At 49.9% G+C, this 57671-nt stretch carries 50 protein-coding genes and 1 pseudogene (1 of these 51 running past the window's edge); 46 read left to right on the forward strand and 5 right to left on the reverse strand.

The annotated features are described in order from the left end of the window. Positions 1-275, reverse strand: a 275-nt coding sequence (locus G358_RS33700; protein WP_033404204.1) for a hypothetical protein, incomplete at its 3' end; no start/stop codon positions are given. Positions 276-326: 51 nt separating this feature from the next. Here G358_RS33700 and G358_RS0117720 point away from each other — a divergent pair. The 16 genes from G358_RS0117720 (at position 327) to glnA (ending at position 21232) form a co-directional block, all read left to right on the forward strand. Beyond that, entirely contained in the window at positions 327-1352 is a 1026-nt protein-coding gene (locus G358_RS0117720) for an aromatic acid exporter family protein (protein ID WP_019638582.1), read from the forward strand. Positions 1353-1507: 155 nt separating this feature from the next. Then, entirely contained in the window at positions 1508-2050 is a 543-nt protein-coding gene (cotE, locus tag G358_RS0117725; RefSeq protein WP_019638583.1) for an outer spore coat protein CotE, read from the forward strand. Positions 2051-2172: 122 nt separating this feature from the next. After that, complete coding sequence (locus G358_RS30395; protein ID WP_019638584.1) at positions 2173-3804, forward strand: putative amidoligase domain-containing protein; 1632 nt, start codon at positions 2173-2175, stop codon at positions 3802-3804. Positions 3805-3859: 55 nt separating this feature from the next. Then, a complete protein-coding gene (gene mutS, locus G358_RS0117735; RefSeq protein ID WP_019638585.1) occupies positions 3860-6880 on the forward strand; it encodes a DNA mismatch repair protein MutS in 3021 nt (1006 codons plus the stop codon). A 41-nt stretch (positions 6881-6921) separates the two neighbouring features. Continuing rightward, positions 6922-9273: a DNA mismatch repair endonuclease MutL gene (gene mutL, locus G358_RS0117740; protein WP_019638586.1), complete on the forward strand. Its 2352-nt coding sequence runs from the start codon at positions 6922-6924 to the stop codon at positions 9271-9273. Between the two features lie 16 nt (positions 9274-9289). Then, positions 9290-10063: a class I SAM-dependent methyltransferase gene (locus G358_RS0117745; RefSeq protein ID WP_019638587.1), complete on the forward strand. Its 774-nt coding sequence runs from the start codon at positions 9290-9292 to the stop codon at positions 10061-10063. Next, positions 10060-11034: a tRNA (adenosine(37)-N6)-dimethylallyltransferase MiaA gene (miaA, locus tag G358_RS0117750; protein ID WP_019638588.1), complete on the forward strand. Its 975-nt coding sequence runs from the start codon at positions 10060-10062 to the stop codon at positions 11032-11034. The genes G358_RS0117745 and miaA overlap by 4 nt, the downstream gene beginning before the upstream one ends. Before the next feature lie 24 nt (positions 11035-11058). Beyond that, positions 11059-11298 (forward strand): RNA chaperone Hfq, encoded by a 240-nt coding sequence (gene hfq / locus G358_RS0117755; protein ID WP_019638589.1) that lies wholly within the window; start codon positions 11059-11061, stop codon positions 11296-11298. A gap of 122 nt (positions 11299-11420) precedes the next feature. Continuing rightward, positions 11421-14087 (forward strand): transglycosylase domain-containing protein, encoded by a 2667-nt coding sequence (locus G358_RS30400; RefSeq protein WP_019638590.1) that lies wholly within the window; start codon positions 11421-11423, stop codon positions 14085-14087. A 211-nt stretch (positions 14088-14298) separates the two neighbouring features. Next, the gene (locus G358_RS0117765) at positions 14299-14877 is read left to right on the forward strand and encodes a ribonuclease FAU-1 family protein (protein ID WP_019638591.1); all 579 of its coding nucleotides are present in this window, start codon (positions 14299-14301) and stop codon (positions 14875-14877) included. After that, positions 14861-15541: a YdcF family protein gene (locus tag G358_RS0117770; RefSeq protein WP_019638592.1), complete on the forward strand. Its 681-nt coding sequence runs from the start codon at positions 14861-14863 to the stop codon at positions 15539-15541. Before G358_RS0117765 ends, G358_RS0117770 begins: the two co-directional genes overlap by 17 nt. An 85-nt stretch (positions 15542-15626) precedes the next feature. Next, the gene (locus G358_RS0117775) at positions 15627-16619 is read left to right on the forward strand and encodes an AAA family ATPase (protein ID WP_019638593.1); all 993 of its coding nucleotides are present in this window, start codon (positions 15627-15629) and stop codon (positions 16617-16619) included. 14 nt (positions 16620-16633) lie between these two features. Beyond that, positions 16634-18085 carry a GTPase HflX gene (gene hflX, locus G358_RS0117780; RefSeq protein ID WP_019638594.1) on the forward strand — a complete coding sequence of 484 codons (1452 nt, stop codon included), beginning with the start codon at positions 16634-16636 and terminating at the stop codon, positions 18083-18085. Between the two features lie 37 nt (positions 18086-18122). Continuing rightward, positions 18123-19376: a methionine gamma-lyase family protein gene (locus G358_RS0117785; RefSeq protein ID WP_019638595.1), complete on the forward strand. Its 1254-nt coding sequence runs from the start codon at positions 18123-18125 to the stop codon at positions 19374-19376. Positions 19377-19470: 94 nt separating this feature from the next. Continuing rightward, the gene (locus G358_RS0117790) at positions 19471-19881 is read left to right on the forward strand and encodes a MerR family transcriptional regulator (RefSeq protein ID WP_019638596.1); all 411 of its coding nucleotides are present in this window, start codon (positions 19471-19473) and stop codon (positions 19879-19881) included. A 22-nt stretch (positions 19882-19903) separates the two neighbouring features. Continuing rightward, positions 19904-21232 carry a type I glutamate--ammonia ligase gene (glnA, locus tag G358_RS0117795; protein ID WP_019638597.1) on the forward strand — a complete coding sequence of 443 codons (1329 nt, stop codon included), beginning with the start codon at positions 19904-19906 and terminating at the stop codon, positions 21230-21232. Positions 21233-22250: 1018 nt separating this feature from the next. Here the strand turns inward: glnA and G358_RS0117805 are convergent. Then, positions 22251-22634 (reverse strand): DUF1259 domain-containing protein, encoded by a 384-nt coding sequence (locus tag G358_RS0117805; RefSeq protein ID WP_019638599.1) that lies wholly within the window; start codon positions 22632-22634, stop codon positions 22251-22253. Between the two features lie 196 nt (positions 22635-22830). Here G358_RS0117805 and G358_RS34585 point away from each other — a divergent pair. From G358_RS34585 to G358_RS0117865, 11 genes and pseudogenes are all read left to right on the forward strand, one after another. Beyond that, positions 22831-23076 (forward strand): annotated as a pseudogene (locus G358_RS34585) (transposase); the annotation flags it as partial. Between the two features lie 645 nt (positions 23077-23721). Next, positions 23722-23943, forward strand: a complete 222-nt coding sequence (locus G358_RS0117820) for a hypothetical protein (RefSeq protein WP_019638601.1) — start codon at positions 23722-23724, stop codon at positions 23941-23943. Between the two features lie 387 nt (positions 23944-24330). Then, entirely contained in the window at positions 24331-25314 is a 984-nt protein-coding gene (locus G358_RS0117825) for a sugar-binding protein (RefSeq protein WP_019638602.1), read from the forward strand. Further along, positions 25311-26750 (forward strand): sensor histidine kinase, encoded by a 1440-nt coding sequence (locus G358_RS0117830; RefSeq protein WP_019638603.1) that lies wholly within the window; start codon positions 25311-25313, stop codon positions 26748-26750. Before G358_RS0117825 ends, G358_RS0117830 begins: the two co-directional genes overlap by 4 nt. Positions 26751-26808: 58 nt before the next feature. After that, entirely contained in the window at positions 26809-28392 is a 1584-nt protein-coding gene (locus G358_RS0117835) for a helix-turn-helix domain-containing protein (RefSeq protein WP_019638604.1), read from the forward strand. Between the two features lie 211 nt (positions 28393-28603). Beyond that, positions 28604-29701 carry a D-xylose ABC transporter substrate-binding protein gene (gene xylF / locus G358_RS0117840; protein ID WP_019638606.1) on the forward strand — a complete coding sequence of 366 codons (1098 nt, stop codon included), beginning with the start codon at positions 28604-28606 and terminating at the stop codon, positions 29699-29701. A gap of 111 nt (positions 29702-29812) precedes the next feature. Further along, positions 29813-31324: a xylose ABC transporter ATP-binding protein gene (locus tag G358_RS0117845; RefSeq protein ID WP_019638607.1), complete on the forward strand. Its 1512-nt coding sequence runs from the start codon at positions 29813-29815 to the stop codon at positions 31322-31324. A gap of 2 nt (positions 31325-31326) precedes the next feature. After that, entirely contained in the window at positions 31327-32517 is a 1191-nt protein-coding gene (locus G358_RS0117850) for a sugar ABC transporter permease (protein ID WP_019638608.1), read from the forward strand. Positions 32518-32683: 166 nt separating this feature from the next. Further along, complete coding sequence (locus G358_RS0117855) at positions 32684-33583, forward strand: YitT family protein (RefSeq protein WP_019638609.1); 900 nt, start codon at positions 32684-32686, stop codon at positions 33581-33583. A gap of 204 nt (positions 33584-33787) precedes the next feature. Beyond that, complete coding sequence (locus G358_RS33705; RefSeq protein WP_019638610.1) at positions 33788-34093, forward strand: hypothetical protein; 306 nt, start codon at positions 33788-33790, stop codon at positions 34091-34093. A 129-nt stretch (positions 34094-34222) separates the two neighbouring features. Then, positions 34223-35035 carry an alpha/beta fold hydrolase gene (locus G358_RS0117865; RefSeq protein WP_019638611.1) on the forward strand — a complete coding sequence of 271 codons (813 nt, stop codon included), beginning with the start codon at positions 34223-34225 and terminating at the stop codon, positions 35033-35035. 162 nt (positions 35036-35197) lie between these two features. Here the strand turns inward: G358_RS0117865 and lexA are convergent, their stop codons facing one another. After that, positions 35198-35824: a transcriptional repressor LexA gene (gene lexA / locus G358_RS0117870; RefSeq protein WP_019638612.1), complete on the reverse strand. Its 627-nt coding sequence runs from the start codon at positions 35822-35824 to the stop codon at positions 35198-35200. Between the two features lie 239 nt (positions 35825-36063). Between lexA and G358_RS0117875 the strand changes: the two genes are divergently transcribed. Further along, entirely contained in the window at positions 36064-36465 is a 402-nt protein-coding gene (locus tag G358_RS0117875; RefSeq protein WP_019638613.1) for a LysM peptidoglycan-binding domain-containing protein, read from the forward strand. 170 nt (positions 36466-36635) lie between these two features. On the opposite strand, the gene G358_RS0117880 is transcribed toward G358_RS0117875, so the two are convergent. Next, positions 36636-37052, reverse strand: coding sequence for a DUF4183 domain-containing protein (locus G358_RS0117880; RefSeq protein ID WP_019638614.1), 417 nt, complete (start codon positions 37050-37052; stop codon positions 36636-36638). A 231-nt stretch (positions 37053-37283) separates the two neighbouring features. Here G358_RS0117880 and G358_RS32445 point away from each other — a divergent pair, with 231 nt between their 5' ends. The 5 genes from G358_RS32445 (at position 37284) to G358_RS0117905 (ending at position 40978) form a co-directional block, all read left to right on the forward strand. Next, the gene (locus G358_RS32445) at positions 37284-38108 is read left to right on the forward strand and encodes a DUF4183 domain-containing protein (protein ID WP_084662832.1); all 825 of its coding nucleotides are present in this window, start codon (positions 37284-37286) and stop codon (positions 38106-38108) included. A 144-nt stretch (positions 38109-38252) separates the two neighbouring features. After that, positions 38253-38426: a DUF896 domain-containing protein gene (locus G358_RS32450; protein ID WP_019638617.1), complete on the forward strand. Its 174-nt coding sequence runs from the start codon at positions 38253-38255 to the stop codon at positions 38424-38426. A 48-nt stretch (positions 38427-38474) separates the two neighbouring features. Beyond that, a complete protein-coding gene (locus tag G358_RS0117895) occupies positions 38475-39467 on the forward strand; it encodes an aldo/keto reductase (protein ID WP_019638618.1) in 993 nt (330 codons plus the stop codon). A 33-nt stretch (positions 39468-39500) separates the two neighbouring features. Beyond that, on the forward strand, positions 39501-40037 hold the full coding sequence (locus G358_RS0117900; protein ID WP_019638619.1) for a hypothetical protein: 537 nt from the start codon (positions 39501-39503) through the stop codon (positions 40035-40037). A 146-nt stretch (positions 40038-40183) separates the two neighbouring features. Then, entirely contained in the window at positions 40184-40978 is a 795-nt protein-coding gene (locus tag G358_RS0117905; RefSeq protein WP_019638620.1) for an HAD family hydrolase, read from the forward strand. A 144-nt stretch (positions 40979-41122) separates the two neighbouring features. Here the strand turns inward: G358_RS0117905 and G358_RS0117910 are convergent, their stop codons facing one another. Beyond that, on the reverse strand, positions 41123-41665 hold the full coding sequence (locus G358_RS0117910) for a 1,2-dihydroxy-3-keto-5-methylthiopentene dioxygenase (protein ID WP_019638621.1): 543 nt from the start codon (positions 41663-41665) through the stop codon (positions 41123-41125). A 193-nt stretch (positions 41666-41858) separates the two neighbouring features. Here G358_RS0117910 and metH point away from each other — a divergent pair, with 193 nt between their 5' ends. The 13 genes from metH to G358_RS0117980 all read left to right on the forward strand — a co-directional run. Then, positions 41859-45299, forward strand: coding sequence for a methionine synthase (gene metH / locus G358_RS0117915; protein WP_019638622.1), 3441 nt, complete (start codon positions 41859-41861; stop codon positions 45297-45299). Between the two features lie 79 nt (positions 45300-45378). Next, positions 45379-46311, forward strand: a complete 933-nt coding sequence (gene rnz / locus G358_RS0117920) for a ribonuclease Z (RefSeq protein ID WP_019638623.1) — start codon at positions 45379-45381, stop codon at positions 46309-46311. Between the two features lie 201 nt (positions 46312-46512). Continuing rightward, positions 46513-47589 (forward strand): Gfo/Idh/MocA family protein, encoded by a 1077-nt coding sequence (locus G358_RS0117925; protein WP_019638624.1) that lies wholly within the window; start codon positions 46513-46515, stop codon positions 47587-47589. A gap of 5 nt (positions 47590-47594) precedes the next feature. Beyond that, on the forward strand, positions 47595-48392 hold the full coding sequence (locus G358_RS0117930; protein ID WP_019638625.1) for a TIGR01457 family HAD-type hydrolase: 798 nt from the start codon (positions 47595-47597) through the stop codon (positions 48390-48392). Positions 48393-48432: 40 nt separating this feature from the next. Then, positions 48433-49251, forward strand: coding sequence for an Fpg/Nei family DNA glycosylase (locus G358_RS0117935; RefSeq protein ID WP_026342332.1), 819 nt, complete (start codon positions 48433-48435; stop codon positions 49249-49251). After that, complete coding sequence (locus G358_RS0117940) at positions 49241-50098, forward strand: deoxyribonuclease IV (protein ID WP_019638627.1); 858 nt, start codon at positions 49241-49243, stop codon at positions 50096-50098. The genes G358_RS0117935 and G358_RS0117940 overlap by 11 nt, the downstream gene beginning before the upstream one ends. Before the next feature lie 34 nt (positions 50099-50132). After that, positions 50133-50483, forward strand: a complete 351-nt coding sequence (locus tag G358_RS0117945) for a cyclic-phosphate processing receiver domain-containing protein (protein WP_026342333.1) — start codon at positions 50133-50135, stop codon at positions 50481-50483. 103 nt (positions 50484-50586) lie between these two features. After that, positions 50587-51615: a 23S rRNA (cytidine(2498)-2'-O)-methyltransferase RlmM gene (locus G358_RS0117950; RefSeq protein WP_026342334.1), complete on the forward strand. Its 1029-nt coding sequence runs from the start codon at positions 50587-50589 to the stop codon at positions 51613-51615. A gap of 179 nt (positions 51616-51794) precedes the next feature. Continuing rightward, complete coding sequence (locus G358_RS30410; protein WP_019638630.1) at positions 51795-53318, forward strand: serine/threonine-protein kinase; 1524 nt, start codon at positions 51795-51797, stop codon at positions 53316-53318. 1 nt (position 53319) lies between these two features. After that, positions 53320-54216 (forward strand): SAF domain-containing protein, encoded by an 897-nt coding sequence (locus G358_RS0117960; RefSeq protein WP_019638631.1) that lies wholly within the window; start codon positions 53320-53322, stop codon positions 54214-54216. A 220-nt stretch (positions 54217-54436) separates the two neighbouring features. Continuing rightward, positions 54437-55123 carry a hypothetical protein gene (locus tag G358_RS0117970; RefSeq protein WP_019638633.1) on the forward strand — a complete coding sequence of 229 codons (687 nt, stop codon included), beginning with the start codon at positions 54437-54439 and terminating at the stop codon, positions 55121-55123. Then, on the forward strand, positions 55120-55965 hold the full coding sequence (locus tag G358_RS0117975; protein ID WP_019638634.1) for a P-loop NTPase family protein: 846 nt from the start codon (positions 55120-55122) through the stop codon (positions 55963-55965). Before G358_RS0117970 ends, G358_RS0117975 begins: the two co-directional genes overlap by 4 nt. A gap of 2 nt (positions 55966-55967) precedes the next feature. Continuing rightward, on the forward strand, positions 55968-57671 hold the 5' portion of the coding sequence (locus G358_RS0117980; protein ID WP_019638635.1) for an ATPase, T2SS/T4P/T4SS family. It continues 108 nt past the right edge of the window; the window shows 1704 of its 1812 coding nt (coding positions 1-1704); it begins with the start codon at positions 55968-55970; the stop codon falls past the right edge of the window.

Below are 57671 nucleotides of genomic sequence, written 5' to 3' on the forward strand. Positions count from 1 at the left end.
TATGAAAAATCATACAGAATGGTCGTGTAGCGGCCTGAGGCCGGGATTGTGTATGAAAAATCATACAGAACACTCGTGTAGCGGCCTAACGCCTTGATTGAATATGAAGATTCATATAAAACCATTCCTGAGAGCTTCTGCCTGCTTTTGTGACGAGTTACCTGCTTTTGTGATAAATTACTCAGACCGGGCGGTTGCTGCATCGTAGTACCGGCTTCATTGCACAACAAAAATTCGTCAATCTTTATTATCATTGTGCCGGAGCGTAAAATCATAGTACGATACTTTTTATGACCAACGAGTAATATTTGAAAGGGTGCGCTGCCTTGGGCTTTCGAGTTATAAAAACAGCGATAGCAACGCTGATCGCCATCATCGTCGCGAATGCATGCGGCATTGAAGGGGCTTTATCCGCGGGATTACTCGCCATTTTGGGGGTAGACGTGACACGGAAACGCAGCCTGCTAACCGTATCGTCGCGTTTTTTTGCCTCCGTCTTAGGCCTGGTGCTAGCCTTCGGTTTGTTCTATATGCTGGGCTTTCACATTTGGGTGCTTGTTCTATACATATTGGTTGCTTTCCCATTACTATCACGGGCTCACTTCAAAGATGGGATTGTGACGAGCTCTGTTGTCGTATTTCGTGTGTTTGGCGGCGAGAGTTTAAGCCTGCACATTTTTCTCACCCAAATAGAGCTGTTACTTATCGGGCTCGGTGCAGCGATGCTCGTGAATCTCGTCTATATGCCGCGAGAGGAAAAAAAATTAAGCGATATCCGGCAAAAAATCGACGTGCTCTTTTCCGACATATTTAGTCAAGTTGCTCTTACGCTTCATCACCCGCAGTACGTTTGGAGCGGGAAGGAATTAATCGATGCAGGTGCCCTGATCGAGAACGGGTTGTCCACCGCGCAACGCGCGCTTGAAAATCAGCTAGTCTCTCCGGATGAATCTTGGAGCGTGTATTTCTACATGCGAAAGCAGCAGCTGGAGCGGATCGAGTCGATGCTGGGACTGCTTGCCCAAGTCTATCAGCGGATGCCGCAAACCGATATTGCCGCGCTATTATTCGAACGGTTGAGCCTCGATGTCACCAAGGAAGAATATACGGGAAGAACGGAAGCAATGCTTACCGAGTGGGAGCAGGAGTTTAAGAAGATGGAACTGCCGGCTACAAGAGAGGAGTTCGAAGTCCGCTCTGCTGTCCTGCAATTATGCCGTGAACTGGCGATGTATTTGAGTATCGCTAAAAAAGATAAAGCTCCCGTGTCCCCAAAGCAAAAACAAAAGCAAAAACAAAAGCAAAAGCAAAAGCAACAGCAAAAGCAAAAGCAACAGCAAAAGCAAAAGTGATTGAGCCAGGCAGCAAAACGGGGATAAGCAAGGGAAATCTTTGTTCTAAATCATTGACCGATAGACGTTTTTCTTATTATTTTGCTTCGTCCAATCAACATTCGCCTATGTCCTGCATACAATTGTAGTGAATGATGTATGGAGGAGGTTCGAACATGTCATCGAAATATCAAAGTAGAGAGATTATTACGAAAGCGATCTGCGGCAAAGGTCGTAAGTTCTCTACCGTAACCCATACCGTGACTCCGCCTCATAAACCGACGAGCATACTTGGCGCGTGGATTATAAACCACCAGTATGAGGCGGTCTTCGCAGGCGACGGAATTGAAGTTATTGGTACTTACGATGTGAACATCTGGTATTCCTTTAGCAAAAACTCTCAGACCGAGGTAGCCAAAGAGACGATCTCTTATGTAGAAAATGTGCCGCTCAGCTATTTGGACTCCAGACACCGCTCTTCAACGGTGGAGGTAGCTGCGGAGGCAACGCAGGAGCCGAGTACCGTTGAAGCGAGCGTATCTGGGGATGGCCGTGTTACCATCCGTGTCGAGCGTGAATTTGCTGTAGAGCTAATCGCCGAAACGAAAATCAATGTTCTCGTTGTGCCGGGCGGTTACGAAGACAAGGAGTTCGATTTTGGCTCCGATCCGGGAGAATACGAAGACCTGGATCCAGATCTCCTCGACGACGAGCTGTAACTTCGGGAGGACACGCGCTAGGTGAAGATAATCTAATATATGCGGCAGGGGCGGCGTCGTCGAGGGCGGCTGCCCTCTTTTTATAAAAAAATAATAAATTGAATTGTCGGGAGGACCGGAAGATGGAACGATTTCGCCACAGCATACTGCAGATCCAGGTAATACCGGGATCATCTGCGGATTCCTTGCTAGAGGCTCTGAAATCATTGCTGCCTGTTGAAACGTACCGGGTCATTAGCCGGGTCATTGGCGGAAAGCCAGCTGGCAACATTCGTAGGGAACAAGCTGAGAACATGGATAGTAAACCGGCTGAGGTCATGTACAAGAAGCAAGCTGAAAAAATTCCCGGTAAAACAGCTCAAACAAGGGCAGTGCGCACGAAAGGCAATGGAAATTGGCTGGAGATCAGCCTACAGCCTTTAGATGAGCATCATACACAGTTAGATGACCTTAGGACGCGGTTAGATCATCCTGAGCCGCAGCAATCGGTGCGTAGAGTGTACAAGTTGAATGCAAGCTTGCCGCATTTCCGGGCCTCCTCGTTATCAAACCAGCAGAGCCGTCTGGCGTTAAGCGGGCTTAACGCCTCGTTGGTGACCGATGCGCATCAGCCTATTAAGCCATTAGGGCATAAATTTATGCGCCGCTTTGTTGTGCAAATATTTCATTTGCAAGCGACTTATATCGCTTCTCTCGGTATCGGGGGAAGTAGTCAGCCGCTAGAGAATACAGGGCATATGGGCCACGCCAAGCTCTGTCGCCGATTGGAAAAAACAGCTGCACGGGCGCTATACGCCCTAGGACTACAAATGGGGGAAGTGACAATCACAGCGGGGGAAGATGGCCAATTTACCATAACCAGTATATCGGCTATGCCGGATTATGATGAGGGAGAAAGAGCGGTGCAGGCTGCCCAGGCGATCGTGGATACGCTTTCGGCTTTAAATCAACATGCCGGTGGGGCTAACGATACGCCCGTACTCATCGGCATGGATCCGGAATTTCTGCTTTATAACGGGACGACGGGCAAGGTAGTTCCTGCGTCACGTTATTTGGGGTTTACAGGAGTGGCAGGGTGCGATTCGTTAAGATACCGCGGAGTCAGGCGTTTTCCACTGGCCGAGCTGCGGCCGAAGCCGGGGCAGGAGCCGCGGGAGGTGCTTGTTCATCTGCTTCAGGCGTTTCAACATGCCTATGCATTGATCGAAGATACGGCTCTCGTTTGGCAGGCCGGGGGAATGCCGCAGCGCGGATTCCCTTTAGGGGGACATTTACATTTCAGCGGAATTCCACTAACCTTTGAGCTGCTGCAAGTATTAGATAATTATTTGGCTCTGCCGGTCGCCGTTCTTGAGGATCGGCGCGCCGCCGCGCGGCGGCCGCGCTACGGCAGCTTAGGCGATTTTCGCCTTCAGGAGCACGGGGGATTTGAATACCGGACGCTGCCCAGTTTCCTTGTTTCCCCTCTCGTCGCCAAGGGAGTCGTTGCGATTGCCGCGCTGATTGCAGTCCATGAGGAGCAATTGCAGCGCAGGCCTCTAAAACAGGAGAAGATTTATGCCGCTTTCTATAAAGGGGATCAGGCGCAGCTGCGTGAGGTGCTTCCGGACCTCTATGCTGACCTTGGCTCATTGAAAGCTTATGCAAAATATGAGAACTATATCGCTCCGTTTATCGAGGCGACACTGTCAGGAAGAACTTGGGATGAAGCAGTGGATATTCGCAGGCTGTGGAAAGTGGAAAAGCATTCGTAAGCTGCCCAGCCTTTTGATATAATAGAAGTCTACGAAATGGGCATGGAGGATGATCATGGCAAACTATACGCCGATGATTCAACAATATTTAAATGTGAAGGCCCAGGCGCAGGATGCATTTCTGTTTTTTCGACTGGGCGATTTTTATGAAATGTTTTTTGATGACGCGATTCTTGCCGCTAAAGAGCTGGAAATTACGCTTACAGCCAGAGGGGGAGGACCTGAGGAAAAAATTCCGATGTGCGGCGTCCCCTACCATTCCGCGGAAAATTATATTCACCGGCTGATCGAGAAAGGCTACAAGGTGGCAATTTGCGAGCAGACGGAAGACCCTGCGCAGGCTAAAGGCGTCGTACGCCGCGAAATCGTCAGGGTCGTAACGCCAGGCACGGTGATGGAAGGCAAAACGGTTGGAGACAAGGCTAACAATTATATATCGTGCATGACCGAAAGAGAGGGCATGATGGCGATAGCTTCCTGTGATTTGTCAACCGGCGAGCTATATGTCAGTTCCTCGCCTTCCAGCAAGGAATGGCTTAGAGACGAGATCGGACTTTATGATCCTGCGGAAATTATCGGGGATCAAGAGCTGCTGGAGTGGATGCGTGGGGCGAGTGCCCCGCTGGGCAAACCGGTGGTGTATACCCCATGGGACAAGAAAAAGGATGAAGCGGGCAGGAAGCAGTTTGGAGAAGCTGTCTGGGCCAGACTAGAGCCTGAGCGGCGTGATTGCATCGCTTTGCTTGTCGGCTATTTAAGCGAAACACAGAAGCGTTCCCTTGGGCAGCTCACGAAGATTTCGTCTTATGAGCCGGAGAACTATATGATTCTCGATCCGTTCACCCGCCGTAACCTGGAGCTGGTAGAGACAGTGCGCGAACGCTCCAAACGGGGCTCTTTATTGTGGCTTTTGGACCGGACGGAGACGTCGATGGGGGCAAGAATGCTGCGCCGCTGGATCGACAAACCGCTGCTGCAGCGCAGCGGGATCGAGGCTCGGCTGGAAGCGGTGGGCCATTTGCACGAAGCTTTCATACTTAGGGAAGATTTAAAAGAAGCTCTGAAACAAATCTATGACCTGGAGCGGCTCGTAGGGCGGATTGCCTTCGGTAACGCGAATGGCCGTGATTTGATCGCACTGAAGCTGTCGCTGCGGCAAACTCCGGCCATTAAAGCGCTTTGTCAAGCTTCGGCTTCGGCAACGCTATCGAGAGTCGCTGGAGAGATGGATGAATGCGCCGATTTAGCGGATCAGATCGAGGCGGCTATTGCGGACGAGCCACCCGTATCGGTACGGGATGGCGGTATTATTAAAAGCGGCTATCATGAACGGCTGGACGAGCTGCGGGAAGCGGGCGTTAACGGCAAGCGCTGGATTGCCGAGCTGGAAGCCGCAGAGCGTAAGGCGACGGGAATCAAGTCGCTGAAGATCGGATATAACAAAGTGTTCGGCTACTACATCGAGGTCACGAAAGCGAATTTATCCTCCCTGCCTGAAGGGCGGTACGAGCGGAAGCAGACGCTGGCGAATGCGGAGCGTTTTGTCACGCCGGAGCTGAAGGAGAAAGAGACGCTCATCCTGGAAGCGGAGGAGAAAATGGTTGATCTGGAATACGCATTGTTCAGTGAGTTGCGCGAGCGGATCAGCCAGGAAATTACCCGCTTGCAGCGCCTTGCCGAGCAGATCGCAGAGATCGACGTATACCGTTCGCTGGCAGCTGTGGCCGCGGACAGCGGGTTTGTGAAGCCGGTGCTCACCGACGGCTACAATATGATGATCGAGCAAGGGCGTCATCCGGTTGTCGAATCGGTCATGAGCGATTCTGCGTTCATCGCTAACGGAACGGCGCTGCAGCAAGAAGAGGCTAGCATACTGCTCATTACCGGGCCAAATATGGCGGGGAAAAGCACGTATATGCGCCAGGTCGCCCTCATTTCGATCCTGGCGCAAATCGGCAGCTTCGTGCCGGCAGCATCTGCGGAAATACCGCTGATCGACAGAATTTTTACCCGGATTGGCGCAGCGGACGATTTGATCGGCGGGCAAAGCACGTTTATGGTCGAAATGGCGGATATCCAGGTAATGACGGAGAAAGCAACTTCGCGAAGCCTGATCATCATCGACGAGCTGGGACGCGGGACGTCTACGAGCGAGGGAATGGCGATTGCTCAGGCGGTAATTGAATACGTCCATAATCATATCGGTTGTAAAGCGCTCGTATCGACGCACTTTCATGAGTTGGCTCATTTAGAAAGCAGTTTGTCCGGGCTGCGAAACTATTGCATGGCTGTGCAGGAAAGCGGAGACAAGGTGCACTTCCTGCGTAAACTGATACCAGGAGCTGCAGATACAAGCTACGGGATTTATTGTGCCAGATTGGCCGGGCTTCCCGGCGATATTATCGATCGGGCTTACGGGCTGCTTCAGGGCTTTGAGCAGGCTGCCGCAGAAGTGGCGTCAGGCGAAGCGGGCGCCCGGGTAGGACAAGCAGCAGCTGCGTCTAATGCATCAGCAGAGGTAGCGGCACAAAAAAGTAGGGAATCAGCCTACCGAGACATGGGTACGGCAATGGAAGCTCATGCTGTGAGTGCCGTGGAGGCCGTCGCTGTGAGTGCCGTGGAGGCCGTCGCTGAGAGTGCTGTGGAGTCAGCAATCAAGGAAAGCGGCAGCGCCGGCTCGAAGCAAGATGGTGCCGAGGCGGTAACGGCAGCACAAGCAGCGTCAGCAGCACCAACTGCGTCAGCGGTATCAGCATCGGCAGTGACGCCACCGTCAGCAGCACGAACAGTATCAGAAGCAGCGTCAGCACCAGGATCAGAATTGGCTGCAGTACCGGTGGCGACATCGAAATCAACAGAGGAATCGGCATTGGAAGTATCGGGCGGACCGGGGGAAGTCGTGCAGTTGTCGATTTTTGGCGAGGAAGAACCGGTAATGAAGTCTGGGTCCCCTGGTGATGACGCCAAGCTTCGCAGCATCGTGAATATGGTTAAAAATGCAGATCTGCTGAATATGACGCCGCTTCAAGCGATGCAGCTCATTAACGATTTAAAAATGAAGGCGAGAAACTTGTAGTTTTTTGTAATGTTTAGAAAGCAGTAAGGGGGAATGGTGCGATGGCCCATATTGTTGTGCTGGATGAACATATAGCGAACCAGATTGCCGCAGGAGAAGTGGTGGAACGTCCTGCTTCGGTTGTAAAAGAGCTGGTGGAAAATGCCGTGGACGCCAGGGCTCGCAAAATTGACGTTCAGGTGGAAGAAGGCGGACTGCAGTTGATCCGCGTGACAGACAACGGCTCTGGGATCGAGCCGGAGGACTGCGAGACCGCTTTTTTCCGCCATGCGACAAGCAAGCTGCACTCCGGGCGCGATCTGTTCCAAATCCGCAGTTTAGGCTTCCGCGGTGAGGCTCTTCCCAGTATCGCGGCAGTTGCTAAAGTCCAGCTGCAGACAAGCAGCGATGACAGCGGCCTTGGCCGGATTATTGTCATAGAAGGCGGCTCCCTGAAGCAAAATGAAGAGACGGCTGCTCCGAGAGGGACAGATATTACGATTAAGGAATTATTTTACAATACACCCGCCAGACTAAAGTATATGAAGACGATTCAGACCGAGCTGGGACATATTTCGGATGTCATGTATCGCCAGGCGCTTGCTCATCCAGAAATTGCCATCACACTACGCCATAACGGCAATACGTTGCTGCAAACGCAAGGGAATGGCGATTTGCTCCAGGTTATCGCGTCGATATATGGCATTAATGCTTCGAAAGCGATGGTGCCTATTGCCGCAGATAATTTGGACTATAAAATTACCGGCTTTGTTGGACGGCCGGATCTTACCCGTTCCAATCGCAGCGGTATGTCTTCGATCGTGAACGGCAGGTACATTCGCAATCAGGGACTGTACCAGGCGATACTGCGGGCGTACCACACGCTTCTGCCAATCAATCGCTTTCCGCTGACGGTCATTCAACTGGAAATGCATCCTTCGCTGGTCGATGTGAACGTGCATCCGTCCAAGCTTGAGGTGAGATTTAGCAAGGAGCCGGAGCTGAACGCTTTTGTGGAGGAAAGCATTCGCCAGCTGCTGCAAGGCCAGGTGCTGATCCCCCAAGTGGTCAAGCAGAGCCTGGGCAAGGGCGCGAACCGCTCTGTCATTCAGGAGCAGTTCCATTTCCCGTCTGCCCGCCCGGACGGCGGGGGTGACTTACGGAGCGGAGTTGCATGGGGAGTGGAATCAGCTGGCCCAGCGGGGACTGGTGGAGCAACGGGAGCGGCGGGAACAGCGGATGCGGAGGGAACAGTAGGAACAACAGGAGCAGCAGGAGCAGCGTTAGGCGCAGCATCCCCCCCTGCACCGGGGCGAGGCGAGGCTGACGGCGAAGCGGCAGGGGCGGGCGCTGGAGACGGCAGCGCTGGCCCTGCAGCTGGCACAGGCGTTAGCAGTGGCTCTGCAGCTGGCGCCGACGCGGGTGCCGCTGCTGCGAGAGGCACTGCCGGCACAGCCTTTGCGGGCAGCGCCGGCGGCGGCGCGGATCGCCGCCAGGATGGCGGTGGCGGGGATAGCCACCACCGCCCCGACGGCGGCGCCCAGCGCCCTGGCAGCGCGCACAGCGGCTACAGCCGTCTGGAGACGGCTGCAGCCTCCGCTGCGCTGCACGAGGCGGCCCCGGCGCCAAGCTACGGGGCCAGCGCCTCCCCCGGCCGCGACAGCGGGCCGGGGAGCACCGCGGCTGCGCGGCAATCGCCGCAGCCGCCAGGCCGCCCCGCGGGCCGGGGCGGAGCTGCTGCCCCATATGGCAGCAGCAGCTACACGGCCCCGCAAGGCGGCCGCGTGCCGGAAGCGCTGTACGGCTTGCCAGAGGCGGCGCCGGAGCTTCCGGCCTTCCCGGAACTGGCCCTCATCGGTCAGCACCATGGAACATACCTGATCGCTCAGAACGAAGACGGGCTGTATCTTATCGATCAGCATGCCGCTCATGAGCGCGTCAACTATGAATATTTCTACGAGAAATTTGGCCACCCTGCGGACGCTTCCCAGGAGCTGCTCATTCCGATCACCTTGGAATTTACGTCGGCGGAAAGTGAGAAGCTCAAAGAACGGCTAAACTGGTTCGAAAACGCTGGGGTCATCCTGGAGCATTTCGGCGGCGGCACGTTCCGCGTCGTTTCCCATCCGTACTGGTTCCCTTCCGGGGAAGAAGCAGCCATCATTGAGGAAATGGCTGAATGGGTGCTCCAGGAGCGGCAGATTGACCTGGCGAAGCTGCGGGAGAAATCATCGATACTCGTCTCCTGCAAAGCGTCGATTAAAGCGAACCAGAAGCTGACGCCGGAAGAGGCAAACACGCTGATCCAGCGTCTGGCGGCGTGCAGACAGCCTTACACGTGTCCGCATGGAAGGCCAATTGTCGTCAGCTTCTCGACCTACGATTTGGAGAAGCTGTTCAAACGAGTGATGTGATCGGAGGAACAAATAAGTGATAATTACGACCGGAGAGCACTGCGCGCCGGCAGCGGCAGAGCGCGCCCATGCTTTGGCTGCGAAATCGGGGTGCTCGTATGTCCCGAGAAACCGGGCCTCGATGGCGAAGCTTGCAGGGCAGTATCCCGGCGAGGACATCCTCGTCGTGCTCGAAGGAGGAGCGCGCTTGCATCGCCCTGGCGAACAGCCGATGGCGTTCCACCCCAGCATGTCGTTCGTGCGGGCCAAGCGGCTGTTCAAGGGAGAGAAGGATACGATGCTGGAAGCGGCAGGCGTCAGGCCCGGAGACACGATCATCGATTGCACGGCCGGCCTCGGGGCGGATTCCATTATGTTCTCGCTCGGCGCCGGGCAGGAAGGCAAAGTGATCGCCATGGAGGAATCGCTGCCGCTGTGGGCGCTGCTGCACGAAGGATTAGCCTACTACGCATCCGGACTGCAGGCTTTTGACGAGGCGCTCCGGCGCATTGAGCCAAGGCACGGACATCATCTCCGGTTTCTTGAGCAAATGCCGGATCAAAGCGCGGACGTCGTCTATTTCGACCCGATGTTCCGTGACCCGGTGCTGGAATCCTCCTCCATTTCCCCACTGCGCGCCTTTGCGAACAATAGCCGTTTGGAGGAGACGGCGATTGCGGAAGCGTGCCGCGTAGCCCGCAGAACAGTCATTTTGAAAGAAAAATTAGGAAGCGGCGAGTTCGAAAGACTGGGGTTCCGTGTCTTGGGGCGCAGCCATTCCAAAATAACGTACGGAGTGATTACCCATTGAACAGGCAACATAAACCGAGATTGCTCGTGCTGGTCGGACCGACAGCGGTTGGCAAGACGCGCCTTAGCATCGAAATAGCCAAAGCATTCTCCTGCGAGATTATTTCCGGCGATTCGATGCAGGTCTACCGGGGGATGGATATCGGTACGGCTAAAATTACGCCCGCGGAAATGCAGGGTGTGCCGCACCATCTGATCGATGTGATGGAGCCGGACGAGCCGTTTTCCGTCGCCCAGTTTCAGGAGTGGAGCAAGGCGCTTATTGGGGAAATCGATGGACGGGGGCATTTGCCGTTTATCGTCGGAGGGACAGGCCTGTATGTCGAATCGGTCTGCTATGAGTATCAATTTACGGAAGCGGGGATGGATGAAGCGTTCCGTGATGCGCATAAACGCTTGGCCGAAGAAGAGGGAGTCGAAGCGCTGCACCGGAAACTATCCTTGATTGATCCTAAAACGGCAGCCAGACTGCATCCGAATGACGTTCGCCGGGTCGTCCGTGCGCTGGAAATTTATCACCTGACGGGTGAGACTTTATCGTCTCAATTGGAGGGTCAGACGAAGCAGTCTCCATATGACCTGTGCTTTATAGGTTTGACAATGGACCGTCAAATGCTTTATAACCGTATTGAACAGCGAATCGACGAAATGATTGTTAACGGACTGGTAGATGAGGTAAAGGGACTGCTGGATAAAGGATATCACCGGGATATGGTATCCATGCAGGGACTCGGCTATAAAGAGATAGCTGAACATCTTCAGGATGGTGTGCCCCTTCACGAAGCGATTGAGAAGCTAAAGAGAGATACCCGGCGATTTGCCAAACGCCAGCTCTCCTGGTTTCGGCGGATGAAGGACATTTCGTGGATTGACGTGGGCGACGGCCAAAATTTTTCCGGGAATTTAAAAGCCGCTCATGCTATAATAGCAGGAAAGTTTCCCACTGATCTTGAATATAATTCAAAACACTAATGATTTCTATTGGGGGTACGGCTAATGAACAAGTCCATTAATATCCAAGATACGTTCTTGAACCAATTACGTAAAGAAAGCATCCCTGTTACTGTCTTCTTAACCAACGGTTTTCAGATTAGAGGAACAATTAGAGCGTTTGACAACTTCACGATTGTCATCGACAGCGACGGACGCCAACAAATGGTGTACAAGCACGCGATTTCAACGTTTCAACCGCAGCGCAACGTTTCGCTGATGCAGGAAAATCAGACCGAAGTCTGAGCAGATTGAAACTTTTTTTAAGCTGTTACGTTTAATGGTATAGGAAATGGAGCGGAGCAACCTGACAAGAGGTTGTTCTTTTCTTTCCGTGTTTAACTGGTATGAAGGGAGTCAGAGAAGCCATGTCTACAAAAAAACCTTCCAGATTGGAAAGAAGCAGCAAGCCGGATAAGAAGACGGCTAAGCCGAAGGCCAAAAGAAAGAAGAAGCTAACGGCCAAACGGATAGTGTGGACTTCGTTTTTTACGATTGCGTTTGCTATATTTTGCGCCTTAGCGGGCTACCTGTACATTACGATCAACGGCGAGAAAATATTGGCGGAGAACGAGGGAAAGCTGACGGTATATGAAACATCGAAAGTATATGACCGCAACGGCAACATGATGGGCGAATTGTCGCTCGAGAAAAGCGAGCCGGTTACCTCCGAGCAAATTCCTAAGCTTTTGAAGGATGCATTCATTGCTACGGAGGACAAAAGATTCTATGAGCATAATGGAGTCGACCTGTGGGCCATCGGCCGGGCCGCTGTGAAAGATATCGTTGCGCGCAAGCTTGTTGAGGGCGGCAGTACGATTACCCAGCAGCTTGCGAAGAACATCTTCCTTGATTTTGACAAGACTTTTTTCCGGAAGGCGACCGAGGTATCGATTGCGATGGCCTTGGAGCGAGACAAAACGAAGGATGAAATTATTACTTTGTATTTGAACCGGATTAACTTTGGGGGGACGGTGTATGGCATTAAGGCCGCATCGATTCGCTATTTCGGCAAAAGCGACTTAAATGATCTTGAATTGTGGCAAATGGCAACCCTTGCAGCGATGCCGAAGGGACCGTCCAAATACAATCCGCTTCGTAATCCGGAGCTGTCCATGCAGCGCAGAGCCGTTGTTCTCCAGTTGATGTACGAGCAGGGCTATATTACGCAGGCCGAGATGGAGCATGCCAAGGCGGTCGTGTACGATTATGAGCCTCCGGCAAGGAACCAGAGCTTCGAAGCTTTTAAGGATTATGTGCTTGAGGAAGCGGAGCGTAAGTGGGGCATCACGGAAGACCAGTTGAACCGCGGCGGGTATAAAATTTATACAACGATGGATATGAAGGCGCAGAAAGCGCTAGAGAAGGCGTTCGATAATGACGACTTCTTCGAGAAGAGCAAAGATGATCAGAAGGTTCAGGCTTCCATGGTCATTATGAACCACGAGAACGGCAGCCTGGTGGCGCTGCTAGGCGGACGCGATTACCAACGCAAGGGCTTTAGCCGTCTCGACAGCCGTAGACAGCCGGGCTCGACGTTCAAGCCGATCGTATCATTTGCGCCAGCGTTGGACACAGGTAAGTTTACGCCGGATTCGATGGTCAGCAATGAGAAACAATGCTTCGGCAATTATTGTCCTAACAATTTGGGCGGATCCTATTCGAAGACGATTAGCTTCAAGACCGCATTGACGAAATCGATCAATATACCTGCCGTATGGCTGTTGAATGAGGTCGGTGTCGGAACAGGCGTGAAATACGCTACCGAGATGGGGATCACGATGGATAAGGATGATCGCAACCTGGCGATTGCACTGGGCGGATTGACGCATGGCACGAATACGCTGGAAATGGCTAGTGCATTTAGCGTGTTCGCGAATCAAGGCAAATATAATGAGCCTTATTCGATCAAGTCGATCGTGGATCACAGCGGCAAAGAGGTTCATAAAGCGGATGCTCCGAAACAGAAGCAGGTGCTTAAAGAGCAGACCGCTTATCAGATGACGCAAATTCTTCAGGACGTCGTGAATGAAGGAACGGGGAAAAAGGCCCGTATCAATCGTCCGGTTGCCGGTAAGACGGGCACGACACAGCACGGCATCAAGAATCTGAAGAGCAGCAAGAACCGTGATGTTTGGTTCGTCGGTTACACGCCGGAATGGACGGGTGCGGTCTGGATGGGCTACGACAACGTAGATAAGGATCATCTGCTGAATGGAAGCAGTGGTCAGACGGCAGCATTGTTTGCGGCCGTGATGAAGGAAGCGTTGGAAGGTGTGCCGGTCAAAGATTTCCCTGTGCCGAAAAATATGCAGGAAATCGAGCAGCCTGAGAAGGAACTGGGCGTGCCAAGCGGACTTCAAGCTTTATATAGCGAGAATACTCAAACGGTATCCTTGAACTGGAATGGTGTTGACGAGGAAGGCGCGGTCTATCGTATTTATCGCAAAGAAGCCACGGAGCCCGAATTTACTTATATTTTGGATTCGGCGACAACCGAGATCGAAGATTTGAGCGTGGTTCCAGGTTCAAGCTATGAATATTATGTTACTGCATATGATCCGGTAAACGATACTGAGAGTGGGCCGTCGAACATGGCGGTTGTCGAAATCGCCGGGGAAGAGCCGATGGATGACATTGATCCGGACCTTGACGATTTGATACCTTTCCCGCCGATCGATGGGGGAGAGGGCAACGCGGGCCATGAACATGACGGCAATGGCCAAGATGGAGCAGGTCAGAACGGCCCAGGCCAAGGGAACGGTCAAGGGCAAGGGAATGGTCAAGGGCATGGTAATGGCAACGGCCAAGGCCAAGGGAACAATCCAGGCGGCGGTGGTAACCAGGGTACCCCTCCCGGCCAAGGCGGTACCGGGGACGGGGACAGCAGCTCCGGGGGAGCTGACAATTCCGGCTCAGGAGGTACTCAGCCCGGAAGCGGAAATGAAATAGTTCCCCCGATTGAAGGGGAGAGTGCAGGAAGTACCAGTGATCAGTCGTTTGATCCAGCGGCGGGATTGAACGCTGGAGGATAATAGTCGCCGCAGGAACCATCCCTGTTGCTTATATAAAATTATAAACCAGCAGTTTCCAGTATATGGAGATTGCTGGTTTTTTTTGTAGAGTGAGTACTTGGGAAGGTGAAAAGATTACTCAAGCAAGCGAAAAAGCGCCGTATTTTAAGTTTTGTGACTCTCTTTTAAATATGGTAAGCTGAAATTACAATGTGTTGAAAGGGTTTATACCATGAAGCGAAAATTTGGAGACCGAGCGAACTGGCGGCGTATCACTTCACGACAATTCAAGTCCAGATATGTGGAAAGTGAAGCTTTTACCGGCTATGTTACACTGTACACGATTTATGCATTGCGCGACCCCCTTTGGAAAACATATGGAGACCATACGTTTCGCATAGCGGACAAAGGATATGCCTGGCTCCAATATTATCCGAAAGGGAGCCGTTATGTCGTTACGGCCATGTTTGACGACCGGGGCGATATTGTGGAGTGGTATATTGATATTTGTAAAAATCAAGGAATTACTGATCAAGGGGTTCCGTGGTTTGATGATTTATATTTGGATATCGTTGTGCTTGACAACGGAGAAGTGTTTTTGATGGATCAGGACGAGTTGGATGAGGCGCTGACGAGAGGGCATATATCGGTGAAAGATTACGATATGGCGATGGAGACGGCACGTGAAGTGCTGCATGCCATTCATCACCGGAAGTTTCCTTATTTTCAGATGTCTCTGGAGCATTTCCGGAATGATTTCGTTAACGCGGACCCATTCCGGCCAGGAGGACAATATGGGAAGCTGGAGTGAAGGATCGTATTTAAGCATGAACAGGAACAAGAGCAAAGCACGTCCGTTATATATCAGATTGCTGCGCTGGGGACTGCTCCTGCTTCTTCTTGGCAGTGGCTGGTTTCTGTATGCCATCGCGCAAATCGGCAGTATCGAACGGAATCCTGCTGCGGCTGATAAGGATATGCCCCTTGTAGATGTGGGGATTATTTTAGGCGCATCGATGTGGGGGGATCGGCCGAGCCCGGGGCTGGAGGAGCGGCTGCGGCACGGTCTTGAGCAGTACCGGGCAGGTAAATTTAAGCTGTTTCTGCTCACCGGAGGCTTAGACCAGGAAGGGTATAAATACACCGAAGCGGAGGGCATGGCGAATTATTTGGAAGAGCATGGGGTTCCGCGGGAGGCTATGCTGCTGGAGAACGAGGCGACCAGTACTTATGAAAATTTGAAATTCAGTCAGCAAATCATGAAGGAGCAAGGTTTGAACACTGCACTTATCATCACCCATACGTATCATGGAAATCGTGCGCTGGAAATAGCTAACGCCCTGAATTATGAGCATCCGCGGCTGTCTCTGACGAAAACGAAGGTGCTAAAGCCGCTTCCGAATACGCTGCGGGAAGTGCTTGCCTATACGAAATGGAAGCTGGTTCAGGCCGGCATCGCTCTGGGACTCAATTGAAAGTCTTCTAATATCGGCGCGGGAGAGAGAATACACTGGAAGAAGAAAGTGATCCCAACCCCGTATATGAAGAGGTGATTGTACGATGTCAGGGCGTGTTGCCGCCAGAAGCGGATCGTCTAATGAGAGGCCTGCTAGACAAATCAATGTCATTCTACGAAATCCCGAGCCCCCCGTCGTATCGCCAAGCGTTCCCGATACGGAACTACAGGCTGCGGCCAAAGCGATCCCTCAGCAAGGCATTTTTACAGAAATTCAGAAGGAATTAGATCAATTGATTGGGCTTCATCACATTAAGGATTTAATGTATGAAATATATGCATTGCTGCAAATTACTGGCATGCGTTCTGAAGTGGGCTTGCTATCGGATCCTCAAGTCTATCATATGGTCTTCAAAGGAAATCCGGGAACGGGCAAGACGACGGTAGCGAGAATCGTGGCCAAGATGTTTCAGCGAATGGGCGTGCTTAGCAAAGGTCACCTTGTCGAGGTGGAAAGGGCGGACCTTGTTGGGGAATATATTGGTCATACCGCACAGAAGACGAGGGATTTGGTGAAAAAGGCGCTTGGCGGAATTTTGTTCATCGATGAAGCGTACAGCCTTGCCCGCGGCGGAGAAAAGGATTTCGGCAAGGAAGCGATCGACACGCTAGTCAAAGCGATGGAAGATCAGAAAAATCAGTTCATTCTTATTCTTGCCGGGTATTCGGATGAGATGGATTTTTTTCTGCAATGCAATCCGGGAATGCCTTCACGGTTTCCGATTGTCATTGATTTTCCGGACTATACCGTCGATCAGCTCATTCAAATTTCCGAAGGAATGGCCAAGGAACGCGACTATATTTTAATGCCCCAGGCGATACTCAAATTAAAGCAGCATTTGCTGCGGGAAAAGTGCGAGGGCGAGTACGCCTTCAGTAATGCCAGATATGTCCGTAACGTCATTGAGCGCTCCATTCGCAGCCAGGCCGTCCGCTTGTTGATGCAGTACAGCGGCGGCTCCCCCGGCAAGCTCGAATTGATGACGCTCCGGCAGGAGGATTTGAAGCTGGATCTGAAGGAAGAACGGCGCCCGTAAGGAGAAAGTGATGGATGACGAATTCGCTGCATGAGACGACAACGCAAATACCGGATCGGGCAATACTGGTTAGTCTATTGACGCTGGAAATAAGAAAAGGCGGGATTGATCCCGCCTATTCTATGGATGAACTGGTACAGCTGGCGCTGACGGCTGGCGTGGAAGTGATGGATACCCTTGTCCAAAATCGGGATAAGCCGGACCCGAAATGGTTTATTGGCAAGGGAAAGCTCGATGAGCTGCATATCGCGATCCAGGATTTTGATGTAAATACGATTATCTTTGATCAGGAATTATCAGGTGCTCAGGTGCGTAATTTGGAGGACCTGCTTGATGTTAAAATTATCGATCGGACGCAATTGATTTTGGATATTTTTGCCCAGCGCGCAAAGACGCGTGAAGGCATTATCCAGGTGGAGCTGGCGCAGCTCAGCTATTTGCTGCCGCGATTGTCGGGTCACGGCAAAAATCTGTCCAGACTCGGCGGCGGGATCGGCACGCGCGGCCCCGGCGAGAGCAAGCTGGAGACAGACCGGCGGCATATTCGGCGGCGTATCGGAGAGCTAAAGCGGCAGCTGGAGGAAGTGACCCGGCATCGCAAGCTGCACCGGGAACGGCGCAAGGAGACCGGAGTCGTGCAGCTTGCCCTTGTCGGTTACACGAATGCGGGGAAATCGACCCTGCTTAAAGCACTTACGTCAGCCGATGTGTACATCGAGAACCAGCTTTTCGCTACGCTTGATCCAACGACCCGCTCACTCGAGCTGCCGAGCGGCAAGAAGGTTGTGGTGACGGATACCGTAGGCTTTATACAAAATTTGCCGCATGAATTGGTGGCGGCATTCCGGGCTACGCTGGAGGAAGTCAATGAGGCGGATTTGATTTTGCACGTTGTCGACGCCTCTTCACCGATGCGGGATGACCAAATGGAGGTTGTCCAGCGTATTTTGGAGCAGCTTGGGGCGGCCAGTACGCCGCAGATCGTGCTGTTCAACAAGAAGGATATGTGCTCCGCGGAACGGCTGCAAATGCTGCCGTCTGGATCCGGATATTTGAAGGTGAGCGCTTTTAATGAAGGGGACATGCTGCGCATTCGGGAGGCGGTTCAGCAGCATTTGTCTGGAGGGCTGATAACGTTTCGTATTCCGGCACTGCGGGGGGATTTGGCGTCCATGTTATACCGGGTGGGCAATGTGATAGAACGGAGCATTGAGGAAGAAGTCATTGTTTACCGTGTTATTGTTCATCAGAAAGATTACGATAAATATGGCACAGAACTGGTGCCTTACAGGACAAGCAGTGAACGTGGTGGAGAATCGGTACCTTTCAGGACAAGAGGTGGGCGTGATGGGGAATTGGTGCCTAATAGGACGAGCAATGAGCGTGATGGAGAATTGGCGCCTAATAGGACAAGCGGTGAGCGCAGTGGAGTACGCAGCGGGGAAATGGATAACGAAACATTATAGAATACTGAGAGCATGGGTAGAGGAGAATTAGACTAATATGGCAGTTTTTGCAGAAGAAATCGTAACATGGGTGGAAGAAGCGGAGCGGCAGGTTGCTGAGCAGTTCCGGGTAATTGATCGCATTGCCGATCGTAATCAATGGAAGGTGATCGAGGCTTTTCAGCGGCATCAGGTAAGTGATTATCATTTCGCAGGCTCTACCGGATATGGCTATAATGACCGCGGACGTGAAGTGCTTGATCTAGTGTATGCCGATGTGTTCGGCGCCGAGGCGGCGCTCGTTCGGCCGCATTTTGCGTCAGGCACGCATACAATCGCTACCGCGCTGTTTGGTGTGCTCCGTCCGGGAGATGAGCTGCTTTACATTTCGGGTACGCCTTATGACACGCTCCATAAAGTGATCGGCAAGCCAGGGGACGGCACCGGCTCGTTGCAGGATTTCGGCATTCGCTATAACGAGACGTCGCTGCTGGATAACGGTGAAATCGATTGGGAAGGTGTGAGCGCCGCCATCAACGACAGCACCAAGGTGATTGGCATTCAAAGATCACGCGGCTATGACTGGCGCAATTCTTTTACAGTGGCGCAGATTAGCGAGATGGTTCGCAGGGTAAAGGAATTAAAGCCGGACTGCATCGTCTTCGTTGACAATTGCTATGGTGAATTTGCCGAGGAACTGGAGCCGAACGAGGTGGGGGCGGATCTGATTGCCGGGTCATTAATTAAAAATCCGGGCGGAGGACTCGCGGAAACGGGCGGATATATTTGCGGACGTGCCGATCTTGTGGAGCTGGCATCCTATCGGCTAACCGCGCCGGGCATCGGCGGGGAGGTTGGCGCGATGCTGGGGACGACGAGAGGAATATACCAGGGTCTGTTCCTCGCTCCTACTACGGTCGGACAAGCTGTGAAGGGGAGTATTCTCGCTGCAGCAGTATTTGAGCGGGCCGGCTTCGAAAGCCGTCCCCGCTGGGACGATGTCCGTACCGATTTGATTCAGGCGATCGCATTCAGCGGGCCGGAGCAGCTGATCGCTTTCGTACAGGGCATTCAGCGGGCTGCCGCGGTGGACGGATATGTGGTGCCGGAGGCTTGGGAAATGCCGGGCTATGAGCATCCCGTTATTATGGCCGCAGGCACCTTCATCCAGGGAGGCAGTCTGGAGCTGTCTGCTGACGCGCCGGTGCGGGAGCCCTATATCGCCTATATGCAGGGCGGACTGACGTATTCCCACGTTAAATTTGGGCTGCTCACTGCATTGCAAACGATGAAAGAGCGGGGACTTCTGTAAAAAAACCGTGTCAGAAAACCTGACATGACAGTTGACATGTCAGGTTTTCTGACATAGAATATTTTCGTGAAATATATGCGGAAGGTTGAGAGCGGTGAGTGAGGAACTTCGCAGAAACATGCCTTTGTTTCCGATCGGAACCGTCATGACGTTAACCGATTTATCGGCTCGGCAGATTCGCTATTATGAGCAGCATGAATTGATACTGCCAGCCCGTACTTCAGGTAACCAGCGGCTATTTTCGTATAACGATGTCGAGCGATTGCTAGAGATTAAGAAATTGATTGATAGAGGCATCAATATGGCGGGAATTAAGCAGGTGATTAGACCCGCTGCCAAACCGGCTCAGGAGGCAGCAGGCATGACGGATGAAAACGAAGAGCAGCCCAAGGAACTGACGGATTCAGAGCTTTATCGCCGGCTGAAGCAGGAGCTGGTAACTGGGAACAGACGGGGTCAGGTTTCGCTGATCCAAGGAGAGTTATCCCGCTTTTTCAAAATCTAGAAATCGATAGGAGAGAGAGAGCTTGAGTTATTCAAAGGAAGACATTTTACGCATTGCCAAAGAAGAGAACGTGCGATTTATCCGTTTGCAATTTACCGATTTGCTCGGAACGATCAAGAACTTAGAAATTCCTGTCAGTCAATTGGAAAAAGCGCTTGATAACAAAATGATGTTCGACGGATCTTCCATTGAAGGATACGTTCGTATCGAGGAATCCGATATGTACCTGTACCCGGATCTGGATACTTGGGTTATTTTCCCATGGGTGGCTCAGGATCGTGTGGCCCGGCTGATTTGTGATGTTTACATGACGGATGGCAAGCCCTTCTCCGGAGACCCGCGGAACGTTCTGAAGCGTGCGCTGCAAGAAGCGGAAGCGATGGGATATACCGCAATGAACGTCGGTCCGGAACCTGAATTTTTCCTCTTCAAAACCGATGAGAAAGGCAACCCGACGATGGAGCTGAACGACCAAGGCGGTTATTTCGACCTTGCGCCAACAGATCTTGGGGAGAATTGCCGTCGTGAAATTGTCCTCACTCTCGAAGAAATGGGCTTCGAAATTGAAGCATCCCACCATGAAGTAGCTCCAGGTCAACACGAGATTGATTTCAAATATGCAGACGCCATCAAGGCGGCTGACCAAATCCAAACATTCAAGCTTGTTGTAAAGACGATTGCCCGTCAGCATGGCTTGCATGCAACCTTCATGCCTAAACCGCTGTACGGCGTGAGCGGCTCCGGCATGCACTGTCACCAGTCCCTGTTCAAAGGCAGCGTAAATGCCTTCTATGATGAAAGTGATGAGCTCGGCCTCAGTAAAGACGCGCGCCACTATATGGCCGGTATTTTGAAGCATGCCCGCGCATTCGCGGCCGTTACGAATCCAACGGTGAACTCTTACAAGCGTCTCGTTCCGGGATATGAAGCTCCTTGCTATGTGGCCTGGTCCTCCAGCAACCGCAGCCCGATGATTCGCATTCCGGCTTCACGCGGTCTGAGCACCCGTGTTGAAGTGCGCAACCCGGATCCGGCAGCTAACCCGTATTTGGCGCTGGCTGTTATGCTTAGAGCAGGCCTTGATGGCATTAAGAACGAAATCCCGCTCGTTGCTCCGGTAGACCGCAACATTTATGTGATGTCTGAGGAGGAGCTGATTGAGGAGGGCATCCCTAGCCTGCCGTCCGACCTGAAAGAGGCGCTCGGCGAAATGCTGCGCAACGAAGTTATTTCCGACGCGCTTGGCGAGCATGCGCTCACTCATTTGTATGAGCTGAAAGAAATCGAATGGGACATGTACCGCACGCAAGTCCACGAGTGGGAACGCGACCATTATATGACGCTGTACTAATCGAGGAAATCCCTGGGGCCGCAGGCTTCAGGGTTTTTTTGTTTGTAGGGCAGGTATTGGGGACAGAATCTAGGTGTATCAAACGACTTGTTGTTGCTTTTCGATTATGATTCACTAGTAAAGGTATTTGACTAAAAAACATATCTAAAAATTGTGTATATAATATATAAATAAACGAAAATTCGAAAAATCTACGGGACTCGTGTCGATCGGAATTCCTCCTACTATGAAATTGCAAAAATAATTGTCTTCTTAGCGGGACTTTATTTATATATTTGTAAAACATGTATCTTTTTATAAGAGAGGCGTGATTATGATCACTAATCTTCTGTTTATTGCAATTTTATTTTTAGCGCTATGCTGTATCCTGAATGAGATCATAAAATATTTGGATCGTAGAGACAAAGATGAGCCCGCGCCGTGGCAAGTAAAGCTGTGGCTCGTACCGTTACTGGCCTCACTAATTCTAGCACCAATCATTGGTTTTGCTTTCTTGTACAGTCTATTCTTTTACTCCTTTTCCGAGGTAAGCAGCATAATGGATTTTGAGCAATATCCTGATTTGGTAGTGTTTTCTATTTACGTCATCGTTGGATTTCTTTTATTTGAGACCTTGATTAATCCTCTTATTATTGCGGTAATGAGATATGTTTTGAATAGGCAAATATCTGTTTATACAAAAAAATTCCATAATGATTATTGCAGATAGTATTATTATTTATTTGCTTGCGGGTTTGTTCAAAGGAATATTTATAGAGAGCTTTTGGGCTGCCCTATCTGTATCCGTCTTCTATCATATCTTCGAGTGGATTATATATTGGGCTCTGAGTAACTATAAAAAGAAAAATTACCCATTTTAGTATTTGCAGTCTATACGCTGTAAAGCCTCAATTTTATTCAGCTCGCATTTCTATGATTGGCTCGGCGTTTGCCTTTATAGGATTATTGTTGCTAGGGCTTCATCGAGAATTCCCCTAGCTCTGTGGAAGCTAGGGGGAGCTGACTGGACTAGTCGAATCTATTTTTTTAGAACATTTAAAGCAGCTCTTAATTTTCTTGCAAATACGATGGGATTTTCAACAGATTCAACATGCAGATAGATTAATCTAGGCTTTTCAAATAACCAATGGTTGTGGATTGCGGTTACTTTTATATTTCGTTTTCGAACCGCATTATTAAAGCGCTGTACCTCGGACTGTAGTAGTGTAATTTCCCCAGTGTTAAGTGTCGTTCCGTTTTGTAGTGATTGAATCGTCACTTCATGTTCGGTTTCATAACTTCTTCCAAGAATTTTAGCGTTTAATTTTCTTTCAATCATAATCGAGCAGCTTTTGCCATTAGACGTTCCTGTTCCCCCAAGGATATTGGCCAGGCGTTTACAAAGTGCCTCTGAGATGTTCATAGGGTCAGCTCCTTTCGTGATGCAATAATATATGTTGCTTGTAAGAAAAATGAATCAACCTAGCTGCTCATTTCTGATAAAATGTGCTGGAGATGAGAGAAGGGGCTTAAAAAAGGAAAAAGAGTCTGTAAAATAAACTGTGTAAACTCTCAAAATCCAGTATTATGAAAATAATAGAAAGGTTAGGGAGGACAAGCTGGTAACGGCACAAGATGCGCAGAATGCTTGAAAGAACTGTTTGCTGAAACCCATCAAGAGATGCTGAAAGCAGAACTCGATACACATCTAGGCTACGAGAAGCATGAGATTACAGCTAAGATGACTCCAAAGCCGAAATGGCAAGAGCAAGAAGACGGTGGTCAGTGAATGCGGAGAGCAAGAAATTTTGGTACCACAGTACCGGATGGGTGAGTTCGAGCCAGTTGTTGTGCAGAAGCACCAGTAGACCCCGTCGGCACAGAACAGCGTCAACTCCAGCAATGGATTTCAGTTCTGTTCCACTTGGATCAGGTTGCTGCAAGAGTGGTTATATACGATATTTCATATACAATCCCTCTACATCGGTCCGTTACGCAAGTATTTGAGTCATAGCAGCACCTCCTACTAAAAAATAACATGCAATTTGGTTGCGTTTTCTTACTAGCCAAGTACAACTGGGATCAAGCCATAAACTAAGTTGTCTGATTTAGTGCAGACAGCCTGCTTACTACGCTGACTGAATGCGTGGATAACGCAAGGTGCCTCCGGCGGCAAACAAAAAGACGCTCGAATGAGCGCCTTTTCGTCTTCTTTTCCTCTTTAGCATCCCGGCCGTCTTTTATGCTTACAGATCACAATTGCTTTTTGTCCAGGACGGAGTTTTATGACGATGACTTTTTTTCTTCTTTCCGACATAGCTTGCACCTCCTTTTCCTTTTCTATCAAACTATTCTCTTTCGAAACAATTGGTTTGGACATCTCAGCAAGATTAGAAATTTGGCTCAAAACTATTTCCTAAATTTAAACAATTTTGATAGTATAGGTCCTATGAATATTGAACATTTGTGCGGACAATGTAGAATAGTACTTCAAGAGCGGTGATGATTTTATGAGCAAGTCTGTTCGATTAAAGTTAAAAAAATGGACGGTAACGATTCTTGTGGCCTGGAGTATATTTAGAATATTGTTGTTTATTGTTAAGGATATTATTTTTCAGTATATTAGCATTTCCTCCCCCTACGATAATATTGTGCAAATGGCAAGCTTGGCGGTCATTATATTATTGTCATTTATACTTGCAGCTTTGTTAGTCCAGGAGGATAGTCTGTAGTCAGCAGAACGTCGTGTATTCATCAATCCAGAATTCAGCTCCTCGCTCCCCGCCAGCTCTTCGTCAGCCCCCCGATTTAACACCCCGCATTAACACCCCCAGAATCAGTACCCCAGTGCAGCTTCAGTGCAATTTCAGTGAAGCTCCATTATAGCTCTAGAGCAGTACTAGTACAGCTTCAGAGCAGCTCCAGTGTTAGCTCCAGAGCAGCTTCAGTGCAGCTCTAGTACTCCAGTATCAGCACCCATCACCCTCCAGAATTTCAGCACCCAGCATTCTTCGGAGGGTTTTTTTGTCTTTAGTGTCACTTTGTGGATCTAATATCCTAAAGTTCCCGTTGCCAGCGCTTACATAGCAGGGTAGGATATTCAATGAGGTGACTTAGCAATGGATAAAAAGTGGCTGGTAGGGGTAACCGTTCTGATTGGCATTATTACTTATTTATTTATCGGGTTTGCCCATCATTCCAGCAAAATGAGCCATATCGTCAAGGAACTGCAGGGCCATCACGGAAACGGGACGCAGCGTTATCACATCGTGCTGATCGAGCAGGAGCTATATAATCCGTACTGGGAAATGGTGGAGAAGGGCGCGGAGCAAGCGGCCCAGCAGTACGGAATTGACATTGAATTTGTCGGGGCGGTTCGCAACAACATGGACGAGCAGCTGAATTTACTGGAGAAAGCGATAGCCGCCCGGGTTGATGCAATCATAGTGCAGGGGCTGAACGAAGAGAAGTTTACCCCGGTGATCAATAAAGCGGTGAAGCGCGGCATACCGGTCGTAACGATTGACACGGACGCGCCAAAGAGCCAGCGCCTGACCTATGTGGGGACGGATAACATTGCGGCGGGCAAGCGGCTTGGGCAGCTTGTTGTGGATACTTCGGGCGGGTCAGGGAAAATCGGGGTCATCATCGGCAGCGATGTGGCCGCGAACCAATTGCAGCGTCTCGAAGGGCTTCAGCGGGTGGTAGAAGAGTACAGCGGACTGGAAATCGTCGATGTGCGCAGCTCCAACATTTCACATATGGAAGCGATTCAACAGGCAGTTCAAATGCTGCGCGAGCACCCCGAAATCAATATTATGGTCGGGACGAGTGCGACGGATGCGCTGGGCATGCTGCAGGCAGCTCAAAGTCTCCAGCGCGATACGCTGACGATCATCGGCTTCGATAATCAAAAGGAGACGCTGGAGGCGATAGCAAACGGGGAGATCACAGCGACAATCGCGCAGCAGCCTTATTTGATTGGCGGTACGGCGGTAAAGCTGCTATATGAACATTTCCAGGGGGAGCCTCTTTATTCTGAATATTATACAGAAGTGAAAGTGCTGGACCGCAGCAACGTACAGGAGGGGGAGAGCCTGTGACGATTCGCAAAAAACTGTTTATTTTTATTCCGCTGTTAGTACTGCTGATGAGTTCGGTTTCGTTCTTCCTGTTTCGCAGTGGTAAAACGGTGCAGGAAAGCTATCATCTGATGATGAACCGCATTTTGTTGTATAAGGAAATTTCCTATGAAGTGGGCGAGAACATGCGCTCGACGAACCGTTATATCGTGCAAATGGATACGGAGAGCAAGCCGGAAATTATCAAGCATCTGGAGGCCGTCAAACGCCTGCGTTCGGAGCTCGACAGCCTGGCGACAATTGGGCCGAGTGATTTGCCGCTCGTAAACTACCGCAACATTATCGATACGTTTATCGAACAGGCTGAAGGGATGATTACGCAAATCGACAATCATGACTCCAATACGATAGCCGGGGAATATATCGAAGCGATGCAAACCCAGCGTTTCATCCGCGAAGAAGCCCAGGAGCTTGTCGACCTGGAACTGGGGCAGTATAAGCCGATTTATCAGGAGATGATGTTTACGTCGGAGCGCTTGAATCATTTAGGAATTTTGCTGGTGATTACGGTGGCAGCGCTCAGCATACTGCTTGCTATATGGCTATCCGAGAGCATTACTGGGCCGATCCGCCGCCTGGTGGCTACCGCGAAACAAATATCAAAAGGACGGATGGATACGAAGGCGCCCGAAAGCGTGAGCAATGATGAAATCAGCATTCTCTGCCGGGCCTTTAACGGGATGATTGATAATATCCAGCGGCTCATGGCCGAAAATATGAACAGCTTGGAGAAGGATCGCCTCGTTAAAGAGCTGGAGCTGAAAACACTGCAAAGTCAAATTAATCCGCACTTTTTATTTAATACGCTGAATTCGATTTCTAAGCTGGCATATATTGAAGGAGCTACAAAAACAAGCGATCTTGCCGTATCTGTCTCGCGCTTGCTCAGGTACAATTTGCAAAAGCTCGATCAGGCGGTAACGCTTCGCGAAGAGGTGGAGAACGTGACCGAATATATTAACATTCAAAAGGCGAGATTCCGCGACCGGATTAAATTTGTGATGGATATCGATGAGCGGGCGCTGGACAGCATGATTCCGTGCCTTACTCTACAGCCGATTTTGGAGAATGCATTCGTGCACGGGATTGAACAGATGGAATCCGGAGCGGTCCTGAAGCTGGCGATTGGCTATTCGGAGGATGGCGTGGAGGTGGAGATCCGGGATAATGGCGTAGGAATGAACGCGGAGACCGTGAAAATGCTGCTTGAATCGATACGCGAGGAATCGTCCCGCTTTGGCGGCAGAAAAGGGCAAACGACCGGATTGGGCACGCATAATGTGTTTAAAAGATTGCATTTATTTTTCGACGGACAGGAGCAGATTGACATCGAAAGTGCCGAGGGAACGGGCACCGCTGTTCTGTTTACTTTGCCTTATCGCATGTCGGCTTCATAGGTTTGCAAATTGCACCACTTTCATCGCATTTGACAATACAGGAACGGGGGAACAGCGGATGTATACTTTGCTGATTGCGGACGATGAAGCACTGGAGCGCGAAGGGCTGGAGCTGATGATCCGGCATATGATGCCGGACACGTTTAAGTTTCTCCATGCGGAAAATGGGCGGCGGGCGATTCAGCTTGCAGAGGAGAGCCGGCCGGATTTTATATTTATGGATATTAAAATGCCAGGCATTCAAGGTTTGGAAGCAGTTCGCGAAATTATGGCGAAGCTTCCGGAAACTCAAATTGTGATGATTACAGCACATGATTATTTTACTTATGCGAAGGAAAGCTTGGCTTTGGGAGTACGCGACTATTTACTTAAGCCGGCGAAACGCGAAGAGGTCATGAATGTGCTAAAAATGCTGATTGACGAGACGGAGGTATCAAGACGTGCGAGAAACGAGCGTCTAGAAATGCAGGAGAAGCTGTCCCAGCTTATGCCGTTGGCGGAAAATGAACTGTCGCTCATGCTGATGCTGGAATGCGTACAGGAGGTGGAACTGGAGCAGCTTGCCCAGCTGTTGAATTTGGAATGGCGGAAAGGGTATGCCATGGTGCTTTCGTTCTCCCGGTTTGCGCCAAAGGAATGGGAAAGCTTTCAACTGGTCAAAAAAGATGTGTTTGATGCCGTTAAACAATTTGCGAAGCCAAACTTATCTTGCATCGTCAGCCCGATTGTCGGGCATCAGATGGCGCTGTTTATCCCATTTCCCCCAGGCCAGCAGGGCTATTCCCAGCGAGTGATTTCGCTGGAATGGGGGGAGCGCTTGAGGGATTATGTAGAGGAAAGATTCCGGCTGCCTCTCTCCGTTGGCATCGGCTCGATCCAAGTAGGCTGGGACAGGCTGAGTCAATCGTACCGTGAAGCGGTCCGCGTATGCGCCGACGATTACGATATTGTCAGCGTTCGGCATTATGACGATATTACCCAGAGCTCCGGGCAAGGCACTATTTCGCTTAATGATGAGAAGAAGCTGCTGGATGCGCTGCTGCGGCAGGACAAACAGGAGACGGCGCAGCGCTTCAACGGGCTGTGGGAACGGCTGGAGGAAAGCGAGCAGGGGCATTATTCCCGCTTGCGGGGCGAGGTGATTGGCCTGCTCGTCTATTTAAGCCGGGCCGCACAATCGGGTGACGGGGCGGAGATAATCGCTGCACTGGGGAAGCTGGAGGATCGCGAATCGCTTCGTCAAGGCGCGAAAATGTGGCTGGATACGCTCATCGACGGTTTGCAGGCGGAGAAGGAGCGCAGCCGGTCACATGTACTGCAGCGGGCGCTGCTCTACATCGGGAAAATGTACAAAGAGGATATTTCCATGGAGCAGAGCGCGGAATACGTCAACCTTAGCCCTTATTATTTCAGCAAGCTGTTTAAAATGCATACGGGAGAAAATTTTATTGATTACGTCACCCGGCTGCGTATCGATGAGGCCAAGAAGCTCATAGTTGAGCGGCGGCTTAGCCTTAAGGAAATATGCTTTGAGGTCGGGTATAAGGACCCGAACTATTTCAGCCGCGTCTTTAAGAAAATGACGGGAATTACACCGAGCGAATACCGCCAGCAAATAGATCAGCCAGCTAGTCCTTGTTAATCGACAAGGACTTTTTTGTTATTATAGCAACTTAGTGCTATGAAAGCGCTGCCGATGAATTTCATTACAAAAGGCAGCAATCATTTGCAGGTGAAGAGCAAAGAAATGCAGGTTATTCCCCGCCTATTGCCGCTCAACCAGTGCTAAGATCAAAATGTAAGCGCGAACAATCGCGGCAATTATTCAAATGTTGAAAAGGGGCGAAGGAAGAGTGAGAAAATACGGTCAGATTTTAAAGTCTAGTTTAGTAACGATTTTGTTGGCATCATCTCTCGTAGGCTGCGGAGTAGTATCAGACGGCAGTACCAATACAAAAAATAACACCGGAAATGCCGCCGCAGGCAAAGGCGAAGGTAAAATCGTCATCGGACTGTCCTTGGATACGCTGAAAGAGGAGCGTTGGCAAAAGGACCGGGATATTTTCTCGGAAAAGGTAAAGGAGCTTGGCGGTGAAGTGAAAGTGCTGGCCGCGAACGGGGATGATGCTGTCCAGCTCAGCCAGGCGGAACAGCTTATTTCGCAAGGCGTCGATGTACTCGTCGTCGTGGCGCATAACGCGGAAGCGACCGCACCGATCGTTGAAAAGGCACATAAGGAAGGCATCAAGGTTATCGCGTATGACCGCCTGATCAATAATGCGGAAGTCGACTACTATATTTCCTTTGATAACGTTCGTGTCGGTGAGCTTCAGGCCCAGGCGGTAATCGATCAGGCGCCGAAAGGCAACATCGTATACATCGGCGGCGCTGATACCGACAACAATGCGCACATGTTTAAAACGGGTGCGATGAACATTTTGAAGCCGCTGGAAGAAAAGGGCGATATCAAAATTGTATATGATCAATTCTCCAAAGACTGGAAGCCGGAAGAGGCTCTGAAAAATATGGAAAATGCTCTGACCTCGGTAAAGAATGACGTACAGGGTGTAGTTGCGGCGAATGATGGTACGGCTGGCGGAGCGATTCAGGCGCTAACTGCACAGGGCATGGCTGGTAAGATTCCGGTATCCGGTCAGGATGCCGACTTGGCTGCTGTTCAGCGGATCGCCGAAGGCACGCAGCAAATGACGGTGTATAAGCCGATTAAGTCGATTGCGACCAAAGCAGCCGAAATGGCGATGTCCGCAGCTAAAGGTAAAGATATCGCTACGGAAACTACGGTATACAATGGCAAATTCGACGTTCCATCCGTGCTGCTTGATCCGATGCCGGTCAGCAAGGATGAACTCTCCATTTTGATCGAGGATGGTTTCCACAAGCTCGAGGACGTATACAAAAACGTTCCGAAGGATCAATGGCCGCAGCAATAAGCCAAGTCCTACCGGCATAGATGAGCGGCAGCCTGAAGCTCCCATTAGCATAACGGGCTTCAGGCTGCTCATCACAGCCGGCGGCTGGGCGCGAGAAGGAGATATAAGCCTATGTACGTGTTAGAGATGGTTAATATCAGTAAGGAGTTTCCTGGGGTCAAGGCGCTGGATCAGGTGAATTTCAAAGTGCGCGAAGGTGAAATTCACGCCCTGTGCGGCGAGAACGGTGCCGGAAAATCGACGCTGATGAAGGTGCTCAGCGGCCTGTATCCGGCCGGGACGTATAGCGGCGATCTGGTGATCGGCGGCGAGACGAAGCAATTTCATAACATAACCGATGCTGAAAAGGCCGGGATCACGATCATCCATCAGGAACTGGCGCTCGTCAAAGAGATGACGGTGGGTGAAAATATATTTCTAGGTTCAGAGCCGCAAAAGCGCGGTTTCATAAATTGGGATGAGCTGTACCATAACGCTGCTCTTTGGCTGAACAGAGTAGGTCTGCATATTTCGCCGAATACAAAGATCGGCAGTTTGGGCATCGGTCAGCAGCAGCTGGTCGAAATCGCCAAGGCGCTGTCCAAAAATACACAAATATTAATTCTGGATGAACCGACAGCAGCTTTAACGGAAAGTGAAGTAGATATCCTAATGGGGATATTAAATCAACTACGCAGTGAAGGTGTATCATGCGTGTACATTTCACATAAAATGCCGGAAGTTTTCGCGCTGGCTGATTCCATTACGGTACTGCGCGACGGACAGACGGTGGCGACGCTGGATCGTTCTGAAACGGATGATGACCACGTCGTCTCGCTTATGGTAGGCAGGGAATTGACCGAACGCTATCCTAGAGTGGAGCATACGCCTGGGGAGACGGTGCTGGAGGTAAAAAACTTCGATGTGTGGCACCCGGAGAAGCGAAATCAGAAGGTGATTGACAACGTTAACTTCTCGCTGCGCAAAGGAGAAATATTAGGGATCGCCGGATTGATGGGCGCAGGGCGTACCGAACTCGTCAGCAGTCTGTTTGGCGCTTACGAAGGACGCTCTGAAGGAGAAGTGCTGATCGAAGGCAAGCCTGTACGCATAAAGTCGGTGGCCGACGCGATCAAAGCGGGTTTTGCTCTAGTCAGTGAAGACCGCAAGCGCCAGGGGCTTGTTATGGGAATGGACGTGAAGACGAATACGACCATGGCCACGATGGGCAAGGTGTCGAGGCTCGGATTTATTAACGAGAATGAAGAGATACGCTGGGGAATGCGGTACGTGCAGGATTTGAAGACGAAAACAGCTTCGCTGGAAACCGAAGTAGGCACACTCTCGGGGGGGAATCAGCAGAAGGTCGTCATCGGCAAGTGGCTGATGTCTGATCCGAAAATTCTGATTATGGACGAACCAACCCGGGGAATTGACGTCGGTGCGAAGTATGAAATATATCATTTGATGAATCAACTCGTTGAACAAGGGGTAGCCATCATTATGATTTCCTCGGAGCTGCCGGAGGTGCTGGGCATGAGTGACCGCATTCTGGTTATGAGTGAAGGGGAGTTCGTGCGCGAGTTCGATTGGCGCGAAGCGACGCAAGAAAACATTATGCAAGCCGCAACGGGAGGGAAATAAACATGCAGTTACAAAATGAACTTCAAAAACAAGAAGCTCCCGTAGCGAAAGCTTCGCTTTGGAGCAGTCTGTTCGGAAAAATGGACGTTCGCGCCTATACGATGATCGGGGCACTGGTCCTGATTTGGGCGTTGTTCGGAATATTGGATCCTACTTTTTTAACGGCACGAAATTTATCTAATCTCTTTACGCAAATGTCGGTAACTTCGATTCTGGCTATTGGTATGGTACTCGTCATTGTCGCAGGACATATCGATCTTTCAGTCGGCTCGATCGTCGGGTTAACCGGCGGTTTGGCTGCTATTCTTAGCAACTGGCTTGGCTTGCCGCCGATCATTGTCATTGTCTTGACTTTGGCGGCCGGAGCTATTTTAGGTTTAATGCAGGGCTGGCTTGTAGCTTATAAAATGATTCCGGCCTTTATCGTGACGCTGGGTGGGATGATGGTGTTCCGCGGCGTCCTGATGGGCGTCACCAAATCGATGACGATTCCGGTGTCTGATCCTGTACTGGGGATGCTGGCAAACGCGTATTTTGCCAGAGGCTTCGGGATAGCAATCGCTGCGATCGCTATAGGCTTGTTTGTTTGGAGCGCATTCAGAAAGCGCCATTCCCGGCTGAAATACGGATTTGAGGTTTCACCGCTTGGCGTGGATATTATTAAGGTTGTCGGGGTCGCATTGGTCATTATTTCATTCGTGTTCATTATGAACAATTATAAAGGCATTCCGTTCCCGATTATTTTTGTAATTTTGCTGGCCGTTATTTTTTACTTCTTGTCTACGAAAACTACCTTTGGCCGTCATATTTATGCGATTGGCGGGAATAAGGAAGCGGCCCGCCTGTCAGGGATTAACATCCACCGGAAGACGATGCTGATCTTTTTGCTTAGCGGCTTGCTAAGCTCGATTGCCGCGATCGTATTGACATCCCGTCTCGCTTCGGCCACGATTACCGCAGGAACAATGGCGGAAATGGACGCAATCGCTGCCTGTGTTATCGGGGGCACATCGCTGATGGGTGGTGCCGGAACGGTCATCGGTGCGCTAATCGGTGCGCTGGTCATGACCTCGCTTGATAACGGCATGTCACTAATGGGGCTGGAATCTTTTTGGCAGTATGTTGTGAAAGGATCCATACTCGTTTTCGCCGTATGGCTGGATATTTCCAATCGCCGCAAAGGCGCTAGATAATACAAATAATCAACGTATTTGAAAGAAGATCATGACCTTGGATTATCCTTAATTTGGATAAATCTGGGGTCTTTTTTTTCTTGGAAAAAAATCACGCAGCAGTTTGCAATTTATTTTAATTTTTATTAAATTGTTTATATGAAATTTTTCAGAAAGGGTTGAAAGGATGGCCGATCAAAAGCAATTTGTATCATCATCGAACGTAAAAAAATTGAAAGCAAACAGGACAACGGAACTTATATCCAAATTCGTGCTCATTACTTTAGGAGCGATAATTGCTGGCGTTGCGCTGGAACTGTTTCTCGTGCCTAACGCGATCATTGACGGGGGGATTACCGGTATTTCGCTAATGTTAACGAATATTACAGGCATTCCTCTAGGAATATTTTTGTTTACGATCAATCTTCCCTTTCTTTTTGTCGGGTTTAGGCAGGTAGGGAAGAAGTTTGCCTTCTCATCACTGTATGGTATCGCGGTACTTTCCTTAACGACAGCCTATTTGCACCCTGTGGAAGCTTTCACGCACGATAAATTGCTGGCCGTCTTGTTTGGAGCGCTGCTGCTTGGACTGGGCGTCGGATTAGTATTGCGGGTGGGCGGTACGACGGATGGGGCGGAAATCGTAGCTATTCTCATATCGAAAAAAGTCAACATCTCCGTAGGGCAGATCATTCTAATTATTAATGTAGTGATTTTTATCGTTGCTGGCTTTTTGCTCGGTTGGGATTCGGCGATGTATTCGATCTTTACCTACTATATCGCCTCAAAGGTGATGGATGTTATTGTCCAGGGTCTCGATGAATCCAAGTCCGTGACAGTCATTACGACGCATTATGAGGAGGTATCCGAGGCGATTATGAAAAGCTTGGGCCGCAGCACGACGTATCTTTATGCACGGGGCGGCATGAGCAAGCAGGATACTCAAGTTATTTACTGCGTAGTCAGCCGCTTAGAGCTGTCGATGCTGAAGACGGTTGTTCGTGAAATTGATCCTGGAGCTTTCATAGCGATTGAGACCGTATCGGATGTGACTGGCGGCAGCTTTACCGGGGAAAAAGCGCATTGATGTGTTAAGGGAGGGTACAGCCATGCGAGAACCCTCAGGCAAAGCAGGGCATGGGGTATTCTGCGTTAACGCATCGCTCGTTCGGTATAAAATGGCCCTGGAGCTTTAGTTCCAGGGTTTTTTAGTTCGGGGGTTTGCTGCTGTTTACAGACAATGGCGTTATTCGTTATGATCAAAGCAATAGCCGTTAAGGAGATCAAGTACATGGAAATATGGATTACTGCGCTTGTACTACTGCTTTTTTTCGTCATGGCTGTTATTGGGTCAACCATCGCAGTCATAAAGAAGAGAAAGCTTGGAAGTCAGGGGAGCAATGTCATCCCTATGGCAAAAAGGAAGCGCACCTCTAGGGGAAATTCAGATATTATCACTACCGGCAATCAGAAATGTTCCCGGTGCGGCCAAGCGAAGCAGCTCGTATTTTATGCCAATGATTGGGGCCATGTCGCCGGATTGTGTAAAGCATGCAGAAAAGAAATAGGGGATAAGCAAGAGCTGTATCCGATATAAATAGAGGCAGTCCGAATCCGATATGTTCTGATATGTATCCGATATAAATCATGTGTCAACTGCATACCTTCAAATATGCCTTCGCAAATTTATGCGTTAAATTAACACGGCTGGAAGGGAGCGGGGACAATGTACTATATCGAGGTGGAGCAAGGGGTCAAAATTTTTGTAGAAGATGTGAATCCTGGCCCTGGCAGCTTGCCGGTTTTGTTCATTCATGGCTGGCCCGTCAATCATAAAATGTTCGAATATCAGTGGAACCTCCTTGTAAAATACGGGTACCGCTGCATTGGTCTTGATTTGCGCGGTTTCGGCAAATCGGACCGTCCATGGACGGGTTATGACTACGACGCGCTGGCTGCTGATGTACGTTCTGTTGTAGCGGCGCTTGGGCTGAACTATTTTATACTAACAGGCTTCTCGATTGGAGGAGCGATTGCCATTCGCTATATGGCTCGGTATGAAGGGTACGGCGTGTGCAAGCTTGCCTTAGTTGCAGCCGCAGCCCCTCGCTTTTCCAGATCGCCGAATTATCCTTATGGACTTCCTGTAGAAGATATTAACCTGCTCATTAATCAAACCTATAGCAACCGTCCGCAGATGCTGGCAGCGTTTGGAGAGAAATTTTTTTACAGTAAAATTACTCCGGCATTTCGCGATTGGTTTCAGGATCTAGGACTGGAGGCTTCCGGGCACGGAACAATTCAAGGCCTGGTCTCCCTTAGGGATGAAGACTTACGCCCCGATCTGGGCCGTATTGTTGTCCGGACGGGAATATTCCATGGCGCACAGGATCAAATCGTTCCTTTTGCTTCCGCAGAGGCTTTGCGCCGGGGAATACGGCAGTCGGAGCTTTACCGGTTTGAGCGGAGCGGGCACGGCGTATTCTACGATGAGCTTGAGGCTTTTAATGAGGCATATGTACAATTTCTGCGCGGTTGAAAGCGGGAAGGATGGGGCAGCCTGGAAAGCCGATAAGTTAGGAAGGAAAAGAAAGAGCGTGTCCTTAAGTGATATGCTCCCCTCACGAGACGGTTATTATTAATTCACCAGTCTGCTGTAAGGGGAGCATATTGTAAGGCAGGCTCTTTCTTTGTTTAAAAATTAGTGCATATCACGGAACAGTCCAACAACTTTCCCTAATATCGTCACATGCTTCAGAAGAAGCGGCTCCATCGTCGCGTTCTCAGGCTGAAGGCGAATATGATCCTTCTCCTTATAAAATGTCTTCACGGTCGCCTCATCATCCTCGGTCATGGCAACGACAATATCGCCATTGTTCGCCGTTTGCTGCTTGCGTACGATAACATAGTCGCCGCTATGTATCCCTGCTTCAATCATACTGTCGCCTACGACAGACAACATAAAGGTCTCACCTTCACCCGCATAATGCTGAGGAAGAGGGAAATAATCTTCAATGTTCTCAGTGGCTGTAATAGGAACGCCTGCTGTGACTTTGCCGATTACAGGAACCCGAGCTACGGAGTGAGCGAATAGGCCGAGGTTATCCCCATCCTCCTGTCCGAGCAATTCGATGGCTCTTGGCTTCGTTGGATCACGACGGATGAATCCTTTCTTCTCCAGCCGGTCCAAATGCCCATGCACAGTGGAACTGGAAGCTAGTCCGACCGCTTCGCCGATTTCGCGAACGGAAGGCGGGTAACCTTTCAATCTTACTTCTGAGCGTATAAATTCAAGAATAGCTTGCTGACGGCTGGAAACCTTCGACATAATCCATCAACCCCATTTTAGTAACGTTTGGAAAAATTATACCACAGAACTTCCGTTCGCACAAACATAAGTTCTAAATTTATGGGAATATCCAACTCTGGCTGAATGCTGATGTGATAGGTAATTTATTATTTTATTAGAATAGGAACAATTGTTCTAAAAAACTATTGAATCAAACAAGTGTTCGTGTTATTATGAATTTATCGAAAATAAGAACATTTGTTTGGAGTGATGATTCAATGTTAAAATACACTACATATCAAAGTATTTATAATGATCGCAATATGGATTCGCGCAGAAGCGTTACAATATATGCCTTATGTTCCAGATTGGTTAATTCGGTCAGGTGCTCCATTTCAACTTTTATGGCCAAAATGACATTGTTCAAAGTTGCAGTTTTCATTTTGGTCGCGATGATTACCAGTACCGGCATGATGACGGTTGTTGCCTCGTCACCGGAAGAGAATGTTCCGCTAAAGCGGGTCGTAGTGAAGCAGGGGGATTCTTTATGGAAGCTCGCTGCTCATCACAAGCCTGACAGAATGGATACAAGAATTTATATTGAAGCGATTATGAAGGCGAATGGATTGACGGGGGGCAGTATTCAGCCGGGAGATCTGCTTGTGATGCCTGCGAAATAATAGTCAGAACCATTGTATTAATGAAAAGATATATAGTATGGAATGAAGTAATATGTATATAGAAGCAATGTATGTACTGCAGCGTTATTATTGAAGGGCTGTCCGAAAAGTAGTATTTGCTACTTGGACAGCCCTACTTGCACGTGGATTCATATTACGGTACCTACGGACTACGTATTAATTGTTATATCAGGAGCCGAAATGGTTGGCGGCGTGGTTAAATCTGAAGCTGCGGCGGCAAAGCTGGCGATTTCTAAAGAAACAGGAGTGCCGATTAACAGGTCTGTCGTGTCCAGCACCAAACTAGCCGTAGTAAGCGTAGATAAGGAGTTTTGCTGAAGAACGCCATTAATATAAACGTTGAAATAATTATTGGCCGGCACAATGGGGGGCAGCGAAGTTACCGGACCATCATCGTCATCCGTAAAGCTTGCCGCAAGGATCGTCGTCTCTGTGGGGCCGATCATGTCTGCAGTAATCGTTGCAAAAAAGCGCGAAGTTACCGGGTTAATCGTAGTTGTAATTGTTCCTCCCGTAGCTACTGGCGCAGAAGCTGTAGCGGTAAATACCGGTTTTACGACTGGCATAGGATCACCTCCTTTTCCGTAAGTGAACCGAAAGTCTGCTAATAAACGGAAGCTATCTAACTTTCGATTAATAATATAAGATGAAACATTACTAGGAAGCGAGACGGCTTTTTGCTCCAGTATAAAAAATTGTTTTACTTATTTTGAAGGGTATCTGTCCATTTCCAGTCAATGTAAAGAGACATATGATACTTAAGAATTAAATATAAACATTAGCGGAAGGTGTATAAAATGGCCGCTGTTATTGTTCATGTTCAGTCTAAAGTGAGATGCCGAAAAGTGAAGAGGAGAAAACGTAAAGTTACGGTAAGGAGAAAAATAACTAAAGGCTGCTTTAAATTTCGCAAGCAATGGTCATCTGAGAGAAGGAAGAGCAACTGTCATTGCCGTTGCCCGAGAAAATTAGTAGGATTAATTAGAAAACGGCGCAGCAGGCTGCTTGTATGGCAAATAGAGCAAGCTGTTCGCAGGGCGAAATGTGCGCAGGGCCCACCTGGCCCTGCAGGCGAGCGCGGCACAGTCGGCCCTGCTGGCGCAGCCGGCGCAGCGGGCCCACCGGGCCCTCCGGGCGAGCGTGGCGCCACCGGCCCTGCTGGCGCAGCCGGCGCAGCGGGCCCACCTGGCCCCGCAGGCGAGCGCGGCGCCACCGGCCCTGCTGGCGCAGCCGGCGCAGCGGGCTCACCTGGCCCCGCAGGCGAGCAGGGCGCCACAGGCCCCCCAGGGCCAGAAGGCCCGCAAGGCCCGCCTGGCGAAGTGCCGGGGGTAGCGATCCTGCCGAGCGCGTTTCGTTATTTTTATTTTCCGCCAACGGCCTTGACAGGGACGGTGACAATTCCTGCGACCGAATTTGTCGATGATGACGGTCATCCTCCTGCGGCATTTGCTGGAATGGGGCCAAACAGCTTCTCGAATTTATATATGAACGGTGTCCTGCAGGGAAGCAATTTGTACAGTTTGACTCCGGCCGCCTTAACACTTATTCTTGAAGAAGATACCGTATTGGCGGGAACGCCGGTTATCGTCGAAAATGTTGCATTTTTGGCCCTAATTCAATAGAAATCCGACCAGAATCAAGTCCTTGACAAGCTTTAGCAGTCATGTCAATGTAAATATGAATGCCTTGCAACTTCGCTTCATATGCTTATTCTGGCGATTTAGCTTATGCTGTAAAGCTTCACGAACTTATTACAGGAGGGAACTATGGATATAGATGCAATGGTTCAGCGTATTAACGAATTAGCTCGAAAAAATAAAGCCGAAGGATTGACGGAAGACGAAATGCTGGAACGTGCGCAGCTGCGGGAGACTTACCTGCAAAACATAAGAAGAAACTTCCGCCAGCAGTTGGAATCAATCGAAGTGGTGGATAAATAAAGGCCGGCCCAATGGTCGGCTTTACATATGAGCAAGGAGGTTCTAAAGATGGAATACGCTTATCTTGGTAAAAGTGGTTTAGCTGTATCTCGCCTATGCCTGGGCAGTATGACGTTCGGTGGTCAGACGGACGAAGCGGAATCCGCTAAAATGATAGCGGCCTTTCTCGATCAGGGCGGCAACTTTATTGACACTGCGGATGTGTATACCGAAGGGCGATCCGAGGAAATTGTAGGCAGGCATATTAAAGAACGCCGCTCGGAAGTCATCCTTGCGACAAAAGTGCGGATGCGGACTTCTCCCGATGTCAACGCATTTGGAGCTTCCCGCAAGCGGATTATGGACGGAATTGATGCCAGCTTAAAAAGGCTTGGCACCGATTACATCGATTTGTACCAGATCCATGTTTGGGATGCGGATACACCGGTGGAAGAAACGCTCAGAGCGTTGGATGATCTCGTGACTTCCGGCAAAGTGCGTTATATCGGCTGTTCGAATTATTTGTCATGGCAATTAATGAAAAGTCTAGGAATAAGTGATGTGAGAGGGTACTCCCGTTACATATCCTTGCAGCAGCAGTATAGCCTCATAAACCGGGAAGCGGAGCGGGAGCTCGTCTCTTTGTGCGCTGAAGAGAAGGTGGGCATTATTCCGTGGGCTCCACTGGGCGGTGGGTTTCTGACCGGAAAATACCGCAGAGGAGAAACTCCAACTGAAGGGCGGCTCGGTACGGCCAAAGCGGGAGAGAGCAGCTGGCTCAATCGTGCGGATGACAAAAACTTTGCCATATTGGATACCGTATTGGCCGCCGCCGAAGAAACGGGCAAAACTCCGGCGCAAGTGTCGCTAAATTGGCTGCTGGAGCAGCCTTGCATTACGTCTCCTATTTTCGGAGCCAGCACGTTTGCCCAGTTTGAGGAAAACATGGGGGCTGTCGGCTGGAAATTGCCAACGGAACTGCGGCAGCGCCTTGATGAGGTGAGCGCGTTGCCTGATGAATATCCCGCTCGTTTTCTAAATAAGTTCAGCAGAAACATTTAACACTGCATACGATCAATCCTAGGAGGAAAAGCTATGGCTTCATTTGACAGAAAAGTTGAGCGCAATCAGGTCAGACTAAGTAAAAAAGGAAAAAATCCGCTGGATAAAAAAGGCGGCGGAAGAACGGGTTCGGGAAGTACGATGGGAGGAAGAGGAGACGGAGATATTTTTAAAGGCAGAAAAATCATTCTCCCACTCCTGCTAGTTTTACTGGCAGGGCTATATTCCGGCGTTGCTTTGGCGGGCGGAGGAGCAGAGGTCAGCACGACGATGTTCTGGATTACGATTGCCCTTTACGTCATTCTGGCGATTGCTCTATTTCTTAATAAGCCTTTTTTGCGAATCAACAAAAACTATTTGTACACCGCCAAGTTTAACCGGGATCGGATGCTGGAGGCCGCGCAAATTAGTAAAATTGTCGTACATCAAAATAAAATCGTCATCAAGCCAAAAGCTAAAGGACAGGACTGGGTGTTCCACCGCAGACGTAATCTATTCGACACGCCAGCTATGGCGGAACGGCTGGAGGCTTTTGCCAAAACGCATAAAGTTAATTTTGAACAGGCATAAGGATGGCGGCCAGATGCTGGCATAAAAGCGGATTTTAATATTTTATCAAGTACAGATGACAACTACAGATGAACGGTTTTCAAGAGATATCTTTTAAATGATATGTTTAGCAATAGTTATATTGGGAGAAAAGAGGACAAAAATACATGACAATCAAAGCGGTTTGTTTCGATTTAGATGATACATTACTATGGGATGAGCGCAGTGTGAAAGAGAGCTTTGCAGTGACCTGCCTGAAGGCGAAGGAAGCTGCCGGCGTAGATCCGGTAAAGCTGGAAGAGGCGGTACGCAAAGAAGCGAGGGAGCTGTACGAGTCCTATGAGACGTTTCCTTTTACAAAAATGATCGGCATTAATCCATTTGAAGGTTTATGGGCGAATTTTACGGCAGGGGAGCAGCCGGAGTTCCGTAAATTGGAGCAGCTGGCTCCAGCCTACCGCAAGGAATCGTGGCGCCGCGGCCTGCTCGCTTTAGGGGTGGATAATGAAGAACTGGCAGGCGAGCTTGCTGAACAATTCGGCAGAGAACGCCGTTCCCGTCCTCATGTCTACGAAGAAACATTCCAAGTATTAAATGAGCTTAAAGGAAACGTAAAGCTGCTTTTGCTGACGAACGGCTGCCCGGCATTGCAGCAGGAGAAGCTGGATGGTGTGCCGGAGCTTACTCCTTACTTTGATGAAATTGTTATTTCCGGTGCTTTTGGCAAAGGGAAACCGGATAGCACGATATTCCAGCATGCATTGGAGCGCCTCGGTGTCGAAGCACAGGAAGCAATCATGGTTGGGGACAAGCTGACAACAGACATTATCGGTTCGTTAGGTGTAGGGATGACCGCTGTATGGGTGAACCGGGAAGGACATACTCGCAGTGATGAAATCGTACCGGATTATGAAATCAAGCATTTATCCGAGCTTCATCAAATCATTGCGGAGCTGAACTGAAGTTTATACATCGTATATTAAAGAAGCTGCCTCTGACATCCGTTCTAATGGAGATCAGGGCAGCTTCTTTGCGTCCTCTGCATATTTTTTTCTGCGGGTGGTCTGGATTGGAACTTAGCACCGAGGCCCGCCATACGATCCAAGCTAAGCTTTTTGAAAATTAGGATCATCATAAGGATGGGCAATCCATCCGTTCTCTTCCACGAAAAGGCGGACAGCAACGACATTTCGCTCGTCGGTTAAGGTGAAGAAATGCGCTGTGTTCTCAGGAACAGAGATCAAATCTCCGGGCACAAGGTTCACATCAAAGTATCCCGTTTCTTCATCGCCTTTAATAATAAACGTTCCCGCGCCTGAAATGATCGCACGGATTTCGTCTTCTGTATGCGTATGAACTTGCTCAAACTTGGCCAGCAGCTCTTCGATGTTCGGCGTTGCTTCGCTTAATGTAATGACATCCCAAGTACGGTATCCCCGGCGTGCGGCCAAATCCTGAATTTCCGTATCGAAAGTGTTCAATATTTCGCTCTTTTGCTCATCGGATAACAGGAAGTTGTTTTGGAGTTCAACAGGCAGTTTGCCAACGTCCCAATGTTCGTAAATAACTTCGAATTGATTTAGGAATTCCCGAACTTTCTCGTCACCAGAAATGATTTCGTTCGTGTTTCTTATTCTGATTTCGGCCATGGGATTACCCCGCTTTCATATTGATATGATTGCATTATATCCGATCGGGAGCCCGGTTGTCGACCCTAAATTTAGGAGTTATATCCTTGGCACTAAAAGGGTTTGCCCGATCATGTAAATCGGTCAGTACCTTTTCTTTAGCGCTTTGTTCTGTTAAACTAAATGTTAATGTTTTGTGGGAGGGATTTAGATCATGAGTAAGCCAAATCTGGAGTCCAGAATGAAAGAACGAATATTGATCCTCGATGGTGCGATGGGTACCATGATACAGCAGGAGGACTTAACGCCGGCTGATTTTGGCGGTGATGAACTGGACGGCTGTAATGAGATGCTCGTGCTCACCCGTCCTGATGTAATCCAGAGTATCCATGAGAAATACCTGGAAGCAGGAGCCGACCTGATTTCAACGAATACGTTCGGTGCGACCTCGGTCGTGCTGGCTGAATACGATATACAAGATAAGGCGCGCGAGCTTAATCTGGCTGCTGCCCGCCTGGCCATTGCGGCTGCGGAGAAGTACAGTACGCCTGAACATCCAAGATATGTCGTGGGTGCATTAGGGCCGACGACGAAGACGCTGTCTGTTACGGGGGGCGTTACCTTTGATGAGCTGATTGACAGCTACGAGGAACAGGCGCTTGCACTGGTTGAAGCCGGTGTCGATGTGATTTTGCTGGAGACGTCGCAGGATACGCTAAATGTCAAGGCAGGTAGTATCGGAATTTCAAAAGCGTTTGAAGCTGCCGGGAAAAAGCTGCCGTTGATGATTTCGGGGACAATCGAGCCTATGGGCACAACACTGGCCGGTCAAAGTATAGAAGCCTTCTATATATCCCTAGAGCATTTGAAGCCGCTCTCCTTTGGACTTAACTGCGCAACAGGCCCGGAGTTTATGAGGGACCACATTCGCACATTGTCCGATATGTCTAAATACGGCGTCAGCTGTTACCCCAATGCCGGATTGCCGGATGAGAACGGGAAATATCATGAATCGCCGGACTCCTTGGCGATGAAAATGGGCGCCTTCGCGGAGCAGGGCTGGCTCAACATTGCCGGGGGCTGCTGCGGCACGACTCCGGAGCATATCGCCGCATTGGTCGAAACGATGAGTCAGTATAAACCGCGTGAAATGAACGGCGAGCATGCAGACGCGGTATCCGGCGTCGAGACAGTTTATATCGAGGATGCCAACCGCCCGATTATGATCGGGGAACGGACGAATATTTCCGGGTCGCGGAAATTCAAGCGGCTGATCAAGGAAGAAAAGTATGATGAGGCGTCTGAAATCGCCCGCTCGCAGGTAAAAGGCGGCGCTATGGTTATCGATATTAACCTGCAGGATACCGACATCGATGAGGCCTACGCGGTTCAAAACTTCTACCCGATGGTCACAAAGAAGATCAAAGCGCCGATCATGATTGATTCCACTTATGATCATATTATTGAATTGGCGCTAAAATATTCCCAAGGGAAAGCTATAATTAACTCCATTAACCTTGAAGATGGAGAGGCGAAGTTTAAGCAAATCGTTCCGCTTATCCATCGTTATGGAGCGGCGGTCGTCTGTATTTTAATCGATGAGCGCGGCCAGGCCGTCTCCCGTGAAGCCAAGATGGAAGTAGCCACTCGTGCCTATGAGCTGCTTGTGAATAAATATGGGCTTCAGCCTGAAGATATTATTTTTGACCCGAATATGTTCCCGGTAGGCTCAGGCGACCCGCAATATATCGGCTCTGCTGTGGAGACTATCGAAGGGATACGCATGATTAAAGAGAAATATCCTAAAGCCAAGACGATTCTCGGTCTGAGCAACATTTCCTTCGGGCTGCCTGACGCCGGGCGCGAAGTGTTGAACTCCGTCTATTTGTATCATTGCACCAAAGCGGGCTTGGACTATGCGATTGTGAACACGGAGAAGCTGGAGCGCTATGCATCCATTTCGGATGAAGACCGCCGCCTAGCTGAAGAGCTCATTTTTAATACGAATGATGAGACTTTGGCTGCATTCGTCGCCGCTTTCCGCGACAAGAAGGTGGAGAAGAAGGTCAAGCACGAGCAGCTTACATTAGAGGAACGGCTGGCCAATTATGTTGTAGAAGGCAGCAAAGAGGGGCTCATCCCGGACTTGGACGAGGCGTTGCAGAAATACAGCGCTTTGGATATCATTAACGGTCCTCTGATGGCTGGCATGGAAGAAGTAGGGCGGTTGTTCAACAATAATGAATTGATTGTGGCAGAAGTGCTGCAAAGTGCTGAAGTAATGAAGGCTTCAGTCGCTCATTTGGAGCCGCATATGGAGAAGAACGAGTCTTCGGTTAAAGGGAAGATTTTGCTGGCGACCGTTAAAGGGGATGTGCACGACATAGGGAAAAACCTCGTTGAGATCATTTTGTCCAACAATGGTTATCATATCGTCAATTTGGGTATAAAAGTACCACCGGAGCGAATTATTGAAGCTTACCGGGAGGAGAAACCCGATGCGATCGGCTTATCCGGCCTGCTGGTCAAATCCGCGCAGCAAATGGTATTAACCGCTCAGGATTTGCGTACCGCGGGAATCGAAGTGCCGATTTTGGTCGGGGGGGCTGCTCTAACCCGCAAGTTTACGAAAACGCGGATTCGCCCTGAATATGACGGAATGGTCATTTATGCTAAGGATGCGATGGATGGGCTGGATTTGGCAAATAAGCTGATGGACCCGGTAAGAAGGGAAGAAATGCGGGCGCAAATGGAAGCTGAGAAAGAAGCGGATGCGGCGGTAGCTGTTGCTGTCAAAGAGCTGCCCGAGCTGACGCGCGTGCAGCGCTCCAACATTTCAACCGATGCTCCCGTTTATTTGCCTCCGGATTTGGATCGCCATATTTTGCGCAACTATCCGATCAGCCACATTATTCCGTATATAAATATGCAAATGCTGCTTGGACACCATTTGGGCCTTCGGGGTTCTGTCGAGCAACTGCTGGCCAAGGAAGATCCTAAAGCGGTGCAGCTTAAAGAAACGGTCGACGAAATATTATATGAAGCGGTAACGGATGGCACTATCCAGGCGCAGGCGATGTATCAGTTTTTCCCGGCCCAATCATCCGGAAATAAAATTATGATTTACGATCCGCATGATCATTCGAAGATAATTCAGACGTTTGATTTTCCGCGGCAGCGCGTAGAGCCCTACTTGTGTCTGTCCGATTTCTTAAAATCGGTAGACAGCGGTGTAATGGACTACGTCGGCTTTCTTGTCGTGAGCGCGGGAATGGGCATTCGCGGCCGTTCTGAAGAGCTAAAGGAGAAGGGCGACTATCTCCGTTCGCATGCGCTGCAGTCCGTCGCATTGGAAGTAGCGGAAGGGTTAGCGGAGCGTGTTCACCATATGATGCGCGATACATGGGGCTTCCCTGATCCGCAGGATATGACGATGAAGCAGCGCCTTGGAGCACGCTACCAGGGAATACGGGTGTCGTTTGGTTATCCGGCATGTCCAGACCTGGAGTATCAAGGGCCGTTGTTCGAGCTGCTTAAGCCGGAGGATATCGGCGTAGAACTGACCGAAGGCTTCATGATGGAGCCGGAAGCTTCCGTATCCGCCATGGTATTTGCCCATCCGCAGGCTCAATATTTTAATGTCGATAAAGCTTAGTCGTGCATGAACAAACCCTCCGGCTTCCGGAGGGTTTTGACAATAGAGACTCCACACGCCATGGAAGGAGGAAAGAAGAATGGAGCTATATTTTTTGGGAACCAATGCCGGCGTCCCTTCGTTAGAGCGGAATGTAACATCGCTTGCGCTCCGCATGCTAGAGGAAAGACGGGCTATCTGGCTGTTTGACTGCGGGGAAGGAACCCAGCATCAAATTCTTCGTTCTCCTCTTAAGCTTAGCAAGCTGGAGAAAATATTTATTACACATTTACATGGTGACCACCTGTTTGGTTTGCCAGGTCTAATATCAAGCCGGGCCTATCAAGGGGGAGATGAGCCGCTCACGATATACGGGCCTGTTGGCTTAAAGCAGTATATCCATACTTCGCTTGAGCTGAGCGAGTCGCGCATTAGCTATGAGCTCAATATAGTGGAGCATGAAGGAGGACTATTGTTTGAGGATGAATCGTTCCGGGTCGAGGCCTCACTGCTCGACCACCGGGTTACGAGCTACGGCTACCGGATTATAGAGAAGGATTTGCCGGGCAAGCTCGATTGCAGCGTCCTCGAAAGCTATGGTATTCGTCCAGGACCGATATATGGCAAATTAAAACGAGGCGAGACCGTGCAAACGCCAGATGGCCGGATTCTCGAACCTTCTGAAGTGCTGGGTAAGCCGAAAAAAGGCCGGATCGTCACGATATTGGGCGATACGCGGCCGTGCGGCTCCGTGCTCACATTAGCGCAGTCTGCTGATGTTCTCGTGCATGAAGCGACGTTTCTTCATGAGCTGAAGGACACCGCCCGTACTTATTTTCACAGTACAGCTCGCCAGGCGGCAGAGGCGGCGAGGGAAGCAGGTGTCGGGCAGTTGTTCCTTTCGCACTTTAGTTCGCGGTATAAGTATGAGCAGCAGTTAACGCAGCTGGAACAAGAAGCAAGAGAGGTTTTTCCGATGGCCAGACTGGCTTGCGAGCATAGATTATATCCGATTGAACGGAGAGAGCAATAAAATATTTTCCGGGAAAGCGCAGGAAATGACAGGCCGCTGCAAAGTTTGATAAGGAAGAAGGGGGAGAGATCCTTCGTTCGATGCCTTTCGACTTGCAGCGGCTCTAATTTGCTGCTATGGACCCGGACGCGGGAAGAAATTTGCCTCCGCTTTGTTTTTCTATGTAGAATATAATAAGCAAATATTTCGGGAGGGTGCCCAGTGAAAAAGATTCCTTTTGCCATACATGGTTTTGGGACAATCGCCAAGACACATATAGTTGCACTGCGAACGTTGCCGGTTATTAAGAAAACCCCGTTCGTACCGGTATTGGATACGCTTGTAACCCGTAATCCGGATTTACATAAAGAGCAGGCTTATGCGATGGGCTTTGATTATGTTACGAACGATATATGTGAAGCGGCTAACCGGGAATCGGTGGCAGCGGTTAGCGTTTGTACTCCTAACGCCTTTCATCCTGAAAGTATCCGGGCAGCGGGTGAAGCGGGCAAATCCCTTTACTGCGAGAAACCGATTGCCGATACTTACAAACAATCCGTAAAGGCAGCAGCGGCATTTCCCGATCATCTGACAGAGCAGGTTGCCCTCATGTTCCGCTATCATCCTGCTGTGCAGCGGACTACGGAATTGCTGCACCAGCAAAGCATCGGCGAAGTGCTGCAGTGTAAAATATCGTACTTGCGTTCCGGATATCTCGATCAGGAGCGGCCTTTTAGCTGGCGGGTAAGCAGCGAACTGTCCGGAGGCGGGGCAATTACCGATATCGGGGTTCATGCGCTTGATTTGGTTTGTCACTGGTTCGGTGAGCTGTCGCACATCAGCGGATTCACAGAGACTTTTGTGAAGGAACGCCATGTCGAACCAGGGAGCGGGCAGAAAGTGAATATTGCAGTGGATGATTGGGCGGCTGTAAATTATGAGACGGCTTCCGGTGTCCGTGGAATGGTGGAAGTATCGCGCATCGCCTGGGGAAGCGACGCCTTCACGGTACAAATTGTCGGGACCCAAGGAAGCATCGTGATGGATTTGGAGCGTGACAGCTACCCGAAGGTTCAGCTGCTGCGCGGGGCGCTAAGCCACTGCCCCGAACCTGCCGGACTCGCCCTGCTGCCTGATGCCAAGGCGACGATGGGGCTGTTTGTAGATTCCCACTTTGCCTCACTTCATCACTTTATGCTGAGATTGAACGGCAGTGATGAATTTGCTGGCTTGGCCCCAACCTTTGCTGATGCGCTGCGTGTAGAGAAGTACGTCGCTCAAGTTCGCGAGAAGGAGTGAAGTTGTTGTCTAAATGGAAAGCCTACCTCATTGACCTGGATGGCACGCTGTATCACGGTTCGCGAATGATGCCAGGGGCCGATGAATTAATTCATGCTATGAAACTTAATCATATTCCTTTTTTATTCGTTACAAATAATTCTTCACGGACACCCGGAGATGTCGCCCTGCATTTGCAACAGATGGGCATCCCGGCAGAGGAAGACGAGGTATGCACATCCGCTGTTGCCGCTGCCGAGTATATCGCCGCGGTACAGCCTGGGGCCAGTGTAGCTCCGATCGGTGAGCACGGCCTGGTGGAAGCGTTGAAAGCTGCCGGCTTGTCGCTGGATACCGGTCAGCCGCAGTTTGTCGTACAGGGAATTGACCGTACGTTTACTTACGACAAACTGACGCTAACAGCCCGCTGGATAGCTGAGGGAGCGCGTTATGTGCTGACGAATCCGGATTTATTGCTGCCATCACAGGAAGGCTTAATGCCTGGAGCAGGAACGATTTCGGCTGCCATTGTGGCCGCTACCGGTGCTGAACCCGTTGTCATTGGTAAGCCTTCCAAAATATTGATGCAGCATGCGATGGACCGGCTTGGCGTAACTGCTGATGAGACGGCGGTTATTGGTGATAATATGTTTACCGATATTTCCGCTGGAGCTCACGCTGGCTGTGGAACGATTTTAACGTTAACCGGAGTGACCCATCGCGATAATTTTCAGGAACTGACGAGGAAAACGGGTGTAGAACCGGACATCGTTTGCGAAAATTTGGATGAAGTGAGGGCATTGATTTTAAATCGCTCGAATTGAAGATCAAAGGCATAATGCGAGAGAGAAGGGAAAGATGGATATGCCGGAATTGCCGGAAATGGAAAACTATCGAATACAATTGTCTAAACATATATTGGATCTGCCTATTACCAATGTAGCGATCAACCGGGAGAAGTCCGTCAACATTGAGGCAAATGCATTTAAGAGCGCTTTGATGGGCGGGCAAGTTATTTTTATCGAACGCCGGGGGAAGCATCTTCTGTTTCATCTGGACAACGGCCGCCGGCTTTTGCTGCATTTGATGCTTGGCGGATTGCTCTACTTGGGATCACCTGAAGACCGTCCGAACCGGACCACGCAAATTGAAATTACCTTTGGAAGCGAATTGGTGCTTTACTTCATTGGTCTTAGGCTGGGCTACTTACACCTGCATACTGCGAAGGAGACGGAACAATTAATGTCCGATCTAGGTCCTGAGCTGCTCGATCGCAGAATGAATGAAGAGAAATTTAAAGCAATTTTTCGCAAACGCCGCGGCAGTCTAAAGACAGCGCTTGTCAATCAGGAAATCGTGGCGGGCATCGGCAACTGCTATGCGGATGAGATCGCCTATGCGGCTGAGCTCAAACCTTCCGCAAAATTGCAAAATTTCAACGAGGAGGATCTGTCCCGATTGTATGCTGCGGCCCGGGAAGTCTTGCTGAACGCTACAGAAGCTGGCGGCTACATAGAGCTCCCAATGACTCAGGATGATCAATTGACAGGCGGTTTTAATGAACGCTGCCAAGTATATGACCGCGAGGGGGAGAAATGCTTTCGCTGCGGTGATAACATCGTCAAAACAGAAATAGCCGGTAAAAAAGTGTTTTACAGTCCGGGCTGTCAGCATGATCGCTAGCGAGCCGAAAATCGGCGGGCATCTTAGTATTCGCGATGGATATGCCGGCGCTGCTCGGACCGCTATTTTGCTGGGGGCCGGAGCGTTCCAGTATTTCCCTAAAAACCCGAGAAGCCTGACCGTTAAAGCTTTTGACCGGCAGGACGCCGCGCGCTGCCGCAAGCTGTGCGAGGACCATGATATCCAGTCTGTTGCCCATACACCGTACCCGAGTAATTTAGCTGTTGATCAAAAGGCTGCCCGTGAACAGTTTGCCAGAACAGTGGCTTCTCTTCGCAATGATTTGGAAATAGCTGAAGCCTGCGGCTCGTTGGGGATTGTTGTTCATTTTGGAACATATAAGGCTGGAAACCCCTTACAAGGCTATCAAAATATTATACAATGTATAAATGAAGTGCTCTCCGGCTGGAGCGGCCGTGCTAAACTGATTATTGAAAATCAGGCTGGCGATCATGGAGATATGGGCACGACTCTCGAGGAGCTCGTTCAAATTCGCAAGCTCTGCGATTCAAGGGAACGGATAGGCTTCTGTCTCGATACGTGCCATGCGTTCGCTTCCGGGATGTGGACTGGCGGACAGGATCATGCGTTTGCCGCTAAAGCGGCAGATCTGGGGTTCTGGGAGGGCTTAAGCGTCATTCATCTGAATGATTCCAAATATCCCGCTCGTTCCCGCAAAGACCGGCATGCGCGCGTAGGTGAAGGCTTTATTGGCGAAGAGGGTTTTCGCCAGCTGCTGCAGATGGAAGAGGTTCAGGGAATACCGTTCATATTTGAGAGTGAGAAAGATGCAGCCGGAACCTATAGAGAAGATATGGAGAAGGTGAGGCGTTGGGTGGAAGCCTAGGCTGAAATTCCGCGGGAAAGGAAGAAGAACATTGATTCATGTTTATATGGATGATTTACGGCGCTGTCCTGCCGGGTTTACTTTAGTCAGGACCGTCGATGAATGCATACAATTGCTGCGAAATACTGAGGTCGATATTTTGTCACTGGATTTCGATATGGGACCGGGGGAGAAGACGGGAGCTGTAGTGGCTGCAGCCATTGCCAGCGAAGGGCTTTATCCACGGGAGATATTTTTGCACACCTCCAGTATGGCTGGAAAAAAGAGCATGTATGAAATATTGCATCAAAACAAGCCGGAATGCGTCATCCTGCACAACGGGCCCATTCCGTTTGATCGTCTGGATGAAATCGAGAGCTTGACCAGAAGAAGTACACGCAAGTAAAGCTGAAAAGATGAGTTAAGCCGTTATCGAATACGGTTATTACTTCTGGGGGTTGGTGACGTTGAACAGGAATGAGAACGAACCAGGTGATCCTGGCCATCATATGAATACCCATTGGATTTGCACGGCCAATCACGGATTTGCGCCGTATGCGCAGGAGGAGCTGCGCCGCATGTTCGGTGCCGTTAAGAGCACAATTGTTGTTCCGGGCGAAGTGATGTATGTCCTATTGCCGCAGCAGGCGGAGCAGGTTCTCGCTAACGTTGCAGATCATCCTCCCATTTTTTTACGCCATCTGTTTCATGTGGATTGGCTGTGGAATGCGCAGGAAAATGAGGATGGAGCAGACTGGATCGGCGAACTCGTCCATTTTCTATCGTCTGATCCGCGGCTTCGCGGCTCCAAAATAGCAATTCAGCCCAGAAAATCCGAGGGGGCCCTTTGGAGTGGCAGCGCAGCTGAACTGAAGGAGATGCTGGAGAGCAGGCTAACGGAATTAAGCGCGGAATTCGTCGTGCGGGATGCGGAATACATTATTTCTGTGTTTGCGTCAAAGGATTGCATTTTTGCAGGCGTATCCCATCCTGCGTATAACATATCGGACTGGAACGGGGGCGCCGTCCGTTTTCAGCGGGAAGAAGGGCAAATTTCGCGAGCGAAATTCAAGCTGCTTGAAGCGGAGCGGGTATTTGGCATCGACTTCACGGCTTTTCATCAGGCGCTGGACATCGGGGCTGCCCCTGGCGGCTGGACGTCATTTTTATTGGAACGGGGACTGAATGTCACGGCGGTGGATCCGGCGCGAATGCATCCATCCCTAGTATCCTCTCCGCAATTGACCATACTAAGGAAAAATGCCGGCGAGGTAAAATTTAAGGACAACCAATTCGATCTGTTCGTATGTGATATGAGCTGGAGTCCGAAGCTGACCGCAAAGCTGGTGAGTGAACTGCTGTATGCGCTAGAAAGTGGCGGAACGGCGATCGTTACAGTAAAGCTGCTCAGCAAGAAGCCTATGGCGCTAATTCAAGAGGTCACCGCTATTTTTGAGCGATCCCGGATGCAGGTACAAAGGGCAAAGCAGCTGTTCCACAACCGGGATGAAATTACATTATATATGATTAAGTATTAATGACATTAAATGATTGTTTGCAAAAAACACTTTACAAATTGACTCTCAATATCTTATACTGATTCCAAAATTATACATTATCCAGTGAAGGGAAAGCATCCCCTCATTCTGCTCCGGTCATACCGGGGCGCAGAGTGTGGGGACTTTCCTTTTTTTGTGCGCAGAAAGGAGGTTTACGGTTGCCCTTTATACGAGAGCTGGCTGCCGGCGAGGTTATAGCCCAAAGATATGAGGTGAAGCGCATCATTGGCGCCGGCGGGATGAGCCGGGTATATCTCGTGTCCGATTTGAAGCTCCCAGGCAAAGTATGGGCGATGAAGGAAGTGGCGGCTTCCCCTCATATTCATCGTTCTATTGAAGAAGAGGCAGCGCTGCTGATCGCGCTTGATCATCCCAGGCTGCCAACAATTATCGATATTTATGCCCATGCTGAGACAGGACATTTGTACTTGGTAATGGATTATGTGGAAGGGGATCATTTGGATCGCTATGCAGCCAAACACGGCCAGCCTTTACCGCTGCAAATGCTCATCGGATTCGGGCTGCAAATTTGCGAAGGGCTGCACTACTTGCATTCCCGTCAGCCGCCGATTATTCATCGGGATTTGAAGCCTGCAAATTTGCTCGTGAATTCCGACGGTGAGATTCGTTTTATCGACTTTGGGATTGCGCGCTGGTACAAGGAAAATCAGGCCGAGGATACGGTGCTCATCGGATCGGTAGGCTTTGCAGCCCCCGAGCAGTATGGCGGAAAACAAAGCGACTGCAGAACGGATTTGTATTCCTTGGGAGCGGTGCTGCTGTTCCTTGGGACGGGAACTATACACACCGCCTGGTCAGAGGAAGCGGCCCTGCTGCTGCGTCGTCATGGTTATGAACCCTTGCTTCCTGTTCTTTATCGTCTGCTGCGGAGCGATCCAGGGAACAGATATGCTTCTGCGGCGGAAGTAAGCAGCGAGCTGTCGGTGCTAGCGGCGGGATTGATGATAGACAGGAATCAATTACCGGAAGGAATGGCAAATTCAGTGAGCCGAACAGCTCGCTGCCAGGTGATCGCCGTCATGGGGGTCAGTCCGGGAGTCGGCACCACGCATACAGCTATTTTACTGGCCCACACGCTAGCCGGTTATGCAAGAAAAGTAGCCATCGTTGAATTGGAACCGAAATCAGCAGCGTTCCGCAGGCTTGAATCGATCGTCCTGGGGAAGACAAAGGCAGGCAAAGCCTCGTCGCCGCCCTGCTTTCAAATCAACTCTGTCGATTATATCCGCCAGCCGGCACGCTCGGAGTGGATTGAACTGCTTGCGGCAGGCTATGACTTCGTCGTATGCGATATCGGTTCGGCTAACCGCAAAGAATGGCTGGAGGAGTTCACGCGAGCGGACCTCCCGGTTATCGTTGCTTCCGGCGCTGAATGGAGAGAGGAAGAGGCGATGGTTCTCGGTTCGCGGATCGGCGAGGCTGTAAGAAGAAAATGGGTATGCCTGGTTCCGTTAGGAAATGCGGCTGCTGTAAGAAGACTGCGCAAACATTTAGCAACGGAGCGGGTATATATGATCGCTGCGGAGAGCGATCCATTTGATCCCGGGCAAGAGACAGTAACTGCAATAAAGAAAGCCTGTGCTCATTCTATTGCTGAGCTCTCCCCACCAGTGGGCAGAAGTGTATTTAAGAGAAGACGATGGAAAGGAAGTGGTCATTAAAATGGCCAGACTAAGGCAGCGGACGAGACAGTTAATTTATGCGGGAGTCACCGGGGCCGCAATTGTCGGCGTATTGTTTGCCGGCTATGCAGTTATTCAAAGCAAGCGATCTCATGAGATGAGAACAGCGATCACGCAAAAATATGAGGCGCAAATCCGCCAGCTGCAGGAGGAACAAGCGCGCAAGACGGTTACAGGCTGGCTGCTGGTCAGGGACATATCGGCAGGACATCCGATTCGTTCAGAAGATGTAATAAAGTCCGAGCTGTCCGCAGATCATGTGCCGGCTAACTTTATTAAGCTGAAGGAAGATATTACAGGAAAAAGCGCCAAAATTTCTTTATCGAAGCGTACGTTGTTAACGGAGGGACTGCTGTATAAGGATGAGCCGACAACACACGATCTGCGATGGCGTGAAATGGGGTTCGTCCAGCTGCCAGCCGTACTGGAACAAAACGACATCGTTGATGTGCGCATCCAATTTCCTACCGGCCAGGATTACATCCTGTTGTCAAAAAAGAAAATAGAGCGTTTAGCGGGCGGAACAGTGACGGTAATGCTGGATGAGCTCGAAATTTTATCCTTATCCAGTGCGATTGTAGACGCTTATTTACATAAGGCATCGATCTACGCGCTCGCTTACGTAGAGCCGCAGCTGCAGGCCAAGGCGATACCGACATATCCGGCCAATGAATCTGTACTGCAGCTCATTAAGAAGGACCCTAATATTATCGCGCGCGCCGAGCTTGCCTTATCAAATGCTGCGCGTCAGGTGCTTGAAGCGGATTTGTTAGTCGTATCTCCGCAGAGCGCAGCTGAATTTGCGGGACATAAAACAAATCAGCCGGTAAGAGCTTCGGCATCATCCTCTGATGACAGCTTTAAGCTGGATCCATAAAGCAAACTAAGGTGAACTAAAAAATGGAATACAGCCAAGGGATTTCTACCTCTTATGAACTTATACCATCCAAGAAATCTGGGAGCAGCAGCGGTCGTAGGAACATTTTATTTACTTGCCTCACATCCAGTTTAATAGTTCTACTTATGCACATCCATAAAGCTAATCCAGAGAAGTTTGGCTATGTCCGGTTTCAGTTCAAGTTAAAGGAGATGATGCGATGATACGGTGGATATTTACCGGGACAGCAGATAAGCGTGACTTGTTGCTTTACATATGTAAAGTAATGGCTTCCTCAGGGCGGCGGGTGCTGCTCGTCGACGCGACGGAGGCGGGAAAATATCGGTATTGCATCGGCGGCATAACGGAAAGCTTGGATATCACAGAATTTAATGGCTTCGATGTCGCTCGTGCAGGAGCGCCAGCGCTTGTCGATGCAGATGAAAATTACGACTTTTGTTTATACGATGTAAACCTCGTTGCGAATACAAATGAATGGATTTGGAACTGTGCTGAGCGGATTGTTTGGGTGTCCAGCTATGATCGTTATGAAATCGTCCATAGCTTTGATTTTTTCAGTAAATTGTTTACGACGTGGCCGCATTTGCAAAGAATGCAGGTGCTTCCGGTGTTTACGCGAACGATGGATAGTTATGTAACTGAACCCTATGTTATGAGTTTCATGGAGCCTTTGCCGATCGATTGGATGATAACGGATATACGGATACCGTGGGACGAAAATAACGCTGTCGTTCAAGTGGAGAACGACCACGCTCAAACCTTGCGCATGCACCGGATCACCCGGACTTATAAGCGGGCAATTACGCAGTTGATAAGCCAGCTCGCCGGCTGGGAATTTAAAACGGTAAGAAAAGCATTTCGCATAGCGGAGAGGAGACGGGCATGAGTAAAGTTGTATTTTGGGATTCAGGCTGCGGTGGATCTGCCGAAGTTGCTGCTGCTTTTGGCGTATCGGCAGGTTTGCACGACCGCCATCATTTGCTGCTGACAAATTGCGGACAGAGCGGAACGGGAATAGAGGAAGGATTTCCACCGCGTTATGAGGAAATGGAGGATTATTTTCATTCACCTGTTCGTGACCATGGGATGGAAGCACTGCTGCGGCTGGCAGAAAGTGAACGGCTTTCCAAGGCTGCCATTGCCGATTATACGTATCCTTTGCTGCAGGGGCGGCTGGATATAGCTTTTGGCCCGAAATTCGGCAGCGATCCGTGGGAATTGATACAAAGTAAAGAGTTTGCTGCGATTATTCAGATGGCTGAACAACAGTATGACTTTGTAGTGCTGCAGCTATCGGGCAGCAGTGCGTTAAGCTATACAGCTATGCTGCATCCAGACGATGTGATCGTAGCAGTACTGAGGCAAAACCGGGTGGAAATGGATGCATTCTTCAAAAAAATCAATACAGCCAACTCGTTATTGCATCCTGTTCCAATCGTCGCTGTCATCCATCAATACGACGCATTATCCAAGTGGAGTTTGCAAAATATTAAACGTCGTTATCATAGTCAAATCCCGATGATCGGTATTCCGTATCATACCGAATTCAACGACGCCTGGAATGGACAGGACATCATTTCTTTTTTTCGGCGCTACCGGCTGTTGAAGGGACGTGGATATGAGCGGGAGCAGTTTCTCTTTAGCTGTAAAGAGCTGGTTCGCTTCGTGCTGGGCAAGAAGGAGCAAAGCAATCATCCAGTGATGAACGGTAAAGAGAAAGGAGCTTAATCGTGAATCCATACGTGAACCTGCTCGGAATCGTACTCATTATACTGCTGGGCATCGGATATGTTTGGATCAAAGCCCGCACGGTTGGACCCAAAGGGCATCCGGCTGAACCGGTAGAGGAGTTATTGTCAATAAACACATTAATACAATATGTCAAATCCCAACTGCACGAATTGAGCCGGGCGCAGGTAAATGACTGGGGGATCAGCGAAGAAGCCTGGAGCCGCAAGCTGAAGAGCAGGGCGGAGCTGCGTCAGGCTCTGCGGGGATGCACTTGGGGCGACCGCCATGATAAACGGTATGTAAAATCATACATTAAAGATTTGTTATTGAACGGCTGCGGGATGAATGACAATACAATCGGGCACTATATCCCGTTTGATCAGCGGGAGCTGTTGTCCGCCCAGGATCGTTTTGACATTATATTGTATTTGTACACCCAGCGGTACGGTGACGAAGCATTGGCGATGCTTATTGAGACGTATCAACTCGATGAACAGAAGCCGTCAGCGGGGGATCATCTTTCGTTTCATTATGAAGTCACAGCCGATGACATTGAGGAAGTGTTCTATTTGGAATATCGGCGACTTGATTTCCGGGAGAAGCTGGATATTCTTGCCCAGCGGATCTATCAGCAATACAAGGGATTTTCGGTCATCGATGAAATTCGCGAGCAGCGCATTGATGGAGTCAGCGGTGGTGTAAATGGGGTATCTGTATTGGACGATGAGGATCTGCATAGCGAATATTGGGCAGGAGCAGATTTGATAAATAATATGGATGCCGACGGGGATGAGGATGGCCGCGATATTTCCAGGTGCTGGGACAGTGTATGGATTTTTTATAAAGGTAAAAGCATGCGGTTGTCATTTCTTACCTTCGGTAATGATGCGGAGCTAAAAAGGGTCTGCCAGAACATTTACAAATACAATTTGCCGGGGCAGTTATCCGAAGCGAATGGCTATAAGGTGAATGAAATGAAGGATGGCGCCAGAGTGGTTGTTGTTCGCCCGCCGTTTGCGGAATCGTGGGCTTTCTTTCTGCGGAAGTTTGACTTGAAAAGCGTAGCGCTGGAACAGCTAGTCCAAGGAGAAAATGCGAAACTGCCCGTGCAGCTGCTGAAATTTCTAATGAAAGGCAGCCGGATTACAGCCATAACCGGTTCACAGGGATCAGGAAAAACGACTTTGCTGATGGCCTTGGTCAAATATATTTATCCTTCCTATACGTTAAGAGTTCAAGAGATGTCGTTTGAACTAAACTTGCGGAAGTTGTACAGCACGAGAAATATTTTGACCTTTCGGGAAACGGAGTATATATCCGGACAGGCAGGACTGGACTTGCAGAAGAAAACGGACGGCACAGTCAATATCCTAGGTGAAGTAGCTAGCGATGAAGTGGCATCGTGGATGATTCAAATGGCGCAGGTGGCCAGTCTGTTCACTTTGTTTACGCATCATGCCAAAACGTTCCGCGACTTAATAGAGTCGCTGCGCAATTCCTTGCTGAAAACAGGCATGTTTCGCGACGAGCTTGTTGCCGAAATACAGGTCATCACAGTGATCGATTTCGATATCCATTTGCGCAGAGATATGTCGGGAAAGCGATATATCGAGAAGATTACGGAATGCGATCGTATTGGTCAAGGATACCGCGAACGTGTAGTTCTGGAATACCGGAACGGGGAGTATGTGTCCGTAGAGCCG

This window comes from Paenibacillus fonticola DSM 21315 (genome assembly GCF_000381905.1).
Lineage (GTDB): Bacteria > Bacillota > Bacilli > Paenibacillales > Paenibacillaceae > Fontibacillus > Fontibacillus fonticola.

Coding starts and splice junctions, on each gene's coding strand:
- hflX (WP_019638594.1), top strand. CDS start 16,634: ATGACGAATTCGCTGCATGAGACGACAACGCAAATACCGGATCGGGCA.
- G358_RS0117820 (WP_019638601.1), top strand. CDS start 23,722: ATGAGCAAGTCTGTTCGATTAAAGTTAAAAAAATGGACGGTAACGATT.
- lexA (WP_019638612.1), bottom strand. CDS start 35,824: ATGTCGAAGGTTTCCAGCCGTCAGCAAGCTATTCTTGAATTTATACGC.
- G358_RS0117900 (WP_019638619.1), top strand. CDS start 39,501: ATGGCTTCATTTGACAGAAAAGTTGAGCGCAATCAGGTCAGACTAAGT.
- G358_RS0117855 (WP_019638609.1), top strand. CDS start 32,684: ATGGCCGATCAAAAGCAATTTGTATCATCATCGAACGTAAAAAAATTG.
- G358_RS0117875 (WP_019638613.1), top strand. CDS start 36,064: ATGTTAAAATACACTACATATCAAAGTATTTATAATGATCGCAATATG.
- G358_RS30400 (WP_019638590.1), top strand. CDS start 11,421: ATGTCTACAAAAAAACCTTCCAGATTGGAAAGAAGCAGCAAGCCGGAT.
- G358_RS0117845 (WP_019638607.1), top strand. CDS start 29,813: ATGTACGTGTTAGAGATGGTTAATATCAGTAAGGAGTTTCCTGGGGTC.
- G358_RS0117775 (WP_019638593.1), top strand. CDS start 15,627: ATGTCAGGGCGTGTTGCCGCCAGAAGCGGATCGTCTAATGAGAGGCCT.
- G358_RS0117865 (WP_019638611.1), top strand. CDS start 34,223: ATGTACTATATCGAGGTGGAGCAAGGGGTCAAAATTTTTGTAGAAGAT.
- mutL (WP_019638586.1), top strand. CDS start 6,922: ATGGCCCATATTGTTGTGCTGGATGAACATATAGCGAACCAGATTGCC.
- G358_RS0117975 (WP_019638634.1), top strand. CDS start 55,120: ATGAGTAAAGTTGTATTTTGGGATTCAGGCTGCGGTGGATCTGCCGAA.
- G358_RS0117935 (WP_026342332.1), top strand. CDS start 48,433: ATGCCGGAATTGCCGGAAATGGAAAACTATCGAATACAATTGTCTAAA.
- G358_RS0117850 (WP_019638608.1), top strand. CDS start 31,327: ATGCAGTTACAAAATGAACTTCAAAAACAAGAAGCTCCCGTAGCGAAA.
- G358_RS30395 (WP_019638584.1), top strand. CDS start 2,173: ATGGAACGATTTCGCCACAGCATACTGCAGATCCAGGTAATACCGGGA.
- mutS (WP_019638585.1), top strand. CDS start 3,860: ATGGCAAACTATACGCCGATGATTCAACAATATTTAAATGTGAAGGCC.
- rnz (WP_019638623.1), top strand. CDS start 45,379: ATGGAGCTATATTTTTTGGGAACCAATGCCGGCGTCCCTTCGTTAGAG.
- G358_RS0117770 (WP_019638592.1), top strand. CDS start 14,861: ATGGGAAGCTGGAGTGAAGGATCGTATTTAAGCATGAACAGGAACAAG.
- G358_RS0117950 (WP_026342334.1), top strand. CDS start 50,587: ATGAATACCCATTGGATTTGCACGGCCAATCACGGATTTGCGCCGTAT.
- G358_RS0117970 (WP_019638633.1), top strand. CDS start 54,437: ATGATACGGTGGATATTTACCGGGACAGCAGATAAGCGTGACTTGTTG.
- G358_RS0117765 (WP_019638591.1), top strand. CDS start 14,299: ATGAAGCGAAAATTTGGAGACCGAGCGAACTGGCGGCGTATCACTTCA.
- G358_RS0117835 (WP_019638604.1), top strand. CDS start 26,809: ATGTATACTTTGCTGATTGCGGACGATGAAGCACTGGAGCGCGAAGGG.
- G358_RS0117905 (WP_019638620.1), top strand. CDS start 40,184: ATGACAATCAAAGCGGTTTGTTTCGATTTAGATGATACATTACTATGG.
- G358_RS0117960 (WP_019638631.1), top strand. CDS start 53,320: ATGGCCAGACTAAGGCAGCGGACGAGACAGTTAATTTATGCGGGAGTC.
- G358_RS0117910 (WP_019638621.1), bottom strand. CDS start 41,665: ATGGCCGAAATCAGAATAAGAAACACGAACGAAATCATTTCTGGTGAC.
- G358_RS0117825 (WP_019638602.1), top strand. CDS start 24,331: ATGGATAAAAAGTGGCTGGTAGGGGTAACCGTTCTGATTGGCATTATT.
- G358_RS33705 (WP_019638610.1), top strand. CDS start 33,788: ATGGAAATATGGATTACTGCGCTTGTACTACTGCTTTTTTTCGTCATG.
- G358_RS0117805 (WP_019638599.1), bottom strand. CDS start 22,634: ATGAACATCTCAGAGGCACTTTGTAAACGCCTGGCCAATATCCTTGGG.
- G358_RS0117940 (WP_019638627.1), top strand. CDS start 49,241: ATGATCGCTAGCGAGCCGAAAATCGGCGGGCATCTTAGTATTCGCGAT.
- G358_RS32445 (WP_084662832.1), top strand. CDS start 37,284: ATGGCCGCTGTTATTGTTCATGTTCAGTCTAAAGTGAGATGCCGAAAA.
- cotE (WP_019638583.1), top strand. CDS start 1,508: ATGTCATCGAAATATCAAAGTAGAGAGATTATTACGAAAGCGATCTGC.
- G358_RS0117880 (WP_019638614.1), bottom strand. CDS start 37,052: ATGCCAGTCGTAAAACCGGTATTTACCGCTACAGCTTCTGCGCCAGTA.
- metH (WP_019638622.1), top strand. CDS start 41,859: ATGAGTAAGCCAAATCTGGAGTCCAGAATGAAAGAACGAATATTGATC.
- G358_RS0117895 (WP_019638618.1), top strand. CDS start 38,475: ATGGAATACGCTTATCTTGGTAAAAGTGGTTTAGCTGTATCTCGCCTA.
- G358_RS0117785 (WP_019638595.1), top strand. CDS start 18,123: ATGGCAGTTTTTGCAGAAGAAATCGTAACATGGGTGGAAGAAGCGGAG.
- hfq (WP_019638589.1), top strand. CDS start 11,059: ATGAACAAGTCCATTAATATCCAAGATACGTTCTTGAACCAATTACGT.
- G358_RS32450 (WP_019638617.1), top strand. CDS start 38,253: ATGGATATAGATGCAATGGTTCAGCGTATTAACGAATTAGCTCGAAAA.